Origin of the sequence: Wolbachia endosymbiont (group A) of Gymnosoma rotundatum, from assembly GCF_947250765.1 — a bacterium.
GTDB lineage: Bacteria > Pseudomonadota > Alphaproteobacteria > Rickettsiales > Anaplasmataceae > Wolbachia > Wolbachia pipientis.
On sequence record NZ_OX366347.1, the window covers coordinates 288,358 to 346,028 of the forward strand.

Genomic DNA, 57,671 nt, shown 5'->3' on the forward strand with positions numbered 1-57,671 from the left:
TATACATAAGATAAAAGGCGTGAGCAAGATTATTGCAATAGTAAATCAAAAGGGTGGAGTTGGCAAAACCACAACTAGTATAAATTTATCGACAGCCTTTGCTGCTGTGGGAAAAAGCACTTTATTGGTAGATCTTGATCCTCAAGGAAATGCTAGCACCGGACTCGGGATTTCTTATCGTAGTAGGGAAGAAAAAAACATATACAAAATACTACTAAGCAGCGAAAATAAATTGATAGAATCGGCAATTTTCAATATAAAGGAAATTCCAAATTTATCACTAATTTCGTCAGTAGTTGATTTATCAGCTGCAGAAATTGAATTATCGCAACTTGAGCGAGGAAAATTTGTGCTAAAAAGCGCATTAGAGAAGATACGCGATAATTATGAGTATATAATCATCGATTGTCCTCCGTCACTTGGACTTCTAACCATAAATGCCTTGACTGCTGCTAATTCTATTATTGTTCCTCTTCAGTGTGAATTTTTTGCTCTGGAAGGATTAAGCCATTTAGTTAAGACTGTAGAGCTGATAAAAAGGAATAACCTAAACCCTTTTTTGGCAATAGAAGGGATAGTGTTAACAATGTATGACAGGCGTAACAAACTCAGTGAACAGATTAAAAACGATATTTGCCAGTATTTAAATGATAAAGTATACAAAACTATCATCCCATTGTATGAGACTGTTATTCCACGTAACGTACGGTTATCAGAAGCGCCTTCCCATGGAAAACCCGCTATTGTGTATGATCTTAAGTGTCCTGGTGCACAAGCGTATATAAGTTTGGCAAGGGAAATTTTAAAAAAGCACGCGAGCAGTTGTAAGGAGAAGAAGCTAGTGAGCGAGGGCGTAGTATGAAGGATGATAGACGCCTCGGCAGAGGTCTTGCCGGTCTCATAGGCGATAATTATGATAATAAAGAAGATCGACAAGAGTATTTGCCTATTTCATTACTGCACCCAAGCAAATTTCAACCGAGAAAACATTTTGACGAGGAGTCATTAAGAGAACTTGCAAATTCGATAAAGAAAAGTGGCATTATACAGCCCATTGTGGTACGCAAAGATTCAAATGATGATGGTTACGAAATAATAGCTGGAGAACGTCGTTGGCGAGCAAGCAAGATTGCAAATCTTGATAGTGCACCGGTTATCATAAAAGATCTGAGCGACAAGGAATGCTTGGAAGTATCCATTATTGAAAATATACAAAGGCAAGATATTAATCCAATAGAGGAAGGTGAAGCTTACAGAAAACTGATAGATGAGTTTTTCTATACACATGAGGAATTAGCTTCAGCTATAGGCAAAAGCCGCAGCCACATAACTAATATGATTCGGATGTTGTTGCTCCCTGATAGGGTGAAAACAATGATCAATGAGAAAAAATTGTCTATGGGTCATGCAAGAGCGTTGATTAATGTTGAAAATGCGGAAAGTATTGCAGAAAAAATAGTTTCTCAGGGCTTAAGCGTTAGACAAACTGAAAAACTGATAAAGGACCTACATCAAAACAACAATCAAAAAGAGCAGAGATATACTAGAAATCAAGATATGACAGTAATAGAAGGCGCTATATCTTCTCAACTTGGTTTAAAGATCAAAATTAATGACAACAATTCTAAGGGTAAAGTTATGATACGGTATAATAATTCAAATGAATTGGATCTAATATTGAAAATTTTGAATAGGAAACTTGAGGCATAGCTAGTAGTTGGCTAGCAAAGCAACAAACCAATATCAACTGTTGGTGTCATGAAAGTAGCTGACACTGGAATCCAGGAATTTTATTAAGTTGGTAAGCATAAAAGTATAACTTCTACGTCATACCGCCGCGGTATCCGCTAACAAGCAGCGGGATGACGATTGTCAGGGTAGCTGTCATCCCAGTGCCCTGACTACTTGGATCCAGGAAAAAGAATGGTGTCATCCCAGTGCGTGACACCCTAGTAGAAATCGTTTTTGTAATTGCAACATTCGTGCAATCTTTAGCCATAAATATTAAGAAATTTACCAAATGAAAAAAAAGGCAAAAGAAGCCCTGGGGTTATTATCCGCTTTAAAATATTGGCGTTTTTTATGTTTTAAACGCTTGACAAGCAAGATTAAGCTGCTTTTAATTGCAACTAACTTACGCTGCAAATGTTTAAGAAATTTACTAAGCAGAAAAAAAGACAAAGAATCCCCGAGTTAGCTAGTCTTTTACTATCTCTGTCGAGTATTGGCATTTTTTGATGTCTTGTAACGCTTTATAAGCGCGTTCAGCTTATTTAGATAAAAATCTAGATGTAGATGAAGTTTTGTAAAGACATACAGTATCTATATACTGCAAAAAATTGAACATAAGACGCCGATACATTAAGTAATCCTTACCTTTTAATCTGCAGATTGGCGAAAGCAAATACAATAGCTTCACTATCATGATAAGGGCGCTGGCGAAGGGTGTCAAGTAAGTTTTTCGTTTCATCCAATGCGCTGCCAAAAGCTATGTAAAAAGTCTAATGAGTTAACTCCCATATATCCTGAGTAATTCTTGTGCATTAGCTTTGATTAGGATAGGGCATTTTCTGTCATTTAATAGGGAACGCAATACTTCAGTTGCACCTTTAATGTCGTTATTATGTATCTTTACTACAGCGATAGCTTCTTGGCTTGAATAAGGATACACTGCACTTGATTCTAAATTATCAATTTTATCTTTATTTATTTTTTCACCGTTGGAGTGAAGTAAGCTCATTACTTCTAAATATTGTGCTAACTCACGAAAAACATCAGGAGCATCTTTATCATCTGCCAAATCATTATAAATAGATGCTGTGTCTGTTGGCATTGAATCTGAGATATGATTGAATGCGCGTTCAAAATTTGCTAAATACTCCCAATTTGAATCTATTTCTTCTAGCAGCGGCTTATTATCTTTTTTTAAGAATAATACTTCGTAAAACTTGTCACCTGCAGTTATAGATTGTTTTGTGTTATCAATATTGTGCAATAAGTATAATGTGATGCCAACTAACATTGGCGCGAGTGCAAGCAGAAAGATGTATTTTTTCATGGTAATATTCTGAATAGTCATATATTTATACATTAATGCATTTTGATTTGCAAAAACATATTGACATAGTGATTATATCACATAATAATATTCTCAAAGTTGTTTGAATAGTTGGAGATTAAAATATTTCTAAAGTAGAAATAAAGACAGCAGTATTAAGCTAAATTATTTTTTGTCGGATTTATCCGATGTACCCTCAACCTTTTATAGGTTGAAGTCTAAATTTGAGAGTTTGATCCTGGCTCAGAATGAACGCTGGCGGCAGGCCTAACACATGCAAGTCGAACGGAGTTATATTGTAGCTTGCTACGATATAACTTAGTGGCAGACGGGTGAGTAATGTATAGGAATCTACCTAGTAGTACGGAATAATTGTTGGAAACGGCAACTAATACCGTATACGCCCTACGGGGGAAAAATTTATTGCTATTAGATGAGCCTATATTAGATTAGCTAGTTGGTGGAGTAATAGCCTACCAAGGCAATGATCTATAGCTGATCTGAGAGGATGATCAGCCACACTGGAACTGAGATACGGTCCAGACTCCTACGGGAGGCAGCAGTGGGGAATATTGGACAATGGGCGAAAGCCTGATCCAGCCATGCCGCATGAGTGAAGAAGGCCTTTGGGTTGTAAAGCTCTTTTAGTGAGGAAGATAATGACGGTACTCACAGAAGAAGTCCTGGCTAACTCCGTGCCAGCAGCCGCGGTAATACGGAGAGGGCTAGCGTTATTCGGAATTATTGGGCGTAAAGGGCGCGTAGGCGGATTAGTAAGTTAAAAGTGAAATCCCAAGGCTCAACCTTGGAATTGCTTTTAAAACTGCTAATCTAGAGATTGAAAGAGGATAGAGGAATTCCTAGTGTAGAGGTGAAATTCGTAAATATTAGGAGGAACACCAGTGGCGAAGGCGTCTATCTGGTTCAAATCTGACGCTGAGGCGCGAAGGCGTGGGGAGCAAACAGGATTAGATACCCTGGTAGTCCACGCTGTAAACGATGAATGTTAAATATGGGAAGTTTTACTTTCTGTATTACAGCTAACGCGTTAAACATTCCGCCTGGGGACTACGGTCGCAAGATTAAAACTCAAAGGAATTGACGGGGACCCGCACAAGCGGTGGAGCATGTGGTTTAATTCGATGCAACGCGAAAAACCTTACCACTCCTTGACATGGAAATTATATCTATTCGAAGGGATAGGGTCGGTTCGGCCGGGTTTCACACAGGTGTTGCATGGCTGTCGTCAGCTCGTGTCGTGAGATGTTGGGTTAAGTCCCGCAACGAGCGCAACCCTCATCCTTAGTTACCATCAGGTAATGCTGGGGACTTTAAGGAAACTGCCAGTGATAAACTGGAGGAAGGTGGGGATGATGTCAAGTCATCATGGCCCTTATGGAGTGGGCTACACACGTGCTACAATGGTGGCTACAATGGGCTGCAAAGTCGCGAGGCTAAGCCAATCCCTTAAAAGCCATCTCAGTTCGGATTGTACTCTGCAACTCGAGTGCATGAAGTTGGAATCGCTAGTAATCGTGGATCAGCACGCCACGGTGAATACGTTCTCGGGTCTTGTACACACTGCCCGTCACGCCATGGGAATTGGTTTCACTCGAAGCTAACGACCTAACCGCAAGGAGGGAGTTATTTAAAGTGGGATCGGTGACTGGGGTGAAGTCGTAACAAGGTAGCAGTAGGGGAATCTGCAGCTGGATTACCTCCTTAGGCTTTGCACATAACTTACCATTTTTAATGATGGTGTTGTTATGTGCTATACTGCTGTCTTTACTTCTACTTTATTTTAATTTCCCGATAACGGAATTTTATGAGTGATAGACCTCTTTCTCCACATTTACAAATATATAAAGTACAAGTTACTAGTTTTTTCTCTATTATGCACAGATTGACTGGTATCTTGCTATTCCTTTTATTAATGATACTTTCTTGGTATTTCATATTACATGTTTACTTTCCTGAGTTACTTATAGTAAGGTACTTAAATGCATTATTATTCACTCCTGTTGCTAAATTAGCTTATGTCTTATGTTTTATAAGCTTTGTATATCATTTTCTTAATGGTATTCGTCATTTATTGTGGGATGCTGGGCTTAATTTAGAAATTACTGGCGTTTCAAGGAGTGCTATACTGCTGACAGTAACGCTACTTCTTTCTACTATGGCTTTTTTATTTATGTTTATATGAGTCAGTCTGGAAATTCAGTACATCATTGGTGGGTTCAGCGTGTTTCTGCAGTGATTTTGCTGCTTCTATTTCCTTGGTTCATCTATTCATTTTCTTGCGCATTTTATACTGATAGCTCTTTGTCTTTTAGTGAAAAATTTATTAATCATCCTCTAGAGCTTTTATTTTTTGTTGTATTGTTGTTTTGCATTTTTTGGCACGCAGTTCTTGGAATGCAGGTAGTGTGTGAAGATTATATACACAGCATACCTTTGAGGATTTTTACAATTACATGCATAAAGTACTTATCAAGTATTACTTATATAGTCCTTGCTTTTACAATCTTTGTCTTCTACAGGCATATTTTCTTGTAAAGTTGCCAGTTCTATGTTAATATATTATTAGTGTACTAGTTCTATTATTGAACTATAGTGATTCTGGTTTAACAATATGCTTGCAAGTCTTACACTAGGAATAAGGAGCCTATTTACTTCATCTGAGCCTAGCACAACTTATGTAAAAGACCTTAGAAAGGTAATGATGTATGATGGAAGGAAATGCCAGTATCCAAAAAATTATGATCAAATTGTACAGTCTGCTAAAATCATAGAAAACAGGGATATGCATGGAAATGCTATACTAGATAAAGATAAAAATCCAACCTATAAACTTTTGTATGGTCAAAAAGATGAGAATGGAGAACAACCAAGTTTCAGATTATCTTTAGTTACCAAAGATGAAGATAATGATAGATCTTATTTTACTATCAATTATATAGACAATCAGGGTAAGCAAATTCTGATAAATGAGTTGCATAAGTCATATTTTGAGCCATTAGGCTTTTCGAGAATGGATTTGAAAAAACACGTGCCAATTTTTGAAGCTGAAAAAACTAAGGATCCTCAATATCCATTTGAATTAACTAATTCTTCTGTGCTAACTAAAGAGGTAAAAAATAAAGAAGGTAAAGTTCAGGAAGTTGTTGATGAAAAAGGAAGAAATGGAGAATTATTATACACTAGTGATTACAAGAAGCTAAGCACCCATTTTTCAGAAATTAGAGATCAGAATGGTAATCTAGAGCTAGATAAAAGTCTTATATCTGTTCCTATCGTTTTTGCTACAAGTTTAGCTAAAGTTTGTACTAAATTGTTGACTTCTCTTCCTATGAAATTAGGGGAGTATTTAATAGGTAAACAAAATCCAATTGCAAAGTCTTTTGGCTATCTTTTGTTCACCCCTGCAGCGGCAGTAAAAAATTTAGTGAATATGGGAGCTACCATACTTAAGGCTCCAATTTTATTGTTTGTAGCAAATCAGAAAAAATATGGTGATGCTTACTACACCATGTGGAAACACCAACTGAAAGGATGTTTGGAAGAAGCAAAAAGTGACTTTAATGTTATTAAAGATGGAGAAAAGCTAAAGCCAGAGCAAAAGGATCATAAGCCACTTAGTATAGTGGGCACATGGGATGAGCTTAAAGCTAGAAGGTCAGGTATTGAAAAAGACTTAGAGAAGCCGTCAAATAAAAGTAGTGAAAGTATAGATAAATCTAGAAAACCAGATATTGGAGAAAGCTTAAAGGAGAAGTTGCAAAACAAAAGTAATGAGAAAATAGCTGCATCTAAAAAAGCAGATGTTGAAAAAGTGAGTGATACTCCTCATGTTAATGAAGTACTAAGCAGACGGAATTCATTGCAAGACGAAAAAATTCAATTACCTCCTCATTAACCGGCCACTACTTTAAATTAACATTTACTTTCTTTATTAACTATTCCACAACAAAAACTTGCATGCATTTTACTCTTAGTATAAGATGTTAATTATTTAATTAATTTTCTTAACTATATGCGCCCTGTAATACTATGTGGTGGTAGTGGCAGCAGACTTTGGCCTTTATTCAGGCCAAAGCAATTTCAGAAAATATTTAGTCAGAACACTATGTTTCACAACACTTTGTTGAGGCTAAAAAGCGATTATATGCCGCCCATAATTTCTACAAATATACAGTACGAGTCATTAGTGATGGAGGAATTACATGCGCTGCAAGAATATAAAGTGATTTTCGAACCAGTGAAAATTGGAACAGCAGCGGCAATATTAATTGCTGCACTTCTCTGCAATGAAAACGAGACAATGTTAATTCTGCCTTCAGATCATTTCATAGGTGATTTGAATAATTTTTATGCTTCCGTTGAGAAAGCGTCTAAATTAGCCTCTGAGGCTGACTCTATAGTTACTTTTGGAGTCAAACTTCATGAATTCGATTCTGAATACGGCTATATAAATGCAGTTTATGATCATAAGGAAAAGTATCATATAGTAAAGGATTTCATAGAGAAACCTGAGCATGTATTAAGTAATGATTATTATTGGAATTCTGGAATATTTGTGTTCAAAGCAAAACGCTATATAGATGAGATCAAAAAATCTGCCCCAAGTCTTTATAATTTATGTTTTAAACATTTCACACCGCAAGAGAGATTTCTATATTTAAAACAACAAGATTTTGCAGGAATTAAAGACATATCCATTGATTACTTGGTGATGGAGAAAGCAAAAAACGTTGCAATGATAGAAGCTAATTTCGATTGGTTGGATGTTGGAACTTGGAATTCAGTTTTAGAATTGAGTGAGAAGTTTAGTAAAGAACCGGTGTCATTTCAGCATGTGATTAGAGAAAAAGAACCAGTTTCAACGACAGAAAGTAATAAAAATTTATTGGGTGGAGCTTGTAAGCAACCAAACAAAAGTCTAATTTCATTTATTCATAAAGTTAAGAAAGTAAAGGCGATAAGAAAAGAAGTTAAACCATGGGGATTTTGTAGTATAATTTTAATGAGCGAAAATTTTCTTGTAAAATATCTTTTTATAAATCCATTAAGCTGCACTTCTAAGCAATTCCATCACTATAGAGATGAATACCATATAGTGCTATCAGGAGTTGGGTATGTTAGTTTAGAAGACAAAGAATATGCTATAGTAAAAGACCATATGATAGAAATCCCAAGGGAAGTTTCCCATAGGATTGAAAATAGAAGCACAAGCTTTCCACTTGAAATAGTTGAATTTCAGATAGGAGAGCATTTATCTGATAATGATATAGTGAGGTTGGATGATGTATATGGAAGATTTTGAAATTCTAATGTTATAGTATTGAATATATTCTATAAGCCTGCTAAATTTAAGGAAGCAAAAATCTCTAGTTTTCAAATAAAGAAAAGTCTACAATTATACGAATTTCAAAAATATAATGTTTAACCTCAAAATATTTTGTAATGTCCATTGCCTTTGAAATTACTATGGCTGCTTGCTATTTGCGAGCGAAAAATGCCAGATTTTGCTCTATAATGACTTTGTTCTCTATTATCGGTATTGCCCTTGGAGTTGCAACACTAATAGTGGTGATGTCTGTGATGAACGGATTCAGAGCAAAGTTGCTTGACTCAATACTTGGTATTGATGGCCATATTAATGTTTATTTTGATAGGAACATAAATTCAGATTACTACGCAGTTTCAAAATCTATTGAGAGAATTCCTGGTATATTAAAAGCTACTCCTATGACCAATGATCAAGTCATTATTGCAGCAAATGGTAAAATTGCAGGTAGCGTAGTGCGAGGTGTGTCAACTAAAGACTTGCTTGATAGTACTGCCGTTACAAATAATGTAATTATAGGTGATGTAAAAAAATTTGATGAAGGGATAATAATAGGAGCACGATTGGCAGAGGCTTTGAACATTGACTATGGCGACGAAATTACGTTTATATCATCTGAAGAATTTGATGCATTACTTGGTGAAATGCCGCGAATGAAAAAATATAAAGTTATAGCAATATTTGATATGGGTATGTTTGAGTATGATAATACCTTGATATATATGCCTCTAAAATCAGCACAAGCCTTTTTTAATTATGAAAATAGCATAAAAAATATAGAAGTACTTGTAGACGACGTTACTAGAGCTGATAAGCTGGCAGATGCTATAGAAAAAGAAATAGGAATGGAAGCTGAAAGTTGGCAATCACAGCAAAGCCATTATTTTAGTGCTTTAAAAACTGAAAGAAATGTGATGTTTTTAATTCTTACTTTGATTATAGTTGTAGCAGCGTTTAATATTATCTCAAATTTAATGATGATAGTGCAAGAAAAGAAATCCGCGATTGCAATTATGCGTACATTTGGTGCAACAAGTGGAAGCATTATGCGTATATTTTGCGCTTGTGGTCTATTAATCGGTTTTACGGGAACTTGTCTTGGCTGTATTATAGGTGTCGTTTTTTCTCTCAATATCGAAAGCATTAGAGTGTTTTTAGAAAACATTACTAACGTCAAGCTGTTTGATCCTATGATATACTTTTTTTCAAGTTTGCCAGTGATATTAGTACCCCAAGACGTAGTAAATATTTCTGCACTTGCGTTACTCTTATCATTTTTAGCGACAATTGCTCCTGCGTTGCAGGCAGCTGCACAAGATCCTGCGGAGATACTACGTTATGAATGATACTCAGCAAAAGTACATAGGTTGGTTCTTAATTGTATTGTTATTTACCGGTTACATCACAATAAATAACATAATCTTTTTAAAAATAAATCAGCAAGAGAGTGAAAACAATGTGAAAGCTTTAACGGAAAACATGGATGAATTTAGAATGTTGCTTGAAGTTAATCAATCTGGAATAGAAAAAAAGATATTTGACCTCAAGAGAAGTCAGCATACTCAATGTGAGCAAGGTGATAATAACTCAAGATGTAAGAACCTTGCAAAATTGCTATTACTTGTGGTTAAAATGAAGAATTCGTTATTGCGAGAAGCAAAATTTGATAACCATATAAATTCAATAAAGCCTTTGATATCAGAGCTTGATGATCCAGAGATAGAAAATGCAGTAGATGAATTAGAAAATTTGAAAGAGATAAATACCTTACACGAATTGAAGTTATCTTTTGAAAAAACTATTGATACTATCGATTACAACAAAAGTACATTGTCTAAAAAAATCATTTCAAACTGGATAAAGGTAGACGACCGAAATGATCCATTAAGAGTAAAATTCGCAGAAATTGAGGAGTCAATAAATGATAATGATTGGCAAAATATAACTGTTACAGTAAGCAATTTAACGCATTCAGAATTCAAGCCATGGCTGAATAAATTGAATGGTTTTATTGTAGCTTCTAAGAATATTTCAACAATATATCATCACTTATTACAATATATCTCATGATTTATTTTATAATTTTCGCTTTTTCGTTTTTATTTGGTATATGGGTCAAGGTAAGTGGTGAAGTAATAAAATTGGAATTAGGCAATTACACTATAAGTATTGATCTATATTTCATTATTTTTACTTGTGTAGTTTTATTATTTTTATTAATTACACTTGTACGCTTTTTTTCCTCCATTTCATCAACATTTGCCAACATAAGAAATAGAAGAAGGGATAGGGAAGAATTGCTTCTCTTTGAAGCTTTCTTTAGCATAGACTTAGACAATATAGAGAATGCCCAAAAGCTAGTTAAAAGTCTGAGTGAGGAGAGCGATAGGTTGTCTTTAATAAAGCTCTTTAACTCAGGTAAGACGGGAAATTACAGCTTTTTCAGTAACGGTTTAACAAATATTGCAAATAAAAATCGTAACTTAGCTCTACTTCTAGCCAATAAGCTGATTGTCCACCTCAAACAAGAAAAAGTAGTCTTTCAAAAATTTATAGAATATTGCTCTAGTTCAATTAACGATAAAATGCTATCTATTCCCTTTCAAATAGAGCATTGCATATTGAAAGAAGATTGGATTAATGCAATTTTGAGGTTGAAGGAAGCAGTTAAGTCAAATATTTTTCTCCCCTTTGATCATAAAGAAATGTTTGCAGTGTTTTATTGCGCTTTAGCAAAGCAATATGAAAGTAAAGGAAATTTTAAGGAGGCTATAAAGTCTTTATTTAGAGCACAACGTTATAGTGCAATTTTTCAGCCCATCAATTATTTAAAGGCAGAATTATATATTAAACTTGGAAAAATCAGAAAAGCTTCTGCAGTGCTAGAGGCAGAGTATACAGTAAATCCTACTCCTCAGTCAGCTAAAATGTACATCAATTTAAATAGTAAAGGTGCTGAAAGACTATACAACTTACGCCCTGATTATTATTTTAGTTACTGTTTACTTGCTTTGTCCTCAATGAGTTCAGGTAAATATGATCTTGCAAGTCAATATTTAGACACTGCTATGAAAAAAGCTAATTACATGTCAATCTACTTTATTGTAATACAACTCAAGGTTACATTGCAAGAACACGACAAGGTAATTTATTGGCTAAACAAGATGGGCTCAGAAGCTTTGCCTGATCCAGGCTGGAAATGTAAAAATTGTAACAGGGAACTAGAACAATGGGATCATAAGTGTTCAAGTTGTAATAGTTTTAATTGTGTTTATTATATATTATAAAATTCCACAAAGTGTAGAAATTACCATTAGGCTACTTTCACATTGATATTGCTGAAGTTAGAGCACTTTCTTAATATAATCCTTATCTCCAAACAATAAACCTGCAAGTTTCTTAGCTAGACTTGGTTTTAATGTCAAAAAAACTTGCTTTTAGACACTAACAGTTATATATTTTAATAAATCAGGGTTGTATACAAAATGAAGAGCTTAAAGGAATTATCCTTAAGAATTAAGAATATTAGGTCTGTACAGAAAACCACGAAAATAATGCAAATGGTTTCTGCAGCAAAGTTGTTACAAAGCCAAAAGAAGTTATTAAATTCAAAATTATATGTATCTAAGCTGCATAACATTATTTTTTCATTAATGCTATCAGTTGATCAAGAATTACTGGCAAAAATTCTAAATGTCAGTAACGACGGTTCTTACCTAGTATTCATTATTGCGTCTGATCGTGGCTTGTGCGGCAACTTTAACTCTTCTATTGTCAAATTTAGTCAAGAGCGTGTAAATAAGTCAATCGCAAATGGCAAAAAAGTAGATATTGTATTTCTTGGTAAAAAAGCTTTTGATGTAGGTAAAAATAGATTTGACTCTAAAAGTATCTTAAAAATTGAAAATAGTAAGGGAATCACGTTAAAGCACGTAGAAGCTTTGGTTGATGGTATAGATTTAAGTAAATACGATAAAGTTAAAGTTTTTTATAGTAAATTCTATAATACCTTCACGCAAAAACCAATGTTGGAAACAATAAAACCATGGAGTAAAGACTCATCCTTGATTGATAGCTCTCTGGCTGGTCCAACAACAGATTACGGCTATGAGTATGAACCACAAAATATTGAATTTATTTTAAAATCTTTGGTTCAAGATTACGTTGTAATTGCTCTTTACTCTGCTTTACTTGAAAGTGCAACGAGTGAGAATAGTGCTAGAATGGTTGCTATGGAATCAGCAAACAGAAACACTAAAGAGATACTGAACAAATTAGCATTGCTTTATAATCGTTCTCGTCAAGCAGCGATTACGACTGATTTAATTGAAGTTATAGGTGGTGCAGAATCTTTATAGAAATCTAAGGAATAGAAAATGAATATATTAAATATTGCAGCAGATATTACTAAACTAATAAAAAAGCAAAATCAAGATGCGGAAGTTACAATATATGAAACTAATAAGACTTCAGTTTCTCAGCGTCTATCAAAAATTGAGCAAATATCACAATCTAAAAATTGCACTGTAGGAATCAGAGCTATAGCAGGTAAAAACAAAGCTGCGTATATTTCTACAAACGATTTGAATAATCTGAGTGATACAGTAAGCCAAGTGGTAGAAATGGCAAAGAATGCGCCAGAAGATTCTTGCATTAATTTTGCTGTAAATGGTAGTAATTATATCTCTTCTGCAGATTTAAGTATCTCAGATAATAATGTTGTAACCGTTGATAACCTAAAAGAAATTGCTGAAGCTGCAGAAAATTCAGCCCTTGCACATAAGAGTATCACTAATTCTGAAGGAGCCTCTTCTTCATACGCTTTAGTGAATACAGTATTATCGACTGTTTCTGGTTTTATTGGCTCGTTTAGTAAATCAACCTTTGCTAATCAGGTCTCTGTTGTTGCTGGAAGAGAAAGTGAAATGAAGGTTGGTTACGATTATGATATAGCATGTAATTTTAGTGATTTAAAGTTGCCAGAGTTAATGGGAAAAGAAGCAGCAAAAAGAGCAGTTGATCAATTGAATTCACGTACAATGAAAACTGGTAAATTTCCAGTTATTTTTGAAAAAAGAGCAGCAAAAGGGCTAGTAAAAAGTTTTGCTTCTGCTATAAATGGGAGCAGTATTATAAGCAACAGTTCTTTCTTGAGGGGTAGTTTAAACGCTCAGATTTTCAACGATAGAATTAATATTATCGATGATCCATTGTTGCCAAGAGGCATAGCATCGAGACCATTTGATGGAGAAGGGATAACTAGCAAGAAAAATATATTTGTAAAAAACGGAATATTACAAAATTGGATTTTAGACTTATACTCGGCTAGAAAATTAGACTCAGAAACAACCGGAAGTGCAACTCGTGCAAGTAATGCTGCAGTTATTCCTGCAGCTAGTAACCTCTACATTGAGAATGGTGATGTATCGTTTGAAGAATTAATTCAGGAAGTGAAAGAGGGAATATATGTAACTGATTTATTTGGTTTTGGTGTCAATTTAATCAATGGCGATTACAGCCAAGGCGCTTCCGGATTTTTTATAGAAAATGGAAAAATAACGTATCCAATACATGAGATTACCATTGCTAGCAATTTAGTCGTTGCAGATGATCTAACTTTTTGTGGGCAATTTAATTCACCAACGATTAAAGTTAGCGAAATGACGGTTGCAGGTTCGCTTAACGATTAAAAAATTTATTTGCATCAAGTACAACAATTGTGTATTATTGTCATGTAATGTTAAGAATAGACTATGGAGTATAAAGGTTTAGTTTCAATAGCTAAGCTTAAAGCATTCTCAATCGTAATTTCAAAGTTTTTCATCACATTAGTAATGTTAGTTAATAATTTAGGAGTTGTTTAAATGGAATTTGGTAATGTAAAATGGTTTAATGCCGAAAAAGGCTATGGTTTCATCAAGCCAGAAGGTAAAGGGGGTGACGTTTTTGTACATATTAGCACATTGGAACGTTCGGGAATAAGACCTGAGGCACTTAAAGGAGAGAATAAAGAGAAGGGAATAAAAGGAGAAAGGGTGAGTTATGAGGTTAAAGAGGAGCGCGGTAGAAACGGAGAAGATAAAAAATCTGCAATAAATTTAAGATTGGAAGATTAATCTATTATGAAGTCTTTTAACAGGATTAACGTATTGTGAATAATTTTCATGAGATGGGTCTCCCAGCTTCGCTTAGACAAGCTCTAGATAAAAATAATCTTTTCGTCCCAACTCCGATTCAAATACAAGCGATTCCCTTAGCGCTACAAGGTAAAGATATTCTCGGATCTGCTCAAACGGGGACTGGAAAAACTTTAGCATTTGCTATTCCGTTGGTTGCTAAGTTGCTGAATGAGCCTAACACTGGTTCAGCTTTAGTCATCGTGCCAACCAGAGAGCTTGCGCATCAGGTAACAAATGAGATAAGAAAACTCTTATCTCAAAATTCTGCACTAAGGGTCGCTTTGTTGATTGGTGGTGAGCCTATTTTTAGGCAGCTAAATCAGCTTCAGAAAAAACCACAAATTGTAATAGGTACTCCTGGTCGTATTATAGACCATATTGAGCGTAAAACTTTGATTACTCGCAATGTTAGCGTTCTTGTGCTTGATGAAACGGATCGTATGTTTGATATGGGCTTTGGAGTTCAGATTGAAGAAATTATGAAGCATTTGCCTAAAATAAGGCAAACTCTTATGTTTTCTGCAACTCTTCCTGGAGATATAGTAAAACTTGCTGAGAAGTACCTTAATCGACCAGAACGTATTTCTGTTGATTGTGAGGTTACAACTTCTGTAAAAATTAAGCAAGAAATTGTTTATGCATCAGAATCAGAAAAATATGAAAAGCTTGTTACACAACTATGTCAGCGCGAAGGATCAATCATTATCTTTGTCAAAACAAAGCGAGGAGCGGATCAGCTAGCTAACAGATTGCACAAAGATGACTATAGCGCTTTAGCAATTCATGGTGATTTAAGGCAGCACAAGCGCGAAAGGGTCATTAATTCTTTTCGTCGTGGCCGTAATCAAATCATGGTTGCAACAGATGTTGCTTCTCGCGGCCTTGATATTCCCCACATTCAACATGTTATCAATTATGATGCACCACAATCGCAAGCTGACTATATTCATCGTATAGGTAGAACTGCACGCGCTGGAGCTGAAGGGTATGCGCTATCTTTTGTTACACCTCAAGATAAGAGAAGACTGCCTGCACTGGCAGACAAAGAAGGAGAGCTAAATTTTGATTGTAGTGTGCAATTTAAAAAACGTAACAGCAAAAAGGTCTTTAAAAGGCCAAGTACGTTAAAGACTAAATACGGTAGAAAAAAGATCAATGCATTTAAGAAGAAAAGCAGAGTACTAGAAAAAGCGTATTAAATAGGATTTACCTACAATTTGATAAGCGTAAAACTCGTCATTCCGCTACTCATTAGCGGAATCTATGCTGAGATATTGCGGTGCTATGACGTAGATCCAGAGTGGGATTCAAATTGGCTACAGCGAACTGCTGGATTTCAATTTTTTTAATAATTGTGTGCTATTCATTATATATGAGTTCCCACTTTTAAAGAGAATAGGAGATGATTTCCAAAAACTTAGAGGCAAGTTTGAATAGAGCACTATTCATTGCTTCTAATTTTAATCTTAAATATGCGAAAGTAGAACATTTATTGCTGGCGTTAACTAAAGACGTGGATGTAAATTACGTTTTATCAAGATGTAATATCAGAGCCGATGAAATCATCAGTATGGATAACATTCTATCAAGATGCAATATTAAGGCTAATGATTATAATAATAATATAAAAGGGTTTTTACAAAGCAGTTCTGAATTGATTATCAGTGGAGTTAAACCTAGCTCAATGTTTCAATGCATAATACACAGAGCAATAATACGGGCTCATAGCTTGGGGAAAAAAGAAATAAATGGAGCAAGTGTTCTAGTAGAAATTTTGTCTGGGCAAGATTTATACGTTGAAGATCTATTGCAGAAACAAAGTGCGAAAGATTCCAATTTGATTTACCATATATCTAATATGAAATACTTGAGCGATATAGATGAATACACCGCTAATCATAAAGTAAAACTTGATAAAAATAATGATGCTCCTACTACAGTAAATAAAGGTGAGCTACTAAAAGATGAGGAAATTCTACAAAGTTATTGTAAAAATTTAAATGACTATGCAAGAAGCAAAAAAATAGATTATGTTATTGGTCGTGATTATGAATTAAATCGCACTATAGAAATATTATTGAGGCGTAGAAAAAACAACCCTTTATATGTTGGAGATCCAGGTGTTGGCAAAACCACAATAGTTGAGGGTTTGGTACTCAAAATCATTGAAAACAGTGTTCCAAGTGCGCTCAGGTCCAGTATAATTTATGCTTTGGATTTAGGGTCACTCCTTGCAGGGACACGCTATAGAGGTGATTTTGAAGAGAGAATAAAATCTATAATAAAAGCGATTGAGGCAAAACCAGGTGCTATCCTTTTTATTGACGAAATACACACTATCATTGGAGCAGGTTCTACAAGTGGTAGCTTTCTTGATGCAGGTAACCTACTCAAACCTGCGCTTGCAAGAGGTACACTGCGTTGTATAGGTGCAACCACATATAGAGAATACAGCGCTAGTTTTGAAAAAGATAAAGCACTAGCGAGAAGGTTTCAAAAAATTAATGTTAAAGAATCTTCTGTTAATGAAACGATAAAGATACTAGATGGTATAAAGCACTACTATGAAGGGTATCATGGAGTATATTATACAAAGAATGCCATTAGGTCTGCGGCTGAACTTTCGCATAAGTATATTACTGGGCGAATATTACCTGATAAAGCGGTTGATGTTATTGATGAGGCAGGGGCATATTGTAAATTGCTAAGAAACAGGGGTAAAATTGTAAATAGTAGAGATATTAAGAATACCATTACTAGAATTACAAATGTGCCTTGCGGATCTGAATCTGATGATTTGCAGAAAGTAAAGTCTTTAAAAGCTAATCTAGAGAAAGTGATTTTTGGCCAAGAGCAGGCAATAGAATCTCTTGTTAATTCTATTAAAATTGCTAAATCTGGGTTGAGAAATTACAATAAGCCTTTAGCAAATTATCTTTTTGCAGGGCCAACCGGTGTTGGTAAAACCGAGCTAGCAAAACAATTAGCAGAAAGCATGGGCATGAATCTTATACGCTTTGATATGTCCGAATATATTGAGTCTCATACGATATCAAGGATGATTGGTTCTCCTCCTGGATATGTAGGTTATGATCAGGGTGGATTACTCACAGAGTCTGTATCTAACAATCAATATAGTGTTGTGTTGCTTGATGAAATTGAAAAGGCCCATAGCGATATCTATAATATATTGCTACAAATTATGGATTATGGTTGTGTTACAGACACTTACGGACGTAAAGTTGACTTTTCCAATATAATCTTAATTATGACAACTAATGCAGGAGCAGCTGAACGCAGCAAAAGTTTTGTTGGCTTTGGGCATAAAAAATTTAACACTGGTGATAGTGAAAAAGCGATAGAACAGGTTTTTAGCCCTGAATTTCGTAATCGTCTTGATGCGATTATTTCTTTTTCTGACTTAAATGCGGATATAATTCTGCATATTGTAGATAAATTTATTCAGGAACTGAAAAAGCAGCTGACGCAAAAAGGCATAAACTGCTTGGTAGAAGATGAAGTGAAATCTTATCTTGCACAAACAGGTTATAGTAAGGAAATGGGAGCACGTCCGATAGAGAGACTTATTGAAAAAGAGATAAAAAGTTACTTAGCGGAAGAAATACTGAATCGTAAATTAATAAAAGGAAAGAAATTAAGAATCTATATGAATAAAGTAGAAAATAAAATTGCTTTTGATATAGTTTGAAATTCTTGTTTTTTTATTACACTGATAGTATACTTATTTTAAGAATAATGAGGCTATAGTGGCAAGTTTAACTAGAAATCAGTATTACAGTAATCGCGATTTACAGAATTTATTTTCAAGACTAGAAATAAAAGCAGAAGAAGTAATAAGCCAGGAGTTTGACGATATACTCAAGTTAGTTGAACGGAGCTTTAGAAAGCTTTCATTAAAGTGCCACCCTGACAAAGAAAAAGATGAAGAGAAGAAAAAGATAGCTACAGAAAAGTTTCAAAAACTTAGTGCAGATAAAAAAGAGCTAGAGAAGCATCTCAACGCTTTAAAAGAAGGAAAAACTCCTAGTCAATATGAAAGGCTATCAAGTGAAGAAGAACGGAGGAGGCAAACAAAAATTTATGGAATATTATCACGTAGAAGCAAAGCTATAAATAGAGCACTTTTATTTTTTATATTAGCAAATGCGGTGTTTACTCCATCGCTGAAAGTTGAGTATTGCTTATCGCAACTTGCTAATAGTGGCACGGTGCAAAGCATCGCTTATCAATTTTATGCATTTAGCATAGGGATTTGGCCGTTGTTATTTATTATATCCTTTTGTGGTATTATTTATGCAGCAAGTAAACAAAAAGGTTCACAAGAGGAAAATCTGGATAGATTAAATCGAAGATACAATCTACTTATTGCTGCTGATAATTATGTGATATGTATCGCAGCAACATTTGCTATATGTGGTCTAGTGTCAGAGGTAGCACAAAATGGCTGGCCTGCTCAATATGGAACAATGCTGATGATTAATTTAGCATTGGATTTATTACTTATTGCTTTACTTAGAACTTTTACAAAGGCATCTGAACTATATAGTGAACATTGCATTCAGCGCTTATATGAAGAAGATGCAGAATTTAGCTATAAAGAAAAATTTGCATGGTATGACTACAAGCTAGTGCTTATGCCACTTGTTCTTCCTATTGTCAAAATGTATTTTAGAGATTTAATCCAAAAAAAGCCACAACAGCACACCACCAATCCTAACGTTACATCTTTAGGTACACCTGCAGGACAAGAACCATAAAAAGATCTTTGCTTCAACTGTGGTTTTTGCTATACTTTAAATGAACTTCATAGCGTTAATGAGTAAAGAAATAAGACAAATCTTAAACCACTACGAAAGTGAAAACCCCGGGGTAAAAGCAAATCTTACTCGTATTCTCATGCATGGAAAGCTTGGCGGCACTGGCAAATTAGTAATTCTCCCTGTAGACCAAGGGTTTGAACACGGGCCAATAAAAAGTTTTGAAGTTAACCCTGATGCTTATGACCCACATTATCATTTTCAGCTTGCAGTTGATTCGGGAGTAAGTGCATATGCTGCTCCACTTGGTATGATTGAAGCTGGTGCTTCAACTTATGCTGGAATGCTCCCACTTATTTTGAAACTTAATAGTTCCAACTCCTTACATTCGAAGAATCTGACTTCTGATCAAGCAATAACCTCTTCTGTGAAAGATGCACTGCGTTTGGGCTGCTTGGCTGTTGGATTTACTATATATCCTGGTTCTGCTAAGTGTTTCGATATGATGGAAGAAGCCCGTGAAATCGTAGCTGAAGCCAAATCTTATGGGCTTGCAGTAGTGTTATGGTCTTATCCACGCGGTGAAGGAATTTCCAAAGAAGGTGAAACAGCGGTTGATGTTATTGCCTATGCTGCACACATGGCAGCTTTGCTTGGCGCTAATATAATAAAAGTAAAACTTCCAACTAAATATTTGGAAAGGGAGAAAATAGAAACAGAAAATATTGAATCATTACCTAAAAGAATTGAATATGTTAAAAGATCTTGTTTTGCAGGAAAAAGAATAGTAGTTTTTTCTGGTGGCGAGTCGAAATCAGTGAATGACATATGCAATGAAGCGAAAGAAATTAAGCAGGGTGGTGGTAATGGTTCAATCATTGGACGTAACACTTTCCAACGCAAAAGGGAGGAAGCTTTATCTATGCTAAAAGATATAATGGATATCTACACATAAAAAACGGCTGGGTGGCAGAATGGCTTATGCAGAGGACTGCAAATCCTTTTATACCGGTTCAATTCCGGTCCCGGCCTCTTTCATTTTCTATATCTTGTAAAAGTTGCTCAATTCAACAGTAGCTTTAAGTGTGTAACCTATAGAGAAAATTATTCATAAGTAAAATCAATTTCTTTTCAAGTTATGGTTATACTCTTATAGCGTTTCATGGTAAAAAATAAACTAAAAATAAGCAAAGTGTTTTACAAAATGATATTACGTGATTTATTGTTTTTACTACCGCCCGAGGTTGCTCACTCTTTGGCAATTATGGCATTAAAGGAAATGCCTTATAGAAAACCTATAGAGCTACCAGAATCTTTGAGTGTGAATTTTTTTGGTAATAAGCTCAGAAGCCCCGTGGGTCTGGCTGCAGGTTTTGACAAGAATGCAGAAGTTATAAGGCCTATGCTTTCATTTGGTTTTGGATTTATTGAAACTGGTACTGTAACTCGTAATCCACAATATGGAAACAAAAAACCAAGAATTTTTCGGTTAATTAAAGATCAAGGGGTAATTAACAGATTGGGATTTAACAATAAAGGAATAGACTACTTTCTTAAACAAATAGATAAAACCAAGCTTGATGACTGCATTTTTGGCATCAACATAGGAAAAAACAGTACATCAAAGGACCAAATCAGCGATTATGTTGACTTAATAAAGATAGTATATGGAAAAAGCAATTATATAGTGCTGAACATCTCATCCCCAAACACGCCTAATTTACGCAATCTGCACAATAAGCAAGAATTATCGGAATTGTTGAAATCCGTAACTCTAACCCGGAAATCAATTGATAATTCTAAATCCATACCAATAATATTAAAAATCTCACCAGATATAGATCAGCAAACGAAAGAAAATATCGCTGAGCTTGCGTTGGAATATAAGATTGACGGATTAACAGTGAGCAACACTACGATCAGTCGGAATAACTTACATTCCCACCACAACGAGAGTGGTGGGTTGAGTGGCAAACCGCTGTTTAAACTTTCAACCGAGTTATTGAGCGATATGTACAAACTTACTAAGGGCAAAATATTGTTGGTAGGATGCGGAGGAATCTCAAGTGGTGCTGATGCATATAAAAAAATAAAGGCAGGAGCTTCTTTGGTGCAGTTGTACACTGCTCTCATATACCACGGACCTCAAGTTGTAAACAAAATTAATCTAGAACTTGCAGAACTAATAAGGAGAGATGGATTTAGTAACATTAGTGAGGTGGTGGGTTGTATACATTAAACATCTTCTCTGTCACCTAAGTAGCCGACACTGGAATAACATCGATGAATCATTATTCAAATAATGGTTATGCAAGAAGTCTATTAAACTGTATATTTTGGAAGTTGTTGGTATTATTTTAATAAAACAAAACTAATTCTTTGGTATAAAGGTGTGGTAGGAAGTGTTATTCTTTTAAATAATGGGTATGAAGAGTTTGAATGATGCAATATCTAAGATCATTGATTATAAATTTACAAATTATGCAATATTAGAAGAGGCACTAACTCACCCAAGCGTAAATAAAAGGAATAGCAAAAACCAGATTGTAAGCTACGAAAGACTAGAGTTTTTGGGCGATAGTGTTTTGAATATGGTTGTATCTGCCACACTGTTTAAACTATTTCCTGAAGAAAAAGAAGGAGCATTGGCAAAAAGAAAGACGGATTTAGTTTGTGGCAACACCATTGCTAATGTTGCTAAAGAAATAAAATTAGGCAGCTTTATCATCATGAATAATAGTGAACGCTGCAATGGAGGGAGAAGTAACTTAAAAAATTTAGAAAACTCGCTTGAAGCACTAATAGGTGCAATTTATATTGATGGCGGGCTTGAAAATGTTGAAAAATTTATTATCCAATATTGGGAAAAGCTAGCTAAAGGCATGCTTGACCCCCCTCAAGATCCTAAAACCTCACTGCAAGAGTGGACTCAGAAAAACAAATTGCCTTTACCAGAGTATGAGCTTGTAAAACAAACTGGACCAGCGCACAATCCTGAATTTACTATATCAGTTTGCATAGAAGATTATGGTAAAGTTTCTGCATGCGCTTCTAGTAAAAAGATTGCTGAACAAAAAGCTGCTGAGTTGATGCTAGAAAAAATTGGAAAAGACGCTTCAGTTTAGGCAAAATAGGCATTAATGTAAATTTTAAGGAAGCTAATAGCGTTTAGGGTAAATGGTCAATTTAAGGAGAAGCATAGTATTATTCATAAAAAAGTTGATCTACCAAAAATCAAGCCTTATGTAGTGGAATATCAATGGCTGTTGTCGGAGATGCGGAAAAAAAGAAGTAGCAAGTTACCAAAAGGTGTTATGCCAGATACATTTGGTCCAAGAGTTGTTTTGTGAAGTTGACAGAGTCAAGGAGAATGAAAGTTTTAAAAAATAGCATATTGTTTAATTATAAAAATTTGATATTAACTGTTGTTGGTTGATTGAGTAAAAACCAGTGAATGGTCACGTTAAAACATATTTTTAAATTTCTGCCAAAATCCTGGTTTATTATCATTAACCTTTGTAAATGTTATATTTAAACTGTATTTCGGATCATTTGGCACGTCGTATTTTATGCTAAATGTTGAAACTTTATCGTTATTGTAAATATGTACATTATCATATGATAGCTTTGTTGTGTAACACTTTACATACTTTTGCTTATCATGCACTAAATCACCTGATTCCCTTTCTAGTTCCACAAATTTCGTTTTTTTCTGACATTCCTTCATTTTTATTAAATCCTTATCTAGTGATATTGAAACTGGCAACGTATTTCCAGCATATTCTTTAGCTAAAAGTTCACTTTGAGGATACATTTTTATTTCCCTGCCAAAATGTGAGTCTATGAAATTATTACTCCAAAATTTATCGCCAGAATGCACGTACTCATCAGTAGCATACGGCACCCCACCATAATTGCATTGAACTTTGTAATCTCCAACACCGTTGTTTTGAAAAAAATCATGAATAGCAGTGTAGCTACCGGCAGCATCATTTATATAATCCATTACTTTATTCCTTAAATTTTTAGTTCATTATATCATAATCATTATGCCAATCAATCAAAAAAGCTCTCCCTTGCTGTTTTTAAAACTGATTTTGAGCAAGCGCTCTCGATTAGTTGGGAGCGTATTTGTAAGATTGTGACATTCGTGCCTCCCAGTTTTTCACATACTGCTGAATCAATTCAGGATAATCTGTAATAATTAATAAATTTTCAGCATTTCCTTTTTTAGCTGTCTTACTAAGGTTAAATGACCCTGTGATGACTTTTTGATTGTCAACAATCATTATCTTATTATGAGCAATCTTTGGCTTATCATCGATCCAAATTGGTACTCCACCTGAAAATAATTCATTTATAACACTATATTTTGAGTAGAGTTGCGATTTATCTAAGATGACTTTAACATCAACACCGCGTTCTTTAGCATTAATCAAAGATTTTGCAACTGTTCCAAGAGTAAATGTATATTCTTGAACTAAGATAGATTTTTTAGACTGATCTATTACGTTGATTATCGGTACAGCACAATCTTCTCCAGGTGAAAAGCAAACCGTAGCTTTTGGGCAGGGCGAAAATATAAAACCCGCATAGTAATACAGAGAAAAACACATTAACAAGAATAAAAAGTGAAAAAGCCTCACAACAACCCACCCCCGGATATACGGCGATAGGCTACATTATAATTTAATCACCTGTCAATAGACTTCTTGCATAGTTTTTGGCAACAACCGTTAGAAACGAAAAAACTTACTTGACAAACTCCGCCAGCCCCCTTATCATGAAACTGAAGGTATTCAGTTATCTTCATCTGTGCAGATTAAACAGCAAGAAAACAACGTAGTTGGCGTCTTATTTTTAATTTTTTGCACTATGTGCACCTTATGTCTTCACAATATTTCTAGGTTTTTACCTACACAAGCTGAAACGCGCTTATAAGTCGTTTAAGACAGTATAGTACGCCAATTTGCAGGATTAGGGAGTGACAACTAGCTAACACGGGGTTTCTTTTGCCTTTTTTTCTGCTTAGTAAATTTCTTAAACATTTAAACTAAGGTGAGTTGCATTTAAAAGCAGCTAAATTGCAGTGTTTAAGACTTAAAAAACGCCAATGTTCTAAAATAGATATTAGCTGGGGCTTCTTTTGCCTTTTTTTCGCTTGGTAAATTTCTTAATGTTTATAGCTAACATGAAGCTAAGTACGAACTTTGTTAAATACAACAAATGGTGTCATCCCAGTGCTCCTTTTTTTGTCATCCGAGTAGCTGACACTGGGATCTATTTTGCATGTAACTCCAATTGTGTTTTGGCATAAAACGCGACGCGTATTAGACTTATTTGCAAGCAAAGCTTGCTAGATCCAAGTAGTCAGGGCACTGGGATGACATCATAGGGACACTGGGATGACACCCTGACAATCGTCATCCCGCTACTTGTTAGCGGATGAGATACCGCGGCGGTATGACGGTTCGTGGCGGTATAATGAAGCTTGAAAGCGGATCACCTTTCACGACCCGTGTTTACTTCATTCACTTTAGGAGTATTAACAGGCGTTATTGCCGGGTTCTCAAGCTTTGTTGCCTGCTTCAAACCCTCGCTTACACTTTTGTCCTTTAAAATTTCATCAAGCTGCTTACTCTTTTGTTGCTCTTCGTTATTTGACGTATCTCTTTGAGCATCTTCTTTCATGCCACGAGCATTCTCTACATCCTTTTCACCTTCACCTAAAAATTTTTCTAATATTTTCTTAACAAAGCGCTTCAGAAGACTCAAAAACCCTTCTTCTTTTTGATTTTCTTGTGGTTGAGGCGTGGTATCTTTTTTGTCCGGCTCAGTGTTGAGCTTCTCTTTTATAGAACTCTTGCTCACTGAGGGATTAACGGTTTGTGAATCGTGCTCTGATGCTGTTTGCACAGAAGCTTCAGTAGTCTTTTTTTGTGTATTATGTTCAAGGTCTTTAACTGCTGTTGTAGTTTTTCTCGGAGTGTCTTGGAGTTTTTTGTCACTTTTTGGCTCTGCAACTTTTTCACTTGTGAAGATGCCCTTCCCTTTATATTGTTGGTCAAGCTCAGCAATTCTTTCAAAATCTTGACGTACTTTTTCATCTGCACGTCCTTTTTGACTTTCAAATTTCTGACTCAATTCTGCAACGTTTTTCATTTTGTTCTCAAGCTCCTTACTTTTCACAGCTTTTAGAGCCTCTGTTCCTTTTGCGATATAATTAACCTTCTCTTCTAATGAGGTACCTTCTGGAAAAGCATCTGGAGAACGTTCAAAAACATCTTTAAACTTTTTTTCAACACTTTCTTTAGATGTCTGGGCCATACCTGTTACCTATTAAAACATATCATATAACCAGTATATTAGCTAATTATATAAAAAACAGTTAACATAACTTGTGGTAAAAAGTGTTTATCAAGGGCGTCCTATTTATATCTTTTTCATTAAAATGCTATTTACTTATTAAGTTAAAATGTATAATTATGTAAGAAATGAAAGATAGCCCATTAGCAGTAGTATTCGATTGGGATAATACCTTAGTTGACACTCAAGATAACATTTTTAATGCTATTAAGCATACCATAAACTCAATGGGGTATAGTAATAAAGCTGCTGATAGAAATTCCCATGAGTCGAGAAAGAGCTATATGGTCAATTTGTTTGGCGATCAGTGGAAAAAAGCAAATCACATATATCAACAATACTTAGATAATGCGCTATTACAAAACATTGCTCTGAATCAAGGAGTAGAGGAAATGTTGCAGACACTGAAAAGCCACAATGTTTATCTAGCAATAGTAAGTAATAAGAAAAATACTAATTTACGTGAAGAAGTTACCTATTTTAAACTAGATTCTTACTTTGAAAGAGTGGTTGGGTCATCCGATACTGCAGAAGATAAACCATCTGCAACCCCACTGCTATTTGCATTAGAAGAGAGTACGTTGCCTATAAATAGAGAAAATGTGTTTTTCGTTGGTGATAGCATCACAGATGTTCTGTGTGCACAAAATGCCAATTGTTTACCTATTATATACGGTCAATCAATAAGCGGTTATGAAGATTTGTTATGTTTTCAACATTTTGATAAACTTACAGATTTTGTAATAAAGTATTTAGAAGATAGGTAATGACCGCTGTTACAGAGATTGCCAGTATAACAAGACGCTTTTGCGCGTATTTAATAGATGTAGCAATTTTATTAATTCCAACTTTATTAATTATACTGCTATTAGAGGATTCTCCGTTGATTTTACATCTATCATACATGTGTGTAAATTGTAGTTACTTCACATATTTTATATCTTCAAAGGCCCAAGCAACTCCCGGTCAACAGTTAATGAATATGTATACTATCAATTTAGATAATTCTAAAATAGACTTGAATTTAGCGTTTGACAGAAGCTCTTCCCAGTTTTTTCTTCCTTTGTTAAACAGTGTAGTAGTTGTCCTTACTGAATTTTTGCGAGATCAGGAAGTATTAGTGAATGTCTTGAGTGCATTGAAAGTAATTATAGTGCTACTCACTCTCTGCTGGTATCTAGTTGCTTGCTTCTCTAAGAAAAAACAGACATACCACGACATGCTATTTAATACGGTTGTAAAGGAACTATTAAATGAGTTGCTATAACTATCGTTATCATATAAATTATGCTGATGAATTGAACTAAGGGAAGATTATGAATGAAGAGATAGTAAAACATTTGAACAAATTATTGACCAATGAGCTGACTTCTGTACGCCAGTATCTTTTGCATTTTGCGATTCTCAAAAACAATGGAATTAATAGACTTGCAGAAAAGGTAAAAAATGAGCTTAACGAAGAACTTGAACATGCAAACAAGTTGGCAGAAAGAATTTTGTTATTTAAAGGAGTCCCAAATTTTCAGGATACAAACGAAATATCAAAGTATGATGGAAAGTTTACAAAAGACACAATACGGAAAATCTTAGAAGCTAATTTGAAATTAGAGGGAAAAGGTATTAAGGATATCAAAGAAACGATTTCTATCGCTGAGAAAGAAAAGGATTTTGTTAGTGTAATGTTATTAGAAGAGATGTTAAAAAATGAAGAAGAGCACTTTCATTGGATTGAGAAACAGATCGATCTTATTGAACTAATGGGTGTTGAAAACTATTTAAGAACACAAATATAGAGTGTTAAAAAAGATAGTATTTATTTTAATTATACCTTGCTCACTTCTTTTTTTATTAGGGTTATGGCAAATATTCAGATTGAACTGGAAGAATAATATTATTAAAAGTATGAGTCTTCCAGTGGTTCATCTATTGCCCAATAACGACCTTGAAAAATTTAACTATAGGCATGTCAAGATTGATGGGATTCTAAGTGATATAGAACTATATGTTTTTGCAGGGCAACACGGCTATCACGTGCTGTCTCCTATGTTGCTCACCACTGGACGTTACATGTTGGTGAATAAAGGAATAGTCAGAGAAAAAAAGGAGAAAAAAGTAAAAATTGAAAAAGTAGTTGCAGATGGAATTTTATATTGCGATAGCAATAAAAGTAAAAATTGGTTTATCAAGAACGATACTGCTTCGAATACATGGTTTACCCTGAGTACAGAAGAAATTTCCAATGAGTTAGGTATTAAGCTAGAGAAGTGTGTATTGTGGCCGAACAATTTTGGCAGCAAAGTAGCTATACAGCCAATGAAGCATTTGGAATATGCAATCACTTGGTTTGCACTTTCCTTAACTTGGTTGATTATGTGCGTAATTTACTATAGGCAAAACCTCAATAAAGCTTGAAGCTTTCTGTACATAAAATTAGAAAAGTAGTTATTCATCTTTATCACTACCAAGGTCTTTTAACATACTGTAATTGCCTTTTCTGAATCTACTTTTTAAAGACGTAACTCCACTTTCGCTAATACCACTAAGGCTCAGTGCAGCTCCACCTAGCTGCAATCCTATCTCAGATGTTTCAGGAATAATTTTACTAGCTCCTAGATCTCTATAAACCTCCACATTACTCAGATCTGGTAAGCGTATTACAATATTTACATGCGGAAAATTTGCTGCAACTAAAGAAACAACTTTTTTTATAGTAACTTCATTCTTTATTGAAATAACGAGAGCTTGAGCTCTTTCTATTCCTACCGATTTTAAAATTTCACATCTTGTAACATCTCCAAGATATATAGGAAAACTATCACTTTTTCCTTCTTTGACTATTTTCGATTGAATATCTACAACAACGTAACTTAAATGCTCTGCCGTAAGCATTTTTGTTACCATATATCCCACTCTACCAAATCCAGCAACTATCACATGGTTATAAAGATCTTGTGTATCTGTTTCAACAGCTTCATCATCTAATATTGTTTTCTCAGTGCTAAATGAGTTTGCTATCCAATCTCCAAGCCCCGATAAAAGAGGAGTGAAAGCCATGGTTACTGTAGTTACCATCATAAGTACTTGAGCGATTTCACTTGGTAGCACATTTAGCTCATCTGCTAAGCGAAATAAAATAAACGCAAATTCACCGCCTTGTGAAAGCAGTAACCCAGCTTGTATAGCAGGTGCACTCTTAAATCCAAAAAATCTACACAATATATATATGATAGATGTTTTTAAAACGATAAGGATAATCGATAATAAAGTAATTAGTGGTAACTTATTGAGTAAAAGTTCGGTATTGATGGACATACCAACAGTCATGAAAAATAAGCCAAGAAACAAATCTTTAAATGGTAATACCGCGTGTTCCACTGAGTGTCTGTATTCTGTTTCTGCAACTAACAATCCAGCGACAAATGCACCTAATGCCAACGATAAATGGAATTGCTCAGTAATAAATGCTGCTCCTAATACTATTAAAAGCGTTGTTGATATAAAGACCTCATTACTTTCCATTTTAGCAATAACCGAAAATAAAGGTCTAAGCAATAATCTACCAGTTATAAATATCAGCACTAATGCAATAGCTGCTTGCACCAATGAACCTGCCAATGAGCTTATCAGGCTGTGCTCAGAATTGCCAGCAAGTAAAGGTACCAATACTATTAATGGTACTACTGCAAAATCTTGCATTAATAGTACTGCTATTGACAACCTACCAACCTGACTTGCTTGAGAACCTTTTTCTTGCAGAACCTGCAACACTATTGCTGTTGAGGATAGCGCAAGCCCACCACCAATAACTGTTGCTATATTCGTATTCACTCCGAAAGCAAGAGCGATGCACCATATTGCTACCATGGTAACTATAACTTGAAGAGAACCGAACCCAAATACATGAATACGCATAGCGATCAGGCGTTCAAATGTCAATTCAAGGCCTATAATGAATAATAGGAAAACTACACCAAATTCTGCAAGATTATCCATTGCTTCAGCTGAGTGTATCAGATTAAACCCATGAGAACCAATAACTGCACCTGCAACGAAGTAACCGAGCACTGGACTAATATTCATTTTCCAAAACGCTATGACTATAAACACAGCAGCAGAAAGCAAAATTATAATATCAAACAAATGCTGAGAGCCACTGTGCATGATATTTAACCTGTAGAATTAGACCATTTAATTGAGCAGCCAATACTTGATTTTTGGTCAATTGGAGAATTACCAGTTTCTGCAATAAATTTCATAGCTTGAAATAAGTCACTACTTCCTACTTCATAGCTTTGGCCCTTTTCTTTTTTTGTGTCATTAAAACGTCCACGATAGCAAAGGTTTAAATTGGAATTAAAGCCAAAAAAGTCAGGAGTGCAAACAGCCCCGTATTCTTTAGCTATTTTCTGTGTACTATCAATTAAATATGGAAATGTAAACTTATTTTCCTTGGCAAAATTAATCATATTTTCAAAGGAATCTTCTGGATATTCATTTACATCATTTGACATTATTGCAACGGTGTTTACCTGATAATCTTTTTTCAATTGATCAACATCGCTTACCAGATTGCTAATAATTGACTGAACGTAAGGACAGTGATTGCATATAAACATTACAATAAGACCGTTTTTTCCATAACAGCCACTTAATGTGTAGTATTTATTGTCTACTCCCAAAAGATTAAAATCTTTTGCAGTAAAACTAAAATCGACTTTAGGAGTATTCAGAGCAACCATAGACTATTATTATACCATACATAATTTATGGTCTTATTACTTAAATGTCAAACGGTTTCTATGTATACTGTTTGCATATTCTTTTTTAGTATTATAAAACTTATGTTCATAACTTTCGAAGGAATAGACGGCTCTGGTAAAACAACACAATCTAAGCTACTTGCAAATCATTTTAAGCAAATTCACGGCGAAAATAATGTAGTGTCGACTCGAGAACCAGGCGGCACTGATTTTGCAGAAAAGATAAGAGGAGTGTTGTTAACAAATAATATTGATCCTATTTCTGAACTCTTGCTGCTTATCTCGATGAGGCACGAACATATGAAAAAATTAATATTACCAGCTCTTGCAGAAGGAAAAATAGTGATTTGTGATCGGTTTATTGATTCAACTATTGCATATCAAGGATATGGGTTTGGAGTTGACTTAGGGCTAATAAGGGACTTACATAAGCTAGTGGAAATTAAATATCCAGATATTACATTCATTCTAGATATTGATGTTAAAGTTGGGTTAAATAGAGCAAAAGACAAGAATAAATATGAAGAAATGGATGTTAATTTTTACAATAAGGTCAGAAAAGGATTTCAGGAAATAGCCATAAAAGAGCCCGTTAGGTGCAGTGTTATCACTGGAATTGAAACAAAAAATGATAATCACGTACACAATGAAATTATTGATAAAATCACCTAGCTTGTGATAGAAAATTATCAATTTCAGGTAGCATTATTTCATATGAATAACTTTTTGTTTGAGTAGCTAAAAAATCCTGTATTTTGTCTGGATCTTCTTCACTTATCATCTTATATGCCCTTGCGAGGTTCATTAATTCACTTCTATTTTTTTTATTGCTTACTTCAGTAATAGTAAAAAATTGATCAAAATGGTCTAAGAGGTCTTTATTTTTTATTGAAGACACAATATCGTCAATTTCTTTCACATATAATGCAAGTTTGTGTGCTTTACTACGATCTTCAAAACAAAGATTAACAAGCACGTTACGAAACCTATCTTTTGTAGTACTTCTCACTTCTGCTAATAAGGACTTAATATTTTCTTGGCAATGCACTCTCTTTACCGATTCAGCCGGTTCAACCATACCAAGAACATTCTTTACCAAAGATTTTTCTTCACAACTAAATATGAACATGTAATAACCCATCGATAAAGTGAAGAGCAAGAACATAGCCGGAAGTAAAAACGGAGCTAATACATTTTGTGACGCAGGGAAAATAAACCAGGTAACAGTTGCTATTGACACAGTTACAAATAATCCTGATAAACATAATTGTGCTTTTCTTCTATAATTCTGATCAATAACTGTACTTACACCAATAGAAGCTATATCAATCATTACTCACACCTCATTAAACATTAATACTAACTGAATGATAGCATTATTGTGATGAAAATGCAATATTATTAATATTTTAATACAATTTATATTGACAGTTACAATTCTGAATGTTTTATTGCAGCGTTAGCTGATTAGCATTTTTAAGATGAGGTCAACTCTCATAGAGAGAGGATTTTTTTATTTTCTCATTCTTCTCATTTTCCTCTCTAACAATTTTTTTTCCATTTAATATGTCCTTTATTTCATCTCCTGTTAAAGTTTCAAACTCCAGTAGATTTTCGGCAATGAGATCTAAGCCTTTCTTATGCTTGGTCAAAATGTCTTTTGCTTTTTCATAGCAAGAAGACACAACTTTCTTTACTTCTTCATCTATAAGTTTTAACGTATCTTCAGAAATTATCTCAGAACCATGTATGGTTTGTTCGCGATTGTGATAGATCGGGCCTATTTTGTCACTCATTCCCCATTTTGTTACCATAGCGCGTGATAAATCAGATGCTTGTTTTATATCCGAAGATGCACCGCTTGTGACTTTATCGTAGCCAAAAATTAGCTCCTCTGCCACTCTTCCACCCATAGCAACAGTAATATCTGCTATCATCTTTTCTCTTGTGAGGGACACTCTATCTGTTTCTGGTAGTCTCATAACTAAACCGAGTGCTCTACCGCGTGGAATAATTGTTGCCTTGTGTATAGGATCAGAAGCAGGCATATTAACAGCAATTATCGCATGACCAGCTTCATGGTATGCAGTCAGTCTCTTTTCCTCTTCTGTCATAATTAGGGATCGTCTTTCTACGCCCATCATCACTTTATCACGTGCATATTCAAAATCGTCCATGGTAACAATCTTCTTGTTTCTTCTTGCAGCAATAAGTGCAGATTCGTTCACTAAATTTGCTAAATCAGCTCCAGAAAAGCCTGGTGTTCCTCTTGCAACTGTTTTCACGTTTACATCTGGTGCTATTGATATTTTCTTTATATGAGTATTTAATATCTTTTCACGCCCATTTATATCGGGTAAAGAAATAGTAATCTGTCGGTCAAAACGACCAGGTCTAAGCAGTGCTGGATCTAAGACATCCGGACGGTTAGTCGCAGCAATTATTATTACACCTTCATTAGACTCAAAGCCATCCATCTCAACTAATAACTGATTTAATGTTTGTTCTCTTTCATCATTGCCGCCACCAAGACCAATGCCACGATGCCTACCCACCGCATCTATTTCATCTATAAAAATTATACAAGGAGCATTTTTCTTGCCTTGATCAAACATATCACGAACACGACTTGCACCAACACCCACAAACATTTCAACAAAATCAGATCCAGAAATACTAAAGAATGGCACATTAGCTTCTCCTGCAATTGCACGAGCAAGTAAAGTTTTACCAGTTCCAGGAGAGCCAATTAAAAGGCACCCTTTTGGTATTTTTCCACCTAATATTTGAAATTTTTGCCTTTGTTTAAGGAAATCAACGATTTCTACTAGCTCCTCTTTTGCTTCATCAATTCCGGCAACATCATCAAATGTTACTTTTTTTCCACTAGTCATAAGTCTAGCCCTTGACTTGCCAAAGCTTATAGTTCTGTTGCCCCCCGCTTGTGTTTGTTTAAGAAAGAATAGCAAGAAGCCAATAAAGATAAATGTTGGGACCCATGAGATAAGTAATCCACCAATTACGTTCATGGCAGAATCTCCAGTTGAAAAGGAGAATCTCACTTTTCTATCATGTAAATTTTTTATTAGGTCGCTATATATGACACCGCTTGAATTGAAACTTGAACCGTCTCTGAACTTGCCTTCAATGCTCTGGTTTTTTATGACAATATTTTCTACATCATTGTCTTCTAGTCTAGTTAAAAATTCCGAAAAAGGTATAATTGTTTTACTTTTACCTACATTTCCGCTGAACTGAATATAAGCAACTGAAATAAGAACAATAATTACTAACCAGATCAATAAGCCTTCTAAAAATTTTTTCATTTCTATTTCTAACTAAATACTAATCAAGCTTACCAAATTTTGTTTTATCGTGCTATTAATAATGCATTGAGCCTTATCGTCATTGGTATTTTTTTCGTTATAATTTACATCAGGATAAGCAAGCACCTTTCCATCTTTTAGCACTACAGGCAAAGAATAGAAAACTTCAGGGCAGCAGTTGTAATCCTTCAGAAATTCAGGAACTTTTTGTGTTTTTTTTAATGGAGCGATGATAACTGAACACTCTTGATTTCCGAGTATTGTGCAGCTAAATCTGTTATCCCATTGAGTAGGTTCATTTAAAGGTAGGTTTACGGTAATTTCTTGTATCTTTGACGATTCTCTAATTATCAAGATATTTTCTCCATACTTTCTTATTTTGCACCCAGAAAGTGTACAGTTAACATTACTATCCTTTTGCAATATTTTATTAAATATTACGATAAGGCTATTATACCTTGGTTTATAGTGTTTACTGGCAATTGCCATTATAGAGTAAAGAAGAAGCCTCAAGGCTATTTCCTCTGGCAATTGATAAAATTCACTTAGTTTAATTTCAATATAACCAAGATCATGCACATTAACGCAGTCATTAAACGCAAGGCGTGTGTAGTGCATCAACGCTTTTGCAGCTCTTTTCATATGAAGGGCTGTGAGGCATATTCGCTCTGTTAAAATCTCTTGATTGTCACTTGCTTTAAGTAAGTTGCGGTATAAAGTTCGTCTGTATTTTAAGTCATGATTGCTTCTATCTTCGATCCACTTTAACTGGTGAAGCTTAGCGTACTTTTCTATTTCACTACGACTAAAATTTAACAATGGCCTAAATATATAAATACCATTTAGGAAAGACTTGTAGTCCATTGATGATAATCCATCTACGCCACTACCTCGCTCTAATCTTAACAAGAACGTTTCTGCTTGATCATCTTTGTGATGAGCGACGAGCAAACATTTAACATTATTGTTTTTACACCACTCTGCTAGTAACTTATACCGTGCTTTTCGTGCCTGTAACTGAATATTGCCTTTAATATTTTGCTTTTCCCAATTTAATATGAACGATTCCTTTGCTCCAAGTTCCTTTGCATAACTTACAACAAAATCAGCTTCTTTTTGAGACTCTGAACGTAATCCATGATTTACTGTTAATGCTATAGGAAGTGAAAGCTTGTTTTTTTTTGCCCAGTTAGTCATTAAGTGCAGTAAGACTATACTATCTACACCACCTGATACTGCAACTGCAACTTGATTGTTATAGAAAGCAAAACTATTAACCACATTTTGAAATAATAACTCTAATTCCATTATGTCTCTTGATGGCCAGATAGGTCAGATCTCTTACGTCATACCGCGACTTATTTGTGGTATATATAGATCCCGCTCAAGCAACGAAATATGACAAGTTTGTCCTTTTTTGTCTACCCCAGTGCCCTTTCTTTATGTCATCCCAGTGCTTGACACTGGGATCCAGGTTTTAATGCAAGAAACTATTTCTTTATTCCAGAAAATGAAAATTCCACTCTACGATTTTTAGCATGCTCTTTTTCATATTTAGAATTTCTAGAATCATCTTTTACATTAACCAAAGGCTCAGTTTCACCTTTAGAAGCAGTTTTTATTCTGTTTTCTATGTAGGGTGTACAACTAACCATAAATTTTTTAGCTGCATCAGCCCTTCTAGCGCCTAGCGCAAGATTATATTCATGAGAACCACGGTTGTCAGTGTGACCAGTTAAAGTAACCTTCGCGTCAGGGTTATCTTGTAACACCTCCATTACGTCAAGTAATGCATCTGCACTTACTTCAGCAATACTAGATTCATCATAACCAAAGAAAACTCTTTTATCACCTATCTGCTTAACAACAGAATTTATTTTATTTGTTGTATTTGCTCCTTTTTTTGGGCAAGAACTTACACCAGTAAGTAATAAACAAAAACAGCACATTATAACCAGTCTACTCCACATTACTAAACCTCCATAAATTTTAAATAGTGCGTAACTTTAATTTCAGTAGCTAATATCTCTCCATATTGTAATATAGTCAAGAGAAATAAAATACTAAATACTTTTTCTACAACCTTACAATTAATTTTCCTATAATATGCTGGACTCTGAGTAGAAAAATCCAATAAAAGAATAAAAAGTACAATTTTTTATTGTACTTTAAGCAAATATACTTTTAACTTTATTATTAATCTATTACGGTATTAAACAGATGTTTTCTAAAATAATGAACAAATATGCAATCTTATAAGTTTTTAGAGGAAGTATTATATAGGGTAAAGAATATCGAAAATACGCTAAAAGTACTAAACCAAAGCCAATTGAATATAGAGGACAAAGTTGAACAAATGAGTCTTCTAGAAGAAATCAGACATGAAATTATCTCTCATGACGCAATAAAGGAATCATTAGCAGATGCTCTTGGTAACAAAAAAAGTGCAAATACTCAGCAGCTAAAGTTAATAGAGAGAATACATAAAAGCAACAGTGCTGTTCCTATTGATTTAGTAAAGTCTTTATCCAAAGCTAAGGTTGAATGCCAAAATTTATGGAAGCTATCTCATTCTGAAACCAGTAACTTAGAAAAACTAAAAGAACGTTTTACTGATTTAATCACACTCATTCGCGAAGTAGCTTCTATAAAATCGCAGCAATTAAAATGCTCAAAATACGACTCACTGCTTGCTGACTATGACTCTGATATCACAGAAAAGAATATAAGGGAAGTATTCCCCAAGGTAGGCAAATTTTTTAGCGAAAATGTAGATAAAATAATTGAAAAGCAGAAAAAGGATAAGGATAAGGTTACTAATATACAAAAAGTTGCTACTCAGAAACAGATTGAACTTGGCTCATTATGTTTACAGCAAATGGGTATTGCACTAAATGAGATTCGTACTTCTTATTACTACCCTATAGATTATGATGAATCTGATTTTTGTTATGGTTTATTTTCACTTTTACGGCATAGTGGTTATGCAATTTATCAAAAATGTTTAGCGCAAAATTCTATAAGTAGTCCAATTACGAGACATGTTATGTATGAAACTCAAGGGTTATTCATGGAAAGGATGATTGGAACATCCAGAGAATTTATTGAGTTTATTCAACCACACATAAAAGAGAAGTTTGCTATAAAAGGCAAAACTAATAGCAGTGTTGAAAATTTGCACTTGGTTTTCAATGAAATAAACCTTTCTTCTTTTTTAAAAAATGCAGATGAATTTAGTCTGTTAGCTCATATTATGTTGAGAACTAAGTTAGAACAAGATATAATAAATGGCACATTGGAAGTCAAAGACCTGCATGATGCGTGGTTCGAAGGTATGAAGCACTATAAAATTCCAGTAAAAGCTAAAAATGAGCTAAACACTTATTTTCAAGATGAATATTGGGCAAGCGGTGTTATGGGCTACTTTCCTATAAAAATTATTGCTTTAATTGCTGCTGTGCAGATTTTCTCTTTCGTTAAAAAGAATCATTACGAATCATTAAGTGCTATAATAAAAGGAGATTTTAGTTTACTTATCAGTTGGTTATCTCAAAATGTATACAGTGCAAAGTGTGGCCTGGAACTGCTAAAAAAAGTAACAGGTAAGGGTTTAGACGTTGAGTGTGTTACTTACTACTTATCTGAAAAGTATAATTTGTCTTAATAAATGGTTTTCTTGAGTTATGTATGAATTTTGTTCGAAAATTAACCGGAAAGTTTTATAGCCTTTTTACTTTCAAAGGTTTGTTTGCTAGCGATATTGCTATAGACCTTGGTACTGCAAACACTTTAGTTTATCAGAAAAATCAGGGAATAGTGCTTGATGAGCCTTCAGTTGTAGCAAGAATAAAAGAAAAAGGAAGTTACGTTCCTTATGCTTTTGGTAAAAAAGCTAAAATGATGCTTGGGAAAACGCCTGGAGAAATAGAGGCGATAAGGCCCTTAAAGGATGGAGTTATTGCTGATTTTAAAAGTGCGGAAGAAATGCTAAAATATTTCATACGCAGTGCAAACACAAAATTCACTGTTAATAAACCTAATATTATCATATGCGTTCCATCTGGATCCACGCCAGTTGAAAGGCGTGCTATACAAGATGCAGCAGAAAGTGCTGGTGCAAATGAAGTATTTTTAATTGAAGAACCAATGGCTGCAGCAATCGGAGCTGGGCTCCCGGTTACTGAACCTGAGGGTTCTATGATTGTTGATATAGGAGGCGGTACAACTGAAGTTGCAATTATTTCTTTAGGCGGAATTGTTTATTCACGTTCTGCCAGAGTAGGTGGCGATATTATGGATGAAGCAATAAAATCATATATTCGTGAAAATCATAAGTTATTAATCGGTGAAACAACCGCTGAGAAAATTAAGAAAAGCATAGGTTCAGCCAGTCTGCCAGGTGAAAATAACAAAGAGGGAATGATAATTAAAGGCAGGGATTTAGTGAGTGGCATGCCAAAAGAAATGCTTTTATCAGAATACCAAGTTGCAGAGAGTTTAATAGAGCCTGTACATCAGATAATTTCTGCTATTAGGACTGCACTGGAGAGCACTCCACCTGAACTTTCTTCTGATATAGTCGATAAAGGAATAATTTTATCCGGTGGCGGCGGATTATTGCGTAACTTGGGCAAAGTTATCAGTGAAACAACAAAACTACCAGTTCGTGTTGCAGATGACCCACTTTGTTGTGTTGCTCTGGGTAGCGGAAAAGTGCTTGAAAACATGGATTATTTTGGCCATGTTTTATTTAAGCAGGATTAAATTATTTTTAAAGGTAGTTCATCGAATTTTATAGCAAATTTTACCTCAAGCATAAAGATGTCATCCAAGTAGCCAACACTGGGATCCAGAAAAATTGACTATAAACAAGTATGCTGTTTCGATGAAATTGTGTAATAGAAACTAGATTCCAGTGTCAGCTACTTGCATGACACCAAGTTTGTGTTTATAAATTAAGGCGATTATGCTAAAAGAATTTGAAATTGAACCTCTGCTAAAAGATAAAGCTCCGCACCAGACCAAGGCTATTGTTGCAATGTCCGGGGGAGTTGATAGCTCGGTTGCTGCAGCACTGCTACATAACCTTGGGTACCAGGTGATAGGTGTGACTCTTCAACTCTATGGCACTGACGGTAATGCTAACGCAAGAAAGGGTGCATGCTGCGCTGGACAGGATATTTATGACGCTAAGCGTGTAGCTGAAAGTGTTGGCTTTCCTCACTATATTTTAAACTATGAGGAAATATTCAAAAAGGAAGTAATAGAGGATTTTGCGAGTACCTATATGCGTGGGGAAACTCCCATACCATGCGTGAGATGTAACCAAACGGTAAAATTTCGTGATCTATTGCAAGTTACAAAAAATCTTGGTGCGGATGTGCTCGTAACAGGACATTACGTGAGAAGGTTAGAAAAAAATGGTGAGGTAAAGTTGTGCAGAAGTATTGATAAAAGTAAAGATCAAAGTTATTTTTTGTTTGCTACAACTCAAGAGCAGTTAAAGCTTTTGCGATTTCCGCTAGGTGGGTTCTATAAAAGTGATATAAGAAAATTAGCAAAATATTTCAGTTTACAAATTTCTGAAAAGCCGGACAGTCAAGATATATGCTTTGTTTCCGAAAGCTATAGTAAAACAATAGCTAAATTAGCTCCACAATCTGTACAGAAAGGTAAAATAGTGGATGTTAATGGAAAAGTGCTAGGCGAGCACAGTGGCATAGTAAATTTTACAGTGGGGCAAAGAAAGGGCTTGGGTATCGCACACAATGAACCTCTTTATGTGATAAAAATTAATACAGAAAATAATGAGGTTATAGTAGGTCCGATCAACGTATTAATGCAAAAAAAAATATTGATCAAGGAGTTAAATTGGTTAGAACAACCAAAGGAAGGTATGGAAGTAACTGTGAAGCTGAGATCATCACATGCGGGAAGTTTAGCAACAATACATTCAACTGACGAAAAAAATAAAGCCTGTGTCATTTTAAACGACGATTACTTTGGCATCAGTCCAGGTCAAGCCTGTGTAGCGTATAAAGATGAGCAAGTTATCGGCGGTGGATGGATATGCTCTTAACTAAAAGCTTTAATGCAGAGTGTAAACATACAATAGACTTCTTGCATAACCATATAACAGAAACGAAAAAACTTCCTTGACAAACCTCGCCAGCCCCCTTATCATGAAACTGAAGCTATTTATTTATCTTCTCTGTACAGATTAAATGACAAAAAAACTCACGTATCTGGCGTCTCATGTTTAATTTTTTGCACTATGTGCACTCTATGTCTTTATCAAATTTCTGGGTTTTTACCTACACAAGCTGAAATACGCTTATAAAGCATTTAAAACATTAAAAAACGCCAACTTAAAAAATGGATAGTGAATAACTAGCTACCCTAGGGTTTCTTTTGCCTTTTTTTCTGTTTAGTAAATTTCTTAACGTTTATAATTTAGATTAGTTGCGGCTTAAAAGCAGCTAAATCGCGGTTATTAAGTGTTTAGAATAAAAAAACGCCATACTTGAAAGTATAATGTAAGTAATTAGCCAACCACGGGGCTTCTTTTGCCTTTTTTTTGTTTGGTAAATTTCTTAATGTTTGTAGCTAAACGACAACCGTCATCCCAGCGGGATCTAGAGATACCGCGAATGAATCGCGGTATGACGGTTCGCGGCGGCATAAAGATAAGTCTCGTCATCCCGCTGCGTGTTAGCGGGATCTCTTGTTAGTGCCGCGGCGGTATAGCTATACCTTTTTCTACTTAGTTTGGGTTATGCAAGAAGTCTAATAACATTTATTGCTATTTTACCCTATATCGCTTATACTATAAAGTAGAACATTATAGGTTTCAGCAATGATAAAAGAAATTGAAGAACTAATAAAAATTGTTGGTAAGGGTAATTTATTAGAGACTTTGTTTATTTTTTTAGGTGGCTTTCAACATGCTGACTTAGATCGTAGTATGGACCGCAGAAATCATTTTGGTTTGTCTGCATTCATTAGAAAAAAAGAGGAACCATTAGATAAATATTTTAACTTAAAATTTAGTCTACAAGGGCTGTTTTTAATCTATGCTCAAGCTTATAAGATACTTAGTGAAAATAATGAACTAAGTACTGAGGATGTTATTAATCGAATATATAAAGTTGTTGAAGAGTCTGGGCTAAATCAAGATATAAATGAAGTAGTAGATGGAAGTAAATTAGATTTACTTAACGTCTTGGCAAACCCAAAGAGAGAACCAATATTTAAAACAGAAGAAGATTTTGAAGATAAAGTGCTTACTGACGTTAAAAAATTATTAAATGAAAAATCTGATAAAAAATTTTTTTTTAATAAATTTGTTATCGACTGTTACTATTCTATTCATCAAGATATAAAGGTAGATAAAGATGTGGCTTTATTGTTTTCTCTATTATATTCTCTTGGAGGTAGTTATAAAAAACCTTTGTCACCTGATAAAATAGTAAAAAGAAAAGTACTAGAGTTACATGAGAATCTGTTAATAACGCAATATACAATATTCTTAGCTAGCAAACTACACATGATCGGATTATCAAGTAGAGATAAATATACAATCGACCATGAGGATGTAGATCGACAAGAGAAAGGATTAAAAATGGATGGATCAATATGTCCTATAAATACAAAAAACACCCTGGAACAACTGTTAAAAAGCCAGAATAGTGATGAATTTGAACAATTAGTAACAAGCCCTGAGAATAATTCAGTGTTGCCAGAAGAGAACGAATGTAGGCCAAATCTTATCATCAGTAAGAAAAAAGAAAAAGACCATAAAAACACAGTCTGTAAACTTATTTTAGGTATGTTTGTATTATCTGTTGGGTTATATGTTGCTGATTATTTCTTTATGGAGCAAAAATTATTTAATCCAATAAAAGGTGTCCTACCACAGGATAATTTTGCTAATCTAGTAATTGCTGCAGTGCTTACTATCGTAATAGTATATGCTTTATTTCAATTATCACAGGAATCACCACTTTCAACAGTCAATAAGATGACGAATGAAAATTTAGGACAGCCCGTGCAAAATAAGTTTAGAATTACATAAATGTAGCAACTTAAAAGCATATATTGTATAATGCTTATTCTTAAGTTAAGAGGTAATTTATGGATTTAAGTAAAATAACAGCAGGACCAAATGCGGTGAATGTGGTAATTGAAATAAGTGCGAATGCTGAGCCTGTAAAGTATGAATTTAATAAAGAGTTTAGGTTGTTACAAGTTGACAGATTTTTATCTACCTCAATGACTTATCCTTGCAATTATGGGTTTGTACCAAATACCTGCGCAGGTGATGGTGATCCTGTGGATGTTTTGGTGCTAACTCAGTTTCCCTTAGCATCTAGTGTTTTAATATCGGTGCGTCCGATAGGCGCATTACTCACTAAAGATGAAAAAGGAGAAGATGAGAAAATATTAGCTGTGCCTGTTTCCAGTGTTGATAGCTATTATGACAATATAAAGGACTATTCTGACTTATCTAAAAGCCTACTAGATAAAATTACTCATTTCTTTTCTCATTATAAAGATCTAGAAAAGGGAAAAACGGTGGCAGTTGGAGAATGGGTTGGTGTGGAAGAAGCAAAGAAAATCATTGAAAAAAGCAGAAATTAGTTTTTATTGATTTATAGCTAAAGTGGCTTAGGTTTGCCCACAATTTGAAAAACAACAAATTCGTCATTCCGCTACTTGTTAGCGGAATCTATACCGCGCACAACTGTACGAACATTGCAATATGGCACATAGTAAACGATGTCATTCCAGTGCGTGACACTGGGATCCAGACTTTCCGTAAAAACGTTATATTTTAACATAACACTTATATGCTCACCAACTTAGTGCTAATCAAAATCCTGGATCCCAGTGTCTGGGCACTGGGATGACAAGAAAGGGAGCACTGGAATTTTTGTTTCAGCATTAGCCATGCATCTGAACAGATACAAATATTGCAATTAAAAGCATTAGACAGGTGGTAGAGGTCTTGGTATTATATAATCTTTAGGTTCTAAATTTGGAAGGGTGGCCGAGCGGCTGAAGGCGGCGGTTTGCTAAACCGTTATACGACCCAAAAGTCGTATCGAGGGTTCGAATCCCTCTCCTTCCGTATACTGTTTTTAGCACGGTTTAAATTCGCTATATTAGCATGTTTTTAGCCTATTTACCAGCGTACCTGATTTTGTTGCAATGGTTTTTATTTCCATTGTCACTGAGATCACTATTAAAAAGTTGGCTAGCATTGACTCAGTATTTATTATAGAATTGGTTATTAACTAAACAACTTTACTTGTATGTATAAAATACTAATTTTACTGTTGATAGTGTTGCCACTTAGGTTGCTTGCAACCGAGATTGAAATTGTTGCAGATGTAAATGGTGAACCAATTTCAAATTTAGATATCGAAAAACGCATCAACTTTATAAATTCATTGTTTGGCACTCAAAGTGTTAATCAAAAAGAAGCAAAGCCTCAAGTGCTTAGGGAGCTAATAGACGAAATTATCATTATCAATGAAGCACAGAGGCTGAATATAAAATTGAGCAACGAGGAGTTAGATAATGCTATTATGTTATTTTTAACCCAAAGTTTTAAACTTAAGGCTAATGAAGTTGATCAATACATAGAGAAGCATAATATAGATCTTGGTATTTTAAGAAAACAAATAAAATGTCAGTTACTGTGGAGCAAAATTATTGAAGTAAGAATTGTGCCATTTATTAATATAAGCGATAAAGAAGTAGATGATGTAAAAAGGCAAACAGAAAAGCCGGATTATCTTATCACGTTCCAAGAGTTTATAATTCCTGATCAAAAAGACAAGGACGTTTATGGTATAGCTGAAGATTTAGTAAAAAAATTACGCAACAGTAATAACCCAGAATCTCCAATAAAGATGCGTAAAGCAACAGTTAATTTAAGTCAGCTAAAAGGAAAACTCAAGAGCGTTTTAGAAGGATTAGAAACCAGCGACATAGCAGGTCCATTCAGTTTCAGTGAAGGTTACTCCGTTATAAAAGTAATAGATAAAGTACAACTTAATCATGCACTGCTGGAAAGCACTTTAAAATTAAAACAGATTGTGGTTGAAGGTTCAGAAAGTTTATTAGATAATCTCAAGGAGCAAAAGGTCAGTTGTTTAAATTTTGATAAATTGGCAGATAATTTTAAGCTGCCAAACGCAAAAGAATTTGAAATAAAAATGCGAGATTTAAATCCTGATTTACAGATTTTATTTAGTAAAACAAGTGTGAATGAAATAGTAGAATTGAGAGAAAATGGCACTGCAAAGTTGATGATGTTGTGTGATATCAAGAGTAATGTAGCGGGTATAGAAGCAATCAAACAGAAAATGTACCAACAAAAGATTATGATACAAAGCAACTTGTTATTAGATGATATGCGTAAAAATGCAGCTATCAGTTATCGGTATAGTTGAAGTCAGAGAGTGTCCTTGTCTTTGTGTATAGAACTATATAAATTACTTTGTTCTATAAAATTTCAAAAAATTTGAACAAATGCAGTTAAAATAGCACATGAAGAATATAATGCTAATTGGTGGTGGAGTTGGAAATGCAGTGTTATTTTCGATAGGGAAGGCATGTCTTGAAAATAATAACAAGGTTTTGTACTTTGCTGGCTATAAGAAGTTAAGTGATGTATTTAAACGAGCACTGATAGAGCGTGCATCAAATGCAGTAGTTTGGGCATGTGAAGAAGGATTGATAGAAACAAGCAGAGATCAAGATAAATCCTTTCATGGTAATATAGTTGATGCAATAGTCTCTTATCAACAAGGAAGATTAGGTATTAATTTGAACGTTATAGATAAAATTATCACTATTGGTTCTGACAAAATGATGAAAGCTGTGAATGAAGCTAGAAAAACAATTTTAAAGCCATATCTGAAATCAGGCCACATAGCGATATCATCAGTTAATTCTCCTATGCAGTGTATGATGAAAGAAATCTGCGCTCAGTGTGTGCAGCAACATATAAATGCGAAAACAGGAGAAAGGAGTTTTGTTTATAGTTGCAGTAATCAAGACCAGGATATGGGGTGTGTTGACTTTGACTTTTTAAGTGAGCGCTTGAAGCAAAATAGTTTACAAGAAAAACTTACTGCAAAATGGATAGATCATGTTCAAAGATATTAAACAGCACAAAAAGGAAATAAGAGAGCAATATAGAGCTATAAGAAAAGATATTGATGAAAGTTATTCCAGTTATGCGGCAAATTCCCTTATTAATCTCTTTAATCAGAACTTAAGCTACGTTAAAGGCAAAACAATAGCAGCTTACATTCCAATGGATGAGGAAATAGATGTTGTGCCTTTGATGCATAGTTTACTCGATTTAGATTATAAAGTAGCAATTCCTAATAAAAATAAGTTACTAAAATTTGAGGAATGGAACGAAACAAATGAAGATGTAATTCCCGACACAATCATTACTCCTGTTGTTGCTTTTGATGATCATTTTAATAGATTAGGTTTTGGCGGTGGTTGGTATGATACAATGATAAAAAAATTACGGCCGCTTGGAAAAATATTTATAGGTGTAGCCTATGAGAAACAATATTGTAAAGATTTACCTGTAGAAAAACATGATCAAAAATTGGATATTATAATCACTGAGATGTGTGTTAGATGTGGAAGTGGATTGCTCAAAAAAGTGGATAAAAAGGAGTAGCGTAACCCCACTTTCTGATAGTAATTTTTGCGTAAAAAAATGCATCAACTTGGTCCTGTGATTCCTCCTTCACTAACTCGTGCAGCACTTGAAATACCTAAGTGAGAATTTGGCTTCATTTCTTTAACTTTATCATCAACTATTTTTTCCACTTTCTCTATTTTATTATTACCACTGGCCATAATTGCAGGTTGAAAATCTTTCATCAAATCTAGCAATTTCTGCATATCATCCTCTTCATGAGTACTGAGGCCCTTTTCCAGAAGTCTGCTCATATTATCTTCTGAAAAATTTTTAATAACTCCATCACTTATTAACCCCTTTATAGCTGCTAGTTGCTCTTTACTTCGGAGCATTTTTGTTACCCTAATCTTATCCTTAGCGTCTTTTATTTTATTTTCTTCTAACTCAGAAGAGTCTACAATGAGTTGAGTCAATTCCTTATATAATCTATCAAAATTATTCTCTCTTTGTGTAAGCCTAGGCAGCTTATCTATTAAATCTTTACGTGAACTTTCTACTGTTTTTCCTGCTTCAATCACTCCTTCTTTTATTTTTTCACCTGCCTTTACTATACCTATTCCTGCATAACGTGCTCCAATACCTACAAGTGCTATTAATGTAGCAAGCACAATAAGTGGAGAAAATGCTGCTCCTAATACCATTACGGCAGAAGCTATTCCAATTTTTTTATTTGCAGATGCTGATTTAAAATAATTGACTAGATTGTCCAGTGGACCTTTATTATTATTTATAACATTACTTATTGCTTGCTGATTAACAGATTTTAACGCCTCTTCTATTATTTTTGAGTCAACATTTTCAGAAGTTAAACCTTTAAGTGCTTCTTCAATGAGTTTTATAAATAATTCTTTATTTACCTCCTTTTGCAAGCCTTGGTCATTAATCGCTAAACCTAAATCTTTGAGGTTCATCTCTTTAACTTGTTCTGATAGGGTTGTAAATAACTCTTTTTTCCCCTCTTGTGAGGATTGTGCAATACTTTCTATTATATCTGAAATAGCTTTTCTTAGTTCTGGATAGTCAGTGTCAAAAAACATACTATTGCTAGATTCCATATTCAGCTTCGTTGATTATAAATATGCCTAATTATACATACTAATCATTAATTATATTATAATTGATATAACATACCCCTTTCCAAATATAGAATTTGTATTAAAATATCTAGATTGTATGAAATCAAGGTACTTTATGGGTGAAAAAAAATTAAAAGCTGCTGTGGTCTTATCAGGGTGTGGTCACCTTGACGGTGCAGAGGTAAGAGAAGCGGTTTTAAGTTTGCTTGTGCTTGATCAGCAGGAAGTGGATGTTAAATGCTTTGCACCTGACATCAATATCACACAAGTTATGAATCATAAAACAAAGGAGGCAGTGAAAGAAAAAAGGAATGTACTTGTGGAAGCAGCAAGAATCGCAAGAGGCGAAATATATGACTTAAAAGAAGCCAAAGCTGAAAATTTTGACATGCTAGTTGTACCTGGTGGATATGGGGTTGCAAAAAATTTGTCTGACTTAGCTGAAAATAAAGACATGGTGACAGTAATGCCTGAATTTGAAAGATTAGTTTCAGAATTTTTTGTTACAAAAAAGCCAATAGGAGCGATATGCATATCTCCAGCCATCATTGTTTCAATTTTAAGTAACAAGATAGGTAAAGAAGAAAGTAAGGTTAAGGTAACTATAGGAGATGACAGAGAACAGTTGATAGAAAGGCTTGGCGGCGAGCACATAAAATGCGATACAGAGTTATCAATAGAAGACGAAGAACATAATGTATTTTCCTGTTCTGCTTATATGCGTAGCGACGAAAGTACATACTCTGTATATCAAGGGATAAAGCATATGATTGACAGCATGGTAAAAAAGATTAACAAAAAAACTAAACAGCCATTCCTCTAAGATATAGTAATTTAGACTTCCTTACACAATTAACTGTTGAATTTTACATTCTTAGCTGTATTATAGCTAAAGTGCTCTAGGTTTACTGACTATAACGATATGGCGTAGGGCTTTAGCTCTTTTTTTATAAACGTAAGGTGTTTTATATGTCAGACCTTTTCTATATTGAAGCTACGTGTTGTGTGGACGGTCAGTGTGATGTCTATACAGGGGAAGTGAGTTTTAATGATGTCATGTTAGGCAAGTTCAGTCTAAATTCGTGCAGCGGGAAAGAAGCTATGATAAATCTAGACATTATTACATTCGATATTAATATCGCTATTGATGGTCAAAATGGAAAGACAATAAAAAAAGACCTTAAAGGTCTTGAATTTGTAACTAAAGATAATGGTTCTTGGTATATTAATAAGGATTTTGGTGATGATAAATTTGAAGTTGTAGTAAAGCAATCATAATTTTACATCTCAGGTGTAACATTTAGTATAGGCGCTATTCTATTTATAATGTTCTTTACTATAGGCGCAGCAATTATTCCCCCGGTATGGTGCATCCCTTGAGGCTCATCAATAGCAATTAGCACTATGTACCTTGGGTCAAGCATAGTTAGCACTCCTATAAATGATGCTATGTTTGCATCTTTGCTATATTTACCATCTACAACTTTTTCCGCCGATCCAGTTTTTCCTCCTATTGAATATGCCTTTATTTTTGCTTTTCTGCCAGTGCCATCTGTTACTGCTGCACGTAATAATTTTCTCATTTCCCTGGAAGTTCTTCTTGAGATAATTTGCTCTCCTATACTTCTTTTATTCAACATCAAGGTTGCGTTATGAAATATCCCATTGTTGATTAATGCTGCTGCAGTTTGTGCAAGATGTATAGGAGTTACAGCTATGCCATAACCATAAGATGCTGTTATTAAAGTGTTTTCACTCCATTTATCCGGGATTATCGGTGTGGATTTTTCTGGTATTTCTATTTTCAAAGGAGAAAATAGCTTCATAGCTTTAAAGTATTCTACCTGTTTTTCAATACCTAGTTTGACTGCAATTTTTGCTGCACCAATGTTGGATGATTTTACAAATATATCTTGCACAGTAATTTTTGGAATTTTAGATTTATGAAAATCCTGAATTTTATACTTTCCAATGGTGATTGGTGTTGATACGTCATATAAATCGCTAGTTTTTGTAGCGTTCGCATCAAGCGCTGCGGCTATTGTAAAGTATTTTAATACCGACCCCATCTCATATACCCCAAGACTGGCGCGATTAAACTTTTGTACGTCTTCTGCCTTATTCTGTAAGTTGGGATTAAAATCAGGTAGGCTGACCATCGAGATGACTTCACTATTTCTCACATTTAAAACAATTCCTACTCCGCCAAGTGCCTGATATCTGCTTACAGCTTTAGTTAGCTCTTCATGCACTATGCTTTGCACTCGTGTATCTAAGGATAGTTGAACATATTGATCAGCAGAGCGTGACCATCCCTGTCGGATGACAGAAGATTGTGCAGAAGCTTGGTCTGGTGTCATTCCAGTGCACTGACACTGGAATCCAGTTTTATGCGCAATTTCATCACAAACATTGTTTTTGACATATGTTTCTGGAATCCGTTGTTCATCACGTAATTTGTCAGTATTTTTATATCTGGATCCCAGTGTCACGCACTGGGATGACACCATCTGTTGTGTGGGGAATTGCTGTGCAGGAATTGCTTTCAAGTTGCAACATTCATACAACTGTATATCAGGTACTTGGATAACAGAATGTTGTTTGTTTTTACTTATATATGCCTCAACTCCTGCAATACCGTTGCCATCTATGTCAGTATAACCAAGCACGTGTGAAAATAAATTACTGTGAGGATATATACGCTTTATGTCGTCATAAAAATTTACTCCTGGTACACCAGCGTTTTTGATCGCTAGTAATTCTTTTGGAGTCAAGTGCCGCTTTATCCAAGCAAATTTCTTTTCTGAAGTAAGTACTCTATATAAGTTCTTGTATTCGAGGTCATGCAAAGTAGAACACAGTTGTGCTGCTATACTTTCCGGATTCTTTACTTTGGTTGCATCTATATATAGTGATGTTGTGGGCACATTTGTTGCTATTACCACTCCATTTCTATCTAAAATATCAGGTTGTTTATGTACTATATTATCTTTTCTAAAATTTTCTGAAGTAGTAGGTTGATCAAATGTTAAAGAGAATATGCGAAAAATAATTATTATATAAAATATAAATAATGGTACTATAAAACACAGTGAGCGGAGCTTATTTTTAAGTAATGCTTGCATATTTACTTGATTTGACAAAAATGGAAATCATCTTAGCTGAACCACGAGGTTTTTGTGCCGGGGTAAAAAGAGCTGTGGACATATTAGCTATTACTTTAGAAAAATACAAAAACGAGCGCCAAGTTTATGTGCTACACGAAATTGTTCACAATAAATATATAGTAGAGGACTTTAAGAAACAAGGAGTGGTTTTTGTAAGCAGTATCGAGGAAATTGAAGATAATGAAGGAATACTGATCTTCAGCGCGCACGGAGTATCAAAAAATATAGAAGATGAGGCAAAAAGAAAGGGTATTCAAGTGATTGATGCAACATGTCCTTTAGTCAACAAAGTGCATAAAGAAGCAAAAAGGTATGAAAACAGTGGTAAAGAATTGATTCTCATTGGGCATGAAAACCATCCAGAAGTTAAGGGAATTAGAGGAAGAGTAAACAATCCTATCATTTTAGTGCAAACTTTGCAGGATGTATATGATTTAAAGGTTAAAGATCCAGATAATTTGTCTTATGTTACACAAACTACGTTAAGCATCGACGATACTCGCGACATTATTGCTGCCCTGAAATTAAGGTTTCCAGGCATAACAGGTCCAGATTTAAAGGACATATGCTATGCAACGCAAAACAGACAAAATGCTGTTAAAAAGCTAGCTGAAATTGTAGACATGGTATTAGTTGTAGGAAGTAAAAATAGCTCAAATTCAAACCGCTTATTAGATCTGTGCACTGCCAGAGGAAAAAGAGCCTACTTGATTGATAATTACAGCTGTGTGAATAAAAGCTGGTTTCAGGGCGTAGAAAAGATAGGAATCACTGCAGGTGCTTCCGCTCCTGACATATTAGTTGATGAATTAATAGACTACCTAAAAGTAAACCTGAGTGTAAAAATTTCAGTTATGCCAGGTGGTATTATTGAAAATGTTCAGTTTAAAATACCGAATCTGGTTTAAAACACAACTTATCTACTAAGCTTCTCTTGAAATCACACAAACCAGCATCTATAGCTAAGACGTCACACCGCGATTCATTAGACTTCTTGCATAACCATATAACAAACTTTTATTGGGAATAGAAACGAAAAAACTTACTTGACACCCTTCGCCAGCGCCCTTATCATGATAGTGAAGCTATTGTATTTGCTTTCGCCAATCTGCAGATTAAAAGGTAAGGATTACTTAATGTATCGGCGTCTTATGTTCAATTTTTTGCAGTATATAGATACTGTATGTCTTTACAAAACTTCATCTACATCTAGATTTTTATCTAAATAAGCTGAACGCGCTTATAAAGCGTTACAAGACATCAAAAAATGCCAATACTCGACAGAGATAGTAAAAGACTAGCTAACTCGGGGATTCTTTGTCTTTTTTTCTGCTTAGTAAATTTCTTAAACATTTGCAGCGTAAGTTAGTTGCAATTAAAAGCAGCTGAATTTCGCTTGTCAAGCGTTTAAAACATAAAAAACGCCAATATTTTAAAGCGGATAATAACCCCAGGGCTTCTTTTGCCTTTTTTTTTGTTTGGTAAATTTCTTAATGTTTGTGGCTGAACGACAACCGTCATCCCGCTACTTGTTAGCGGGATCTCTTGTTAGCGGCTGAGATACCGCGAATGAATCGCGGTATGACGGTTCGCGGCGGCATGACGATAAGGTTTATACCTTGTCATCCCAGTGCCCAAACACTGGGATCCAGTTTTCTTTACAAATTCACCAAAAGTGTTTCATTCTATAACATAAAACCCATACTCACCAAATCCAATGCATTACTTGCAATTAAGTTTCCTGGATCCCAGTGTCTGGGCACTGGGATAACAAAGGAGGACGTTATTCCAGTGCCAAGCACTGACCATTTCTGGTCTCTTAAATTGCAACTAATCTAAGTATTAAAAAATTTACCAAGCGAAAAAAAAGGCAAAAAAAGCCCGATGGTTGGCTAGTTACTTACATTATACTTTCAAGTATGGCGTTTTTTTATTCTAAACGCTTAATAACCGTGACTCAGCCGCTTTTAAGCCGCAACTAATCTAAATTATAAACGTTAAGAAATTTACTAAACAGAAAAAAAGGCAAAGAAACCCTAGGGTAGCTAATTATTCACTATCCATTTTTTAAGTTGGCGTTTTTTGATGTTTTAAATAGCGTATTTCAGCTTGTGTAGCTAGAAATTTGATAAAGACATGAGGTGCACATAGTGCAAAAAATTAAGCATGATTTACGCCAAATACATTAAGTTTTTTTGTCATTAATCCACTGCAGAGATTGCGAAGATAAATAAATAGCTTCAGTTTCATGATAAGGGGGCTGGCGAAGGGTGTCAAGGAAGTTTTTCGTTTCATCCAATGCGCTGCCAAAAGTTTGTTATGCAAGAGATCCCATAAATTGGGTGTCATAATAACTACACCCACATTAATTTTGGTGTACGTGACCTTGAAAGATCGTGATTCAATACTTAAATTATTAGGGTAGTAGGCAAATAATGGAGCTCAAAATGCATAATGTACAAGAAACTGAAAATTTAAAATTTGACGCTGAGGTAGGGAAAGTACTGAATATAGTGATTCATTCACTTTACACCAATAAAGACATTTTTCTGCGTGAATTAATATCAAATGCATCAGATGCATGTGATAAGTTGCGCTATGAATCTCAACTAAACCCTAATTTGCTAGATTTGAGTGACGAATTAAAAATCACTATCAGCTCCAATAAAGATAAGAACGAGCTATATATCACTGATAATGGCATTGGAATGAATAGACAGGATTTAATAGACAATCTTGGTACAATTGCAAGCTCTGGTACGCAAAAGTTCTTGGATGCGATTAAGAATAGCAAGGATTCAAGCCAAACTGTGGAGCTGATTGGGAAGTTTGGTGTTGGTTTTTACTCAAGCTTTATGGTTGCATCAGAAGTAATAGTAGAATCGAGAAAAGCTGGAGAAGAGGAGTCTTGGATCTGGCAATCCAAAGGAGATGGGGAATATTCAATCAGCAAGTCAGATAATCAAGTCCCTCGCGGAACCAAAATTACGCTCATTATGCATCCTGAAGAAAACGAGTTTTTAGATAAATTTCGTGTTGAAAATATTGTCACTACTTACTCTGATCACATAAATTTTCCTGTTGAATTTATAGACGAAGAAGGAAAAAGTGAAAAGTTAAACAGTAAGGCTGCAATTTGGACTAAGCCAAAAAATGACGTTACTCAAGAGGAGCACAACGATTTTTTCCGCAGTGTTGCTCACGTTGGCGGGGAGCCCTGGATGATATTGCATAATAAAAATGAAGGTGCAATAGAATATACAAATTTGCTTTATGTTCCTTCTATAAAACCTTTTGATTTATTCCATCCAGATAGACGTTGCTCTGTGAAGTTATATGTAAATAAAGTATTTATCACTGAAGATAACGTACAGATTATACCACAATACTTGCGTTTTCTGAAAGGCGTGGTTGATTCACCGGACTTGCCTCTTAATATCAGCAGAGAAACGCTGCAGAATAATCGTGTTGTTGAGCAGATCAGAAAATCTCTCACTAAGCGTGTGATATCAGAGCTCGGTAAAAAAGCAAAAGAGAATTTAGAGGAATATACAAAATTCTGGACCAATTTTGGTGCAGTTTTAAAGGAAGGTCTTTGTGAAGCTATGCCAACTGATGAGAGAGAGGCGCTGCTCTCAATTTGCAGATTTCATAACACTGGTGATGGGAAATTAGTCAGCATTGATGACTACATAAGCAGAATGAAGCCTGAGCAGGAACATATCTATTATCTCACCGGAAATAGCCTCGATTCAGTGAAAAACAGTCCGCAACTTGAGGGATTCGTCAGTAAAGGACTAGAAGTGCTCCTATTTGTTGATCCAGTTGATGATTTCTGGACTAGCGTGATTCATGAATATAAAGATCAGAAAATCAAGTCTGTAACCCGCGCAGATGTTGATTTGGAAAAATTCTCTTCAGAAGAAGATAAGACAGATGAAGAAAATAAATCGAATGGAGAAAAAACTGAGGAAAATACGGATCTTATATTGCAATATTTTACCACAGTGCTCGGAGATTCAGTAAAAAGCGTAAAAATTTCCAAAAAATTGACTGATAGTCCCGTATGCCTAGCGGTTGATGAAGGTGCTATGGATCTTCGCATGGAGCGTTTTTTGCGTGAACAAAAGCAGCTAAATTACCGCACGCCAAAGGTGCTTGAAATTAACACTAAGCATCCTGTAATAAAAAGTATAATGAAATCTCACGCTGAAAATGGTGAAAACCCAACATTGGAGGACATGGTTCACTTATTGTTTTACCAAGCTTGCATCGTGGAAGGCGAAGAGATGGATGACGCGAGCAGCTTTGCTAAGAGACTGAATAATTTGCTTGGCAAGATTTCTGTTTAATGCTATACTTAGTTTAGTTATTAATTAGGGGTAAAACATGTTTGGTCCAGGTGTTAGAGACTTTGTATCACAGGATACAACTTCACAGGGCCAATCAAATTCTGAAAGATTAATCAAAAGTTGGCATGGTTTTGAAAAACCAGATTCTGAAGATTCAGGTATTGAAGAAGAGTTTGAAGTTTTAGATAGCGAAAGTCAAGAGATACCAGCTACTCCATGTAGCACACCCCCTGAAGATCTAAGTTTAGAGAATGCAATACTTGCAAACTTTCCTGATGGTTGTGATAGGTCGTTTACTGTAGAGTTAAAAGATGAAGATTCATATGGTATCATTCCTAAAAACTTAACTTTTGCTGAGATTATAAATATCTTAAATCAAGCTATACAAGAAGATAATTGTGAAGAATTAGACAAGGTTGTACAAAATATTGAAGATTATGAAGGCAGGTCTATTACGCTGGATAATGAAAATCTCAAAGATTTCTGTTCAAATCAACTTAATTTGGAGTTACAAAACGGAAGCAACCATCAACATATATATTCAAATGTACTATCACAATATAAATTTGATCAAGAGGGTTTCAAGTATGATTATTCAGTAAAAGAATTGGTACTATTGGCAATTGCAGCTAATGACAAGCTAGTAGAGCAATATCAGGATTTTCTTTTTGCTGAAGGAAATTTAAGTCTTTTACCTCTCCTTGTTGGTGGTCAAAAATATATTGAAGCTTTTATAGAAAAATTCCATGGTACCGATGGAGTTTATGGAAGATTAAAAGATCAAACTATACAACTTGTCAAACCTAATAAGATTGGTTTTTTCTCAGTTATAGCATTAAGAAAAGAGCAAGAATTATTAAATGCAGTTTTTGTCGAATACGTTTTAAGAGATTTTGGACAGGTGTTAAAAACAAGTAATCCTGATTCTTTGTATGGTGTGCTTGAAACAGCGTCTCTGATCAAAAATGAAGAATTCATCACGATAGTGCTAGATGCATTTGAAAGATATATTAATGAGCTAACTAAAAAAGCCTCAACAGAAGAGTTATTAAAAAAGAGCTTTGCTACCTTGTTAGAAACTGCGATAAGCCAGGAACACACATCTGTCATTGAATACCTGTGCAAACGATACACTAATAGTGCAGATCGTGCCATTTACGATGTATATGAACAAGCATTTGCAGATGATAAAGTTATTACAATACTAGGGCAACAAATCCTGAAAAACATAGGAGCTCGTGGCAGAAAAGAAATTTATGATTTAATTCTGAAAACTGCATTGGATGCTGGTAATATTGCATTTATCGAGCACTTGTGTGAAAAATGTGCTAAATGCAGCAATGATGTTATCGGCTATCTCAATCAAAAATTTAAAAATAACGAATTTGATAACATACACGAATCAATCCTCATTGCATTGTCTAATGTTGAATACACAAACACAGACGTTATAGTCGAGGTGCTTTTTTACACTAAAGAAATCCATCAAAACGTATCACATAATGAGCAAGTGATTAGGCCGGTCATACAGAATATACTGAAAAATGCAACACACTACTCAATAGGCCAAGAAGATTACTCCTTAGTCAAGGAAGTATGTTACTTATACACAGAAGAGGGTGCAATTAACGTAATTTTTCAAGAGGAGTGTAAGATTTTTAAATCTAGCATAGAAAAGCGCATAGAAGATCTGGAAAAGGAAAACAAATTATTGCAATCTGAAGCTTTACGTGAATATAACAGCCGTCTTCCAGGTATTGTAAATGGATTAGTTCAGACTGCTTGCATAGTGTATGATGAATACACTAAAGATCCAAAAGACAATAAACGTCAAAAGAATATTGATCTAATATTCAGTTTAATGCAAATTAGAAATATTCTGCAATTTTCTATTGATGTGCAAAAATATTCCTGTCATGAACGTCAAGATTTGTGGGATGAAATGTGCCAAACTCCTGGAACTTTTATAATACGAAAAAGAAGTAATAACGTTGCAGATGAATTAGAAATTCCAGTTATAACAAGTGACATTCTATCAGAAAATCCAGGACTTGAAAGTGCTGGCAGTAAGCAGACAGAAAAAAATATTGTGGACAGAGGAAAAAATATTATGAACAATGAAGAGGCTTCAATAGAGGAAGCTATAGGTAATAATTATGAGGAGGGTGAAATGGATAAAAGAAGCAAAAAAAAAGGTGTTACGCTACTTGCTAGTTTTGTTAGAAAAAAGATTAGTGAAATTATAAGCAAAGGTAATGATAACTTAAACTTAGAAGAGGAATTTAAAAATGTCCTGACGTTTGACAATCGTGATTCTGTACTAAAATACGCGAAAAGTCAAGAAGGTCCCTTTAAGGATAAAGTAGTAGCTTTTTTAACCCTACAAAAAAATAAGAAAAATGGTGCTCAAATCAATGGCAAGCAGTCTACTAATCCAGGAAATGGAAGTATTACTGCAGCACAAAATACGCAAAAGAGTAAGTGGCCTACCGTAGCTACATGGACGTTCGCAGTAGCTGGAATACTTGCAGGGGCTGCTGCACCGGCTGCATATTTTGCTTTTAGTGTTAGCTTGCTGACAACAGGAATAATAGCAGGTGTTGGAGCTTGTTGTCTGGTTGCCGCTGCAATTATATACTACTGTACACCTAAAAGCCAAGTTGAAAACAACGAGGTTGAAAAATCTTTCAACACGGGGAAAGTACCTACTGCCGTACATGTATAATAAATATAGTAGTTTACCATTTAATAATTTATTATAATTATGTTAATTATCGGTAAATAAGGACTTGGTAAACTACGAAGAAATATTCTTGAATAAAATAAAAGATATAAAAGATGAGGGGCGCTACCGTGAATTTACGCACTTTGCGTCATTGCCAGGTAGGCTCCCCCACATTATGGACTATGAAAGAAATAGGGAAGTAATCGTCTGGTGCAGTAATAACTACTTAGGAATGTCACAAAACGAGAAAGTTATTGCCGCCATTCAAAATTCATCAATTGGTGCGGGGGGAACAAGAAATATATCTGGTACAACAAAAGAGGTTGTCGAACTTGAAAAATCCTTAGCTTGTTTGCATAAAAAAGAGGCTGCTTTAACTTTTGCTTGTGGCTACCTTGCTAACCAGACTACACTTAGCACTTTATCGTCTATTATCCCAAATGTAGTAATTTTTTCAGACGAGAAGAACCATTCTTCAATGATAGAAGGCATAAAATCAGGAAAAAGACCAAAACATATATTTAAACACAATGATGTTGATCACTTAGAGCAGTTGTTAAAATCCGTAGACACAAAAACACCAAAGATAATAGCACTTGAATCTGTATATTCAATGGATGGCGATGTAGCGCCGCTTGAAACGATATGCGATCTTGCAGATCAACATAATGCAATCACCTATTTGGATGAGGTGCATGCAGTTGGCATGTATGGTTTACATGGTGGCGGAATTGCAGAAAGAGAAGGCCTGATGGATAGAATAACCGTCATTCAAGGTACACTATCGAAGGCTTTTGGAG

Annotated in this window: 53 protein-coding genes, 2 tRNA genes and 1 rRNA gene (1 of these 56 running past the window's edge); 41 read left to right on the forward strand and 15 right to left on the reverse strand. The window is 34.8% G+C overall.

Translation table 11 applies throughout. The features are described from left to right. Positions 1-19 precede the first annotated feature (19 nt). Together OOK97_RS01455 and OOK97_RS01460 are read left to right on the forward strand one after the other, a co-directional pair. Positions 20-862, forward strand: coding sequence for a ParA family protein (locus OOK97_RS01455; protein WP_006280226.1), 843 nt, complete (start codon positions 20-22; stop codon positions 860-862). Then, the gene (locus tag OOK97_RS01460; protein ID WP_264705457.1) at positions 859-1,710 is read left to right on the forward strand and encodes a ParB/RepB/Spo0J family partition protein; all 852 of its coding nucleotides are present in this window, start codon (positions 859-861) and stop codon (positions 1,708-1,710) included. The genes OOK97_RS01455 and OOK97_RS01460 overlap by 4 nt, the downstream gene beginning before the upstream one ends. A 112-nt stretch (positions 1,711-1,822) precedes the next feature. On the opposite strand, the gene OOK97_RS01465 is transcribed toward OOK97_RS01460, so the two are convergent. Together OOK97_RS01465 and OOK97_RS01470 are read right to left on the reverse strand one after the other, a co-directional pair. Then, a complete protein-coding gene (locus OOK97_RS01465) occupies positions 1,823-1,999 on the reverse strand; it encodes a hypothetical protein (protein WP_174930890.1) in 177 nt (58 codons plus the stop codon). A 510-nt stretch (positions 2,000-2,509) separates the two neighbouring features. Next, positions 2,510-3,058, reverse strand: a complete 549-nt coding sequence (locus OOK97_RS01470) for a hypothetical protein (RefSeq protein ID WP_264705458.1) — start codon at positions 3,056-3,058, stop codon at positions 2,510-2,512. Positions 3,059-3,278: 220 nt separating this feature from the next. Between OOK97_RS01470 and OOK97_RS01475 the strand changes: the two genes are divergently transcribed. From OOK97_RS01475 to rnc, 18 genes are all read left to right on the forward strand, one after another. Next, positions 3,279-4,783, forward strand: a 16S ribosomal RNA gene (locus OOK97_RS01475). A 100-nt stretch (positions 4,784-4,883) separates the two neighbouring features. Beyond that, positions 4,884-5,261, forward strand: coding sequence for a succinate dehydrogenase, cytochrome b556 subunit (gene sdhC, locus OOK97_RS01480; protein ID WP_007548462.1), 378 nt, complete (start codon positions 4,884-4,886; stop codon positions 5,259-5,261). After that, the gene (sdhD, locus tag OOK97_RS01485) at positions 5,258-5,614 is read left to right on the forward strand and encodes a succinate dehydrogenase, hydrophobic membrane anchor protein (RefSeq protein ID WP_264705459.1); all 357 of its coding nucleotides are present in this window, start codon (positions 5,258-5,260) and stop codon (positions 5,612-5,614) included. Before sdhC ends, sdhD begins: the two co-directional genes overlap by 4 nt. Before the next feature lie 76 nt (positions 5,615-5,690). Then, positions 5,691-6,974 (forward strand): hypothetical protein, encoded by a 1,284-nt coding sequence (locus OOK97_RS01490; protein WP_264705460.1) that lies wholly within the window; start codon positions 5,691-5,693, stop codon positions 6,972-6,974. A gap of 117 nt (positions 6,975-7,091) precedes the next feature. Next, positions 7,092-8,381 carry a sugar phosphate nucleotidyltransferase gene (locus OOK97_RS01495; protein ID WP_264705461.1) on the forward strand — a complete coding sequence of 430 codons (1,290 nt, stop codon included), beginning with the start codon at positions 7,092-7,094 and terminating at the stop codon, positions 8,379-8,381. 140 nt (positions 8,382-8,521) lie between these two features. After that, on the forward strand, positions 8,522-9,751 hold the full coding sequence (locus tag OOK97_RS01500; protein WP_264705462.1) for a lipoprotein-releasing ABC transporter permease subunit: 1,230 nt from the start codon (positions 8,522-8,524) through the stop codon (positions 9,749-9,751). Further along, positions 9,744-10,475 carry a hypothetical protein gene (locus tag OOK97_RS01505; protein WP_264705463.1) on the forward strand — a complete coding sequence of 244 codons (732 nt, stop codon included), beginning with the start codon at positions 9,744-9,746 and terminating at the stop codon, positions 10,473-10,475. The genes OOK97_RS01500 and OOK97_RS01505 overlap by 8 nt, the downstream gene beginning before the upstream one ends. Continuing rightward, positions 10,472-11,692 (forward strand): hypothetical protein, encoded by a 1,221-nt coding sequence (locus OOK97_RS01510; RefSeq protein WP_007548692.1) that lies wholly within the window; start codon positions 10,472-10,474, stop codon positions 11,690-11,692. The genes OOK97_RS01505 and OOK97_RS01510 overlap by 4 nt, the downstream gene beginning before the upstream one ends. 198 nt (positions 11,693-11,890) lie before the next feature. Then, positions 11,891-12,763, forward strand: coding sequence for an ATP synthase F1 subunit gamma (gene atpG, locus OOK97_RS01515; protein ID WP_010081973.1), 873 nt, complete (start codon positions 11,891-11,893; stop codon positions 12,761-12,763). Between the two features lie 18 nt (positions 12,764-12,781). Further along, a complete protein-coding gene (locus OOK97_RS01520) occupies positions 12,782-14,095 on the forward strand; it encodes a TldD/PmbA family protein (RefSeq protein WP_264705464.1) in 1,314 nt (437 codons plus the stop codon). A 174-nt stretch (positions 14,096-14,269) separates the two neighbouring features. Further along, entirely contained in the window at positions 14,270-14,521 is a 252-nt protein-coding gene (locus OOK97_RS01525; RefSeq protein WP_006279919.1) for a cold-shock protein, read from the forward strand. A 35-nt stretch (positions 14,522-14,556) separates the two neighbouring features. Next, positions 14,557-15,783: a DEAD/DEAH box helicase gene (locus OOK97_RS01530; protein WP_038199603.1), complete on the forward strand. Its 1,227-nt coding sequence runs from the start codon at positions 14,557-14,559 to the stop codon at positions 15,781-15,783. Positions 15,784-15,986: 203 nt separating this feature from the next. Then, on the forward strand, positions 15,987-18,293 hold the full coding sequence (locus OOK97_RS01535) for an AAA family ATPase (RefSeq protein ID WP_264705465.1): 2,307 nt from the start codon (positions 15,987-15,989) through the stop codon (positions 18,291-18,293). Positions 18,294-18,351: 58 nt separating this feature from the next. Then, positions 18,352-19,362, forward strand: a complete 1,011-nt coding sequence (locus tag OOK97_RS01540) for a hypothetical protein (protein ID WP_007548702.1) — start codon at positions 18,352-18,354, stop codon at positions 19,360-19,362. 58 nt (positions 19,363-19,420) lie between these two features. Continuing rightward, positions 19,421-20,317 carry a class I fructose-bisphosphate aldolase gene (locus tag OOK97_RS01545; RefSeq protein ID WP_151807527.1) on the forward strand — a complete coding sequence of 299 codons (897 nt, stop codon included), beginning with the start codon at positions 19,421-19,423 and terminating at the stop codon, positions 20,315-20,317. Between the two features lie 5 nt (positions 20,318-20,322). Continuing rightward, positions 20,323-20,394, forward strand: a tRNA-Cys gene (locus OOK97_RS01550). Positions 20,395-20,524: 130 nt separating this feature from the next. Next, positions 20,525-21,601 (forward strand): quinone-dependent dihydroorotate dehydrogenase, encoded by a 1,077-nt coding sequence (locus tag OOK97_RS01555; protein ID WP_264705466.1) that lies wholly within the window; start codon positions 20,525-20,527, stop codon positions 21,599-21,601. 187 nt (positions 21,602-21,788) lie between these two features. Next, positions 21,789-22,487: a ribonuclease III gene (gene rnc, locus OOK97_RS01560; protein ID WP_264705467.1), complete on the forward strand. Its 699-nt coding sequence runs from the start codon at positions 21,789-21,791 to the stop codon at positions 22,485-22,487. A gap of 338 nt (positions 22,488-22,825) precedes the next feature. Here rnc and OOK97_RS01570 read toward each other — a convergent pair whose 3' ends face one another. From OOK97_RS01570 to OOK97_RS01580, 3 genes are all read right to left on the reverse strand, one after another. After that, positions 22,826-23,368, reverse strand: a complete 543-nt coding sequence (locus OOK97_RS01570; protein WP_151807529.1) for a hypothetical protein — start codon at positions 23,366-23,368, stop codon at positions 22,826-22,828. A 109-nt stretch (positions 23,369-23,477) separates the two neighbouring features. Continuing rightward, the gene (locus OOK97_RS01575) at positions 23,478-24,008 is read right to left on the reverse strand and encodes a phospholipase D family nuclease (RefSeq protein ID WP_015589462.1); all 531 of its coding nucleotides are present in this window, start codon (positions 24,006-24,008) and stop codon (positions 23,478-23,480) included. Positions 24,009-24,864: 856 nt separating this feature from the next. After that, a complete protein-coding gene (locus OOK97_RS01580) occupies positions 24,865-25,689 on the reverse strand; it encodes a hypothetical protein (RefSeq protein WP_264705468.1) in 825 nt (274 codons plus the stop codon). Between the two features lie 167 nt (positions 25,690-25,856). Here OOK97_RS01580 and OOK97_RS01585 point away from each other — a divergent pair, with 167 nt between their 5' ends. From OOK97_RS01585 to OOK97_RS01600, 4 genes are read left to right on the forward strand one after another with little or no spacing between them, the layout of a single operon-like run. Next, on the forward strand, positions 25,857-26,495 hold the full coding sequence (locus OOK97_RS01585; protein WP_253303003.1) for an HAD family hydrolase: 639 nt from the start codon (positions 25,857-25,859) through the stop codon (positions 26,493-26,495). Continuing rightward, positions 26,495-26,995, forward strand: a complete 501-nt coding sequence (locus OOK97_RS01590; protein ID WP_264705469.1) for an RDD family protein — start codon at positions 26,495-26,497, stop codon at positions 26,993-26,995. Before OOK97_RS01585 ends, OOK97_RS01590 begins: the two co-directional genes overlap by 1 nt. A 49-nt stretch (positions 26,996-27,044) precedes the next feature. Further along, positions 27,045-27,521 (forward strand): bacterioferritin, encoded by a 477-nt coding sequence (gene bfr / locus OOK97_RS01595; protein WP_077188433.1) that lies wholly within the window; start codon positions 27,045-27,047, stop codon positions 27,519-27,521. 1 nt (position 27,522) lies between these two features. Continuing rightward, entirely contained in the window at positions 27,523-28,140 is a 618-nt protein-coding gene (locus tag OOK97_RS01600) for an SURF1 family protein (protein WP_182321165.1), read from the forward strand. Positions 28,141-28,170: 30 nt separating this feature from the next. On the opposite strand, the gene OOK97_RS01605 is transcribed toward OOK97_RS01600, so the two are convergent. Together OOK97_RS01605 and OOK97_RS01610 are read right to left on the reverse strand one after the other, a co-directional pair. Next, positions 28,171-29,889, reverse strand: coding sequence for a monovalent cation:proton antiporter-2 (CPA2) family protein (locus OOK97_RS01605; protein WP_182319809.1), 1,719 nt, complete (start codon positions 29,887-29,889; stop codon positions 28,171-28,173). 5 nt (positions 29,890-29,894) lie between these two features. After that, a complete protein-coding gene (locus OOK97_RS01610) occupies positions 29,895-30,467 on the reverse strand; it encodes a thioredoxin family protein (RefSeq protein WP_187297641.1) in 573 nt (190 codons plus the stop codon). Between the two features lie 102 nt (positions 30,468-30,569). Here OOK97_RS01610 and tmk point away from each other — a divergent pair, with 102 nt between their 5' ends. Then, the gene (gene tmk, locus OOK97_RS01615) at positions 30,570-31,160 is read left to right on the forward strand and encodes a dTMP kinase (protein WP_264705470.1); all 591 of its coding nucleotides are present in this window, start codon (positions 30,570-30,572) and stop codon (positions 31,158-31,160) included. Here the strand turns inward: tmk and OOK97_RS01620 are convergent. The 4 genes from OOK97_RS01620 to OOK97_RS01635 all read right to left on the reverse strand — a co-directional run bounded on the left by OOK97_RS01620 (position 31,153) and on the right by OOK97_RS01635 (position 35,784). Next, on the reverse strand, positions 31,153-31,821 hold the full coding sequence (locus OOK97_RS01620; RefSeq protein ID WP_010081999.1) for a hypothetical protein: 669 nt from the start codon (positions 31,819-31,821) through the stop codon (positions 31,153-31,155). The two genes, tmk and OOK97_RS01620, sit on opposite strands and share 8 nt — an antisense overlap. A gap of 154 nt (positions 31,822-31,975) precedes the next feature. After that, a complete protein-coding gene (gene ftsH / locus OOK97_RS01625) occupies positions 31,976-33,814 on the reverse strand; it encodes an ATP-dependent zinc metalloprotease FtsH (protein ID WP_264705471.1) in 1,839 nt (612 codons plus the stop codon). Between the two features lie 12 nt (positions 33,815-33,826). After that, the gene (tilS, locus tag OOK97_RS01630) at positions 33,827-35,122 is read right to left on the reverse strand and encodes a tRNA lysidine(34) synthetase TilS (RefSeq protein ID WP_264705472.1); all 1,296 of its coding nucleotides are present in this window, start codon (positions 35,120-35,122) and stop codon (positions 33,827-33,829) included. 182 nt (positions 35,123-35,304) lie between these two features. Beyond that, a complete protein-coding gene (locus OOK97_RS01635; RefSeq protein ID WP_010081889.1) occupies positions 35,305-35,784 on the reverse strand; it encodes an OmpA family protein in 480 nt (159 codons plus the stop codon). A 275-nt stretch (positions 35,785-36,059) separates the two neighbouring features. On the opposite strand from OOK97_RS01635, the gene OOK97_RS01640 reads away from it, so the two are divergent. The 3 genes from OOK97_RS01640 (at position 36,060) to mnmA (ending at position 39,893) form a co-directional block, all read left to right on the forward strand. Continuing rightward, positions 36,060-37,478, forward strand: a complete 1,419-nt coding sequence (locus tag OOK97_RS01640; protein ID WP_264705473.1) for a gluzincin family metallopeptidase — start codon at positions 36,060-36,062, stop codon at positions 37,476-37,478. 23 nt (positions 37,479-37,501) lie between these two features. Then, a complete protein-coding gene (locus OOK97_RS01645) occupies positions 37,502-38,578 on the forward strand; it encodes a rod shape-determining protein (protein WP_209473299.1) in 1,077 nt (358 codons plus the stop codon). 202 nt (positions 38,579-38,780) lie between these two features. After that, positions 38,781-39,893, forward strand: coding sequence for a tRNA 2-thiouridine(34) synthase MnmA (mnmA, locus tag OOK97_RS01650; RefSeq protein ID WP_264705474.1), 1,113 nt, complete (start codon positions 38,781-38,783; stop codon positions 39,891-39,893). 465 nt (positions 39,894-40,358) lie between these two features. Here mnmA and OOK97_RS01655 read toward each other — a convergent pair whose 3' ends face one another. Then, positions 40,359-40,514, reverse strand: a complete 156-nt coding sequence (locus OOK97_RS01655; RefSeq protein WP_264705475.1) for a hypothetical protein — start codon at positions 40,512-40,514, stop codon at positions 40,359-40,361. A 156-nt stretch (positions 40,515-40,670) separates the two neighbouring features. Here OOK97_RS01655 and OOK97_RS01660 point away from each other — a divergent pair, with 156 nt between their 5' ends. Beyond that, positions 40,671-41,888 (forward strand): WD1261 family protein, encoded by a 1,218-nt coding sequence (locus OOK97_RS01660; protein ID WP_264705476.1) that lies wholly within the window; start codon positions 40,671-40,673, stop codon positions 41,886-41,888. A gap of 59 nt (positions 41,889-41,947) precedes the next feature. Beyond that, complete coding sequence (ppa, locus tag OOK97_RS01665) at positions 41,948-42,454, forward strand: inorganic diphosphatase (RefSeq protein WP_010082061.1); 507 nt, start codon at positions 41,948-41,950, stop codon at positions 42,452-42,454. Between the two features lie 71 nt (positions 42,455-42,525). Here the strand turns inward: ppa and OOK97_RS01670 are convergent, their stop codons facing one another. Next, the gene (locus OOK97_RS01670; protein ID WP_256437680.1) at positions 42,526-42,654 is read right to left on the reverse strand and encodes a hypothetical protein; all 129 of its coding nucleotides are present in this window, start codon (positions 42,652-42,654) and stop codon (positions 42,526-42,528) included. 199 nt (positions 42,655-42,853) lie between these two features. Here OOK97_RS01670 and OOK97_RS01675 point away from each other — a divergent pair. From OOK97_RS01675 to OOK97_RS01690, 4 genes are all read left to right on the forward strand, one after another. Next, a tRNA-Ser gene (locus OOK97_RS01675) sits at positions 42,854-42,944 on the forward strand. Positions 42,945-43,128: 184 nt separating this feature from the next. Further along, positions 43,129-44,274 (forward strand): SurA N-terminal domain-containing protein, encoded by a 1,146-nt coding sequence (locus OOK97_RS01680; protein WP_182309700.1) that lies wholly within the window; start codon positions 43,129-43,131, stop codon positions 44,272-44,274. A gap of 97 nt (positions 44,275-44,371) precedes the next feature. Beyond that, complete coding sequence (locus OOK97_RS01685) at positions 44,372-44,992, forward strand: ferredoxin reductase domain-containing protein (RefSeq protein WP_006279429.1); 621 nt, start codon at positions 44,372-44,374, stop codon at positions 44,990-44,992. Further along, complete coding sequence (locus OOK97_RS01690) at positions 44,976-45,527, forward strand: 5-formyltetrahydrofolate cyclo-ligase (protein ID WP_264705477.1); 552 nt, start codon at positions 44,976-44,978, stop codon at positions 45,525-45,527. Before OOK97_RS01685 ends, OOK97_RS01690 begins: the two co-directional genes overlap by 17 nt. A 44-nt stretch (positions 45,528-45,571) precedes the next feature. Here the strand turns inward: OOK97_RS01690 and OOK97_RS01695 are convergent, their stop codons facing one another. Beyond that, entirely contained in the window at positions 45,572-46,606 is a 1,035-nt protein-coding gene (locus tag OOK97_RS01695) for a hypothetical protein (protein WP_264705478.1), read from the reverse strand. A 136-nt stretch (positions 46,607-46,742) separates the two neighbouring features. On the opposite strand from OOK97_RS01695, the gene elbB reads away from it, so the two are divergent. Together elbB and OOK97_RS01705 are read left to right on the forward strand one after the other, a co-directional pair. Further along, complete coding sequence (gene elbB, locus OOK97_RS01700; RefSeq protein ID WP_264705480.1) at positions 46,743-47,450, forward strand: isoprenoid biosynthesis glyoxalase ElbB; 708 nt, start codon at positions 46,743-46,745, stop codon at positions 47,448-47,450. Between the two features lie 146 nt (positions 47,451-47,596). Further along, the gene (locus tag OOK97_RS01705) at positions 47,597-47,905 is read left to right on the forward strand and encodes a hypothetical protein (RefSeq protein WP_264705481.1); all 309 of its coding nucleotides are present in this window, start codon (positions 47,597-47,599) and stop codon (positions 47,903-47,905) included. Between the two features lie 2 nt (positions 47,906-47,907). On the opposite strand, the gene OOK97_RS01710 is transcribed toward OOK97_RS01705, so the two are convergent. After that, positions 47,908-49,752 carry a peptidoglycan D,D-transpeptidase FtsI family protein gene (locus OOK97_RS01710; RefSeq protein WP_264705482.1) on the reverse strand — a complete coding sequence of 615 codons (1,845 nt, stop codon included), beginning with the start codon at positions 49,750-49,752 and terminating at the stop codon, positions 47,908-47,910. 20 nt (positions 49,753-49,772) lie between these two features. On the opposite strand from OOK97_RS01710, the gene ispH reads away from it, so the two are divergent. From ispH to hemA, 5 genes are all read left to right on the forward strand, one after another. Beyond that, positions 49,773-50,702, forward strand: a complete 930-nt coding sequence (gene ispH / locus OOK97_RS01715; RefSeq protein ID WP_264705647.1) for a 4-hydroxy-3-methylbut-2-enyl diphosphate reductase — start codon at positions 49,773-49,775, stop codon at positions 50,700-50,702. A 637-nt stretch (positions 50,703-51,339) separates the two neighbouring features. Next, complete coding sequence (locus OOK97_RS07510) at positions 51,340-51,633, forward strand: hypothetical protein (RefSeq protein ID WP_244226830.1); 294 nt, start codon at positions 51,340-51,342, stop codon at positions 51,631-51,633. A gap of 608 nt (positions 51,634-52,241) precedes the next feature. Then, on the forward strand, positions 52,242-54,146 hold the full coding sequence (gene htpG / locus OOK97_RS01725) for a molecular chaperone HtpG (protein ID WP_264705483.1): 1,905 nt from the start codon (positions 52,242-52,244) through the stop codon (positions 54,144-54,146). Positions 54,147-54,183: 37 nt separating this feature from the next. Continuing rightward, entirely contained in the window at positions 54,184-56,871 is a 2,688-nt protein-coding gene (locus OOK97_RS01730) for a host RNA manipulator TomO (RefSeq protein WP_264705484.1), read from the forward strand. 64 nt (positions 56,872-56,935) lie between these two features. Further along, on the forward strand, positions 56,936-57,671 hold the 5' portion of the coding sequence (hemA, locus tag OOK97_RS01735) for a 5-aminolevulinate synthase (RefSeq protein WP_264705485.1). Its footprint extends 467 nt past the window's final position; the window shows 736 of its 1,203 coding nt (coding positions 1-736); its start codon is at positions 56,936-56,938; the stop codon falls past the right edge of the window.

What these genes read in the sequence shown, in the direction of transcription:
- sdhC (WP_007548462.1), top strand. Translation starts at nt 4,884, where the DNA reads ATGAGTGATAGACCTCTTTCTCCACATTTACAAATATATAAAGTACAA.
- OOK97_RS01580 (WP_264705468.1), bottom strand. Translation starts at nt 25,689, where the DNA reads ATGGCCCAGACATCTAAAGAAAGTGTTGAAAAAAAGTTTAAAGATGTT.
- OOK97_RS01505 (WP_264705463.1), top strand. Translation starts at nt 9,744, where the DNA reads ATGAATGATACTCAGCAAAAGTACATAGGTTGGTTCTTAATTGTATTG.
- OOK97_RS01570 (WP_151807529.1), bottom strand. Translation starts at nt 23,368, where the DNA reads ATGGATTATATAAATGATGCTGCCGGTAGCTACACTGCTATTCATGAT.
- ftsH (WP_264705471.1), bottom strand. Translation starts at nt 33,814, where the DNA reads ATGAAAAAATTTTTAGAAGGCTTATTGATCTGGTTAGTAATTATTGTT.
- OOK97_RS01520 (WP_264705464.1), top strand. Translation starts at nt 12,782, where the DNA reads ATGAATATATTAAATATTGCAGCAGATATTACTAAACTAATAAAAAAG.
- tilS (WP_264705472.1), bottom strand. Translation starts at nt 35,122, where the DNA reads ATGGAATTAGAGTTATTATTTCAAAATGTGGTTAATAGTTTTGCTTTC.
- OOK97_RS01655 (WP_264705475.1), bottom strand. Translation starts at nt 40,514, where the DNA reads ATGACGAGACTTATCTTTATGCCGCCGCGAACCGTCATACCGCGATTC.
- OOK97_RS01635 (WP_010081889.1), bottom strand. Translation starts at nt 35,784, where the DNA reads ATGTGGAGTAGACTGGTTATAATGTGCTGTTTTTGTTTATTACTTACT.
- OOK97_RS01545 (WP_151807527.1), top strand. Translation starts at nt 19,421, where the DNA reads ATGAGTAAAGAAATAAGACAAATCTTAAACCACTACGAAAGTGAAAAC.
- ispH (WP_264705647.1), top strand. Translation starts at nt 49,773, where the DNA reads ATGGAAATCATCTTAGCTGAACCACGAGGTTTTTGTGCCGGGGTAAAA.
- OOK97_RS01460 (WP_264705457.1), top strand. Translation starts at nt 859, where the DNA reads ATGAAGGATGATAGACGCCTCGGCAGAGGTCTTGCCGGTCTCATAGGC.
- OOK97_RS01685 (WP_006279429.1), top strand. Translation starts at nt 44,372, where the DNA reads ATGAAGAATATAATGCTAATTGGTGGTGGAGTTGGAAATGCAGTGTTA.
- OOK97_RS01610 (WP_187297641.1), bottom strand. Translation starts at nt 30,467, where the DNA reads ATGGTTGCTCTGAATACTCCTAAAGTCGATTTTAGTTTTACTGCAAAA.
- OOK97_RS01465 (WP_174930890.1), bottom strand. Translation starts at nt 1,999, where the DNA reads ATGGCTAAAGATTGCACGAATGTTGCAATTACAAAAACGATTTCTACT.
- OOK97_RS01605 (WP_182319809.1), bottom strand. Translation starts at nt 29,889, where the DNA reads ATGCACAGTGGCTCTCAGCATTTGTTTGATATTATAATTTTGCTTTCT.
- OOK97_RS01730 (WP_264705484.1), top strand. Translation starts at nt 54,184, where the DNA reads ATGTTTGGTCCAGGTGTTAGAGACTTTGTATCACAGGATACAACTTCA.
- OOK97_RS01495 (WP_264705461.1), top strand. Translation starts at nt 7,092, where the DNA reads ATGCGCCCTGTAATACTATGTGGTGGTAGTGGCAGCAGACTTTGGCCT.
- htpG (WP_264705483.1), top strand. Translation starts at nt 52,242, where the DNA reads ATGCATAATGTACAAGAAACTGAAAATTTAAAATTTGACGCTGAGGTA.
- OOK97_RS01645 (WP_209473299.1), top strand. Translation starts at nt 37,502, where the DNA reads ATGAATTTTGTTCGAAAATTAACCGGAAAGTTTTATAGCCTTTTTACT.
- tmk (WP_264705470.1), top strand. Translation starts at nt 30,570, where the DNA reads ATGTTCATAACTTTCGAAGGAATAGACGGCTCTGGTAAAACAACACAA.
- OOK97_RS01585 (WP_253303003.1), top strand. Translation starts at nt 25,857, where the DNA reads ATGAAAGATAGCCCATTAGCAGTAGTATTCGATTGGGATAATACCTTA.
- OOK97_RS01555 (WP_264705466.1), top strand. Translation starts at nt 20,525, where the DNA reads ATGGTAAAAAATAAACTAAAAATAAGCAAAGTGTTTTACAAAATGATA.
- bfr (WP_077188433.1), top strand. Translation starts at nt 27,045, where the DNA reads ATGAATGAAGAGATAGTAAAACATTTGAACAAATTATTGACCAATGAG.
- OOK97_RS01705 (WP_264705481.1), top strand. Translation starts at nt 47,597, where the DNA reads ATGTCAGACCTTTTCTATATTGAAGCTACGTGTTGTGTGGACGGTCAG.
- OOK97_RS01510 (WP_007548692.1), top strand. Translation starts at nt 10,472, where the DNA reads ATGATTTATTTTATAATTTTCGCTTTTTCGTTTTTATTTGGTATATGG.
- OOK97_RS01710 (WP_264705482.1), bottom strand. Translation starts at nt 49,752, where the DNA reads ATGCAAGCATTACTTAAAAATAAGCTCCGCTCACTGTGTTTTATAGTA.
- OOK97_RS01470 (WP_264705458.1), bottom strand. Translation starts at nt 3,058, where the DNA reads ATGAAAAAATACATCTTTCTGCTTGCACTCGCGCCAATGTTAGTTGGC.
- elbB (WP_264705480.1), top strand. Translation starts at nt 46,743, where the DNA reads ATGGGTGAAAAAAAATTAAAAGCTGCTGTGGTCTTATCAGGGTGTGGT.
- sdhD (WP_264705459.1), top strand. Translation starts at nt 5,258, where the DNA reads ATGAGTCAGTCTGGAAATTCAGTACATCATTGGTGGGTTCAGCGTGTT.
- OOK97_RS01590 (WP_264705469.1), top strand. Translation starts at nt 26,495, where the DNA reads ATGACCGCTGTTACAGAGATTGCCAGTATAACAAGACGCTTTTGCGCG.
- OOK97_RS01690 (WP_264705477.1), top strand. Translation starts at nt 44,976, where the DNA reads ATGTTCAAAGATATTAAACAGCACAAAAAGGAAATAAGAGAGCAATAT.
- OOK97_RS01660 (WP_264705476.1), top strand. Translation starts at nt 40,671, where the DNA reads ATGATAAAAGAAATTGAAGAACTAATAAAAATTGTTGGTAAGGGTAAT.
- OOK97_RS01640 (WP_264705473.1), top strand. Translation starts at nt 36,060, where the DNA reads ATGCAATCTTATAAGTTTTTAGAGGAAGTATTATATAGGGTAAAGAAT.
- mnmA (WP_264705474.1), top strand. Translation starts at nt 38,781, where the DNA reads ATGCTAAAAGAATTTGAAATTGAACCTCTGCTAAAAGATAAAGCTCCG.
- ppa (WP_010082061.1), top strand. Translation starts at nt 41,948, where the DNA reads ATGGATTTAAGTAAAATAACAGCAGGACCAAATGCGGTGAATGTGGTA.
- OOK97_RS01535 (WP_264705465.1), top strand. Translation starts at nt 15,987, where the DNA reads ATGATTTCCAAAAACTTAGAGGCAAGTTTGAATAGAGCACTATTCATT.
- OOK97_RS01525 (WP_006279919.1), top strand. Translation starts at nt 14,270, where the DNA reads ATGGAATTTGGTAATGTAAAATGGTTTAATGCCGAAAAAGGCTATGGT.
- rnc (WP_264705467.1), top strand. Translation starts at nt 21,789, where the DNA reads ATGAAGAGTTTGAATGATGCAATATCTAAGATCATTGATTATAAATTT.
- OOK97_RS01490 (WP_264705460.1), top strand. Translation starts at nt 5,691, where the DNA reads ATGCTTGCAAGTCTTACACTAGGAATAAGGAGCCTATTTACTTCATCT.
- OOK97_RS01695 (WP_264705478.1), bottom strand. Translation starts at nt 46,606, where the DNA reads ATGGAATCTAGCAATAGTATGTTTTTTGACACTGACTATCCAGAACTA.
- OOK97_RS01680 (WP_182309700.1), top strand. Translation starts at nt 43,129, where the DNA reads ATGTATAAAATACTAATTTTACTGTTGATAGTGTTGCCACTTAGGTTG.
- OOK97_RS01670 (WP_256437680.1), bottom strand. Translation starts at nt 42,654, where the DNA reads ATGTTAAAATATAACGTTTTTACGGAAAGTCTGGATCCCAGTGTCACG.
- atpG (WP_010081973.1), top strand. Translation starts at nt 11,891, where the DNA reads ATGAAGAGCTTAAAGGAATTATCCTTAAGAATTAAGAATATTAGGTCT.
- OOK97_RS01620 (WP_010081999.1), bottom strand. Translation starts at nt 31,821, where the DNA reads ATGATTGATATAGCTTCTATTGGTGTAAGTACAGTTATTGATCAGAAT.
- OOK97_RS01500 (WP_264705462.1), top strand. Translation starts at nt 8,522, where the DNA reads ATGTCCATTGCCTTTGAAATTACTATGGCTGCTTGCTATTTGCGAGCG.